This is a genomic window from Shewanella sp. VK101 (assembly GCF_056497865.1).
Genome location: NZ_CM151402.1, coordinates 2,812,474 through 2,870,144, shown reverse-complemented (window position 1 = coordinate 2,870,144; position 57,671 = coordinate 2,812,474). Strand labels below are relative to the sequence as shown.

General features: G+C 50.7%; 46 protein-coding genes and 2 pseudogenes (2 of these 48 only partly in view). 34 read left to right on the top strand and 14 right to left on the bottom strand.

Annotated elements, in window-relative coordinates:
• Positions 1 to 587: the 5' end (the start) of an anthranilate synthase component 1 gene (locus ACSHSR_RS12890; RefSeq protein WP_335919750.1), read on the bottom strand. The gene continues 973 nt to the left of window position 1, outside the view; 587 of the gene's 1,560 nt are visible here — the first part of the coding sequence; it begins with the start codon at positions 585 to 587; its stop codon lies beyond the left edge, outside the window.
• A gap of 355 nt (positions 588 to 942) precedes the next feature.
• On the opposite strand from ACSHSR_RS12890, the gene rnm reads away from it, so the two are divergent.
• The 11 genes and pseudogenes from rnm to ACSHSR_RS12835 all read left to right on the top strand — a co-directional run bounded on the left by rnm (position 943) and on the right by ACSHSR_RS12835 (position 10,274).
• Positions 943 to 1,803, top strand: coding sequence for an RNase RNM (gene rnm / locus ACSHSR_RS12885; RefSeq protein ID WP_115390660.1), 861 nt, complete (start codon positions 943 to 945; stop codon positions 1,801 to 1,803).
• Positions 1,800 to 2,420: an L-threonylcarbamoyladenylate synthase gene (locus ACSHSR_RS12880; RefSeq protein WP_025010668.1), complete on the top strand. Its 621-nt coding sequence runs from the start codon at positions 1,800 to 1,802 to the stop codon at positions 2,418 to 2,420. The genes rnm and ACSHSR_RS12880 overlap by 4 nt, the downstream gene beginning before the upstream one ends.
• Positions 2,421 to 2,497: 77 nt before the next feature.
• Positions 2,498 to 3,289 (top strand): segregation and condensation protein A, encoded by a 792-nt coding sequence (locus ACSHSR_RS12875; protein ID WP_025010667.1) that lies wholly within the window; start codon positions 2,498 to 2,500, stop codon positions 3,287 to 3,289.
• An 11-nt stretch (positions 3,290 to 3,300) separates the two neighbouring features.
• Positions 3,301 to 3,891, top strand: a complete 591-nt coding sequence (gene scpB, locus ACSHSR_RS12870) for an SMC-Scp complex subunit ScpB (RefSeq protein ID WP_025010666.1) — start codon at positions 3,301 to 3,303, stop codon at positions 3,889 to 3,891.
• Positions 3,892 to 4,764, top strand: a complete 873-nt coding sequence (gene rluB, locus ACSHSR_RS12865) for a 23S rRNA pseudouridine(2605) synthase RluB (protein WP_025010665.1) — start codon at positions 3,892 to 3,894, stop codon at positions 4,762 to 4,764. It begins immediately after the preceding gene.
• Between the two features lie 295 nt (positions 4,765 to 5,059).
• Positions 5,060 to 6,025, top strand: a complete 966-nt coding sequence (locus ACSHSR_RS12860; protein ID WP_096141265.1) for a sialidase family protein — start codon at positions 5,060 to 5,062, stop codon at positions 6,023 to 6,025.
• Positions 6,026 to 6,501: 476 nt separating this feature from the next.
• Positions 6,502 to 7,554, top strand: a complete 1,053-nt coding sequence (locus tag ACSHSR_RS12855) for a DUF262 domain-containing protein (protein WP_096141264.1) — start codon at positions 6,502 to 6,504, stop codon at positions 7,552 to 7,554.
• A complete protein-coding gene (locus ACSHSR_RS12850; RefSeq protein WP_096141263.1) occupies positions 7,547 to 8,197 on the top strand; it encodes an MAE_28990/MAE_18760 family HEPN-like nuclease in 651 nt (216 codons plus the stop codon). The genes ACSHSR_RS12855 and ACSHSR_RS12850 overlap by 8 nt, the downstream gene beginning before the upstream one ends.
• 264 nt (positions 8,198 to 8,461) lie before the next feature.
• A pseudogene (locus ACSHSR_RS12845) lies at positions 8,462 to 8,629 on the top strand (alpha-amylase family glycosyl hydrolase); the annotation flags it as partial.
• Between the two features lie 174 nt (positions 8,630 to 8,803).
• Positions 8,804 to 9,044, top strand: a pseudogene (locus tag ACSHSR_RS12840) (transposase); the annotation flags it as partial.
• Between the two features lie 240 nt (positions 9,045 to 9,284).
• Positions 9,285 to 10,274 carry a transposase gene (locus ACSHSR_RS12835; protein WP_186265555.1) on the top strand — a complete coding sequence of 330 codons (990 nt, stop codon included), beginning with the start codon at positions 9,285 to 9,287 and terminating at the stop codon, positions 10,272 to 10,274.
• Between the two features lie 585 nt (positions 10,275 to 10,859).
• Here the strand turns inward: ACSHSR_RS12835 and ACSHSR_RS12830 are convergent.
• Complete coding sequence (locus tag ACSHSR_RS12830; RefSeq protein WP_115389538.1) at positions 10,860 to 11,882, bottom strand: IS110 family RNA-guided transposase; 1,023 nt, start codon at positions 11,880 to 11,882, stop codon at positions 10,860 to 10,862.
• A 344-nt stretch (positions 11,883 to 12,226) separates the two neighbouring features.
• Here ACSHSR_RS12830 and ACSHSR_RS12825 point away from each other — a divergent pair, with 344 nt between their 5' ends.
• The gene (locus tag ACSHSR_RS12825; RefSeq protein ID WP_479630811.1) at positions 12,227 to 13,660 is read left to right on the top strand and encodes a leucine-rich repeat domain-containing protein; all 1,434 of its coding nucleotides are present in this window, start codon (positions 12,227 to 12,229) and stop codon (positions 13,658 to 13,660) included.
• Here ACSHSR_RS12825 and ACSHSR_RS12820 read toward each other — a convergent pair.
• Positions 13,629 to 14,723 carry an ISAs1 family transposase gene (locus tag ACSHSR_RS12820; RefSeq protein WP_109248997.1) on the bottom strand — a complete coding sequence of 365 codons (1,095 nt, stop codon included), beginning with the start codon at positions 14,721 to 14,723 and terminating at the stop codon, positions 13,629 to 13,631. The genes ACSHSR_RS12825 and ACSHSR_RS12820 overlap by 32 nt on opposite strands.
• Before the next feature lie 586 nt (positions 14,724 to 15,309).
• Here ACSHSR_RS12820 and ACSHSR_RS12815 point away from each other — a divergent pair.
• The 4 genes from ACSHSR_RS12815 to ACSHSR_RS12800 all read left to right on the top strand — a co-directional run bounded on the left by ACSHSR_RS12815 (position 15,310) and on the right by ACSHSR_RS12800 (position 19,880).
• Entirely contained in the window at positions 15,310 to 16,707 is a 1,398-nt protein-coding gene (locus ACSHSR_RS12815; RefSeq protein WP_479630810.1) for a leucine-rich repeat domain-containing protein, read from the top strand.
• A 758-nt stretch (positions 16,708 to 17,465) separates the two neighbouring features.
• Positions 17,466 to 18,101 carry a hypothetical protein gene (locus tag ACSHSR_RS12810; RefSeq protein ID WP_144191568.1) on the top strand — a complete coding sequence of 212 codons (636 nt, stop codon included), beginning with the start codon at positions 17,466 to 17,468 and terminating at the stop codon, positions 18,099 to 18,101.
• A 206-nt stretch (positions 18,102 to 18,307) separates the two neighbouring features.
• Positions 18,308 to 18,913: a hypothetical protein gene (locus ACSHSR_RS12805; protein WP_107352263.1), complete on the top strand. Its 606-nt coding sequence runs from the start codon at positions 18,308 to 18,310 to the stop codon at positions 18,911 to 18,913.
• A 430-nt stretch (positions 18,914 to 19,343) separates the two neighbouring features.
• Positions 19,344 to 19,880, top strand: a complete 537-nt coding sequence (locus ACSHSR_RS12800) for a TetR/AcrR family transcriptional regulator (RefSeq protein ID WP_223828938.1) — start codon at positions 19,344 to 19,346, stop codon at positions 19,878 to 19,880.
• A 351-nt stretch (positions 19,881 to 20,231) separates the two neighbouring features.
• Here ACSHSR_RS12800 and ACSHSR_RS12795 read toward each other — a convergent pair whose 3' ends face one another.
• Complete coding sequence (locus ACSHSR_RS12795; RefSeq protein WP_475627943.1) at positions 20,232 to 21,197, bottom strand: DUF2817 domain-containing protein; 966 nt, start codon at positions 21,195 to 21,197, stop codon at positions 20,232 to 20,234.
• Positions 21,198 to 21,292: 95 nt separating this feature from the next.
• Entirely contained in the window at positions 21,293 to 22,030 is a 738-nt protein-coding gene (locus tag ACSHSR_RS12790) for a YciK family oxidoreductase (protein ID WP_039033424.1), read from the bottom strand.
• A gap of 261 nt (positions 22,031 to 22,291) precedes the next feature.
• Here ACSHSR_RS12790 and ACSHSR_RS12785 point away from each other — a divergent pair, with 261 nt between their 5' ends.
• Together ACSHSR_RS12785 and sohB are read left to right on the top strand one after the other, a co-directional pair.
• Complete coding sequence (locus ACSHSR_RS12785) at positions 22,292 to 24,760, top strand: VolA/Pla-1 family phospholipase (RefSeq protein WP_109247605.1); 2,469 nt, start codon at positions 22,292 to 22,294, stop codon at positions 24,758 to 24,760.
• 119 nt (positions 24,761 to 24,879) lie between these two features.
• On the top strand, positions 24,880 to 25,902 hold the full coding sequence (gene sohB / locus ACSHSR_RS12780; protein WP_045283372.1) for a protease SohB: 1,023 nt from the start codon (positions 24,880 to 24,882) through the stop codon (positions 25,900 to 25,902).
• Positions 25,903 to 25,924: 22 nt separating this feature from the next.
• On the opposite strand, the gene ACSHSR_RS12775 is transcribed toward sohB, so the two are convergent.
• A complete protein-coding gene (locus tag ACSHSR_RS12775) occupies positions 25,925 to 26,167 on the bottom strand; it encodes a hypothetical protein (protein WP_144225359.1) in 243 nt (80 codons plus the stop codon).
• 119 nt (positions 26,168 to 26,286) lie between these two features.
• Here ACSHSR_RS12775 and ACSHSR_RS12770 point away from each other — a divergent pair, with 119 nt between their 5' ends.
• Positions 26,287 to 27,297, top strand: a complete 1,011-nt coding sequence (locus tag ACSHSR_RS12770) for an AraC family transcriptional regulator (RefSeq protein ID WP_234518400.1) — start codon at positions 26,287 to 26,289, stop codon at positions 27,295 to 27,297.
• A 73-nt stretch (positions 27,298 to 27,370) separates the two neighbouring features.
• On the opposite strand, the gene ACSHSR_RS12765 is transcribed toward ACSHSR_RS12770, so the two are convergent.
• Positions 27,371 to 30,013, bottom strand: coding sequence for an SO2930 family diheme c-type cytochrome (locus ACSHSR_RS12765; RefSeq protein ID WP_115390520.1), 2,643 nt, complete (start codon positions 30,011 to 30,013; stop codon positions 27,371 to 27,373).
• A gap of 238 nt (positions 30,014 to 30,251) precedes the next feature.
• On the opposite strand from ACSHSR_RS12765, the gene ACSHSR_RS12760 reads away from it, so the two are divergent.
• Complete coding sequence (locus ACSHSR_RS12760) at positions 30,252 to 30,971, top strand: suppressor of fused domain protein (protein ID WP_028781234.1); 720 nt, start codon at positions 30,252 to 30,254, stop codon at positions 30,969 to 30,971.
• Between the two features lie 96 nt (positions 30,972 to 31,067).
• On the opposite strand, the gene ACSHSR_RS12755 is transcribed toward ACSHSR_RS12760, so the two are convergent.
• Positions 31,068 to 32,129, bottom strand: a complete 1,062-nt coding sequence (locus tag ACSHSR_RS12755) for a DUF3083 family protein (RefSeq protein WP_025010450.1) — start codon at positions 32,127 to 32,129, stop codon at positions 31,068 to 31,070.
• 208 nt (positions 32,130 to 32,337) lie between these two features.
• On the opposite strand from ACSHSR_RS12755, the gene ACSHSR_RS12750 reads away from it, so the two are divergent.
• Complete coding sequence (locus tag ACSHSR_RS12750) at positions 32,338 to 32,838, top strand: GNAT family N-acetyltransferase (RefSeq protein ID WP_054743804.1); 501 nt, start codon at positions 32,338 to 32,340, stop codon at positions 32,836 to 32,838.
• A gap of 63 nt (positions 32,839 to 32,901) precedes the next feature.
• Here the strand turns inward: ACSHSR_RS12750 and ACSHSR_RS12745 are convergent, their stop codons facing one another.
• Positions 32,902 to 33,576, bottom strand: a complete 675-nt coding sequence (locus ACSHSR_RS12745) for an arylesterase (protein WP_051546997.1) — start codon at positions 33,574 to 33,576, stop codon at positions 32,902 to 32,904.
• Here ACSHSR_RS12745 and ACSHSR_RS12740 point away from each other — a divergent pair.
• The 3 genes from ACSHSR_RS12740 (at position 33,515) to ACSHSR_RS12730 (ending at position 37,163) form a co-directional block, all read left to right on the top strand.
• Entirely contained in the window at positions 33,515 to 34,327 is an 813-nt protein-coding gene (locus ACSHSR_RS12740) for an ABC transporter ATP-binding protein (RefSeq protein WP_115390519.1), read from the top strand. The two genes, ACSHSR_RS12745 and ACSHSR_RS12740, sit on opposite strands and share 62 nt — an antisense overlap.
• On the top strand, positions 34,327 to 36,780 hold the full coding sequence (locus tag ACSHSR_RS12735; RefSeq protein WP_479630809.1) for an ABC transporter permease: 2,454 nt from the start codon (positions 34,327 to 34,329) through the stop codon (positions 36,778 to 36,780). Before ACSHSR_RS12740 ends, ACSHSR_RS12735 begins: the two co-directional genes overlap by 1 nt.
• Before the next feature lie 164 nt (positions 36,781 to 36,944).
• Positions 36,945 to 37,163: a hypothetical protein gene (locus ACSHSR_RS12730; protein WP_243880317.1), complete on the top strand. Its 219-nt coding sequence runs from the start codon at positions 36,945 to 36,947 to the stop codon at positions 37,161 to 37,163.
• A 208-nt stretch (positions 37,164 to 37,371) separates the two neighbouring features.
• On the opposite strand, the gene ACSHSR_RS12725 is transcribed toward ACSHSR_RS12730, so the two are convergent.
• From ACSHSR_RS12725 to ACSHSR_RS12715, 3 genes are all read right to left on the bottom strand, one after another.
• Positions 37,372 to 37,929: a hypothetical protein gene (locus ACSHSR_RS12725; protein WP_071238381.1), complete on the bottom strand. Its 558-nt coding sequence runs from the start codon at positions 37,927 to 37,929 to the stop codon at positions 37,372 to 37,374.
• 153 nt (positions 37,930 to 38,082) lie between these two features.
• The gene (locus ACSHSR_RS12720; RefSeq protein WP_479630808.1) at positions 38,083 to 42,372 is read right to left on the bottom strand and encodes an EAL domain-containing protein; all 4,290 of its coding nucleotides are present in this window, start codon (positions 42,370 to 42,372) and stop codon (positions 38,083 to 38,085) included.
• A gap of 289 nt (positions 42,373 to 42,661) precedes the next feature.
• The gene (locus ACSHSR_RS12715; RefSeq protein WP_479630807.1) at positions 42,662 to 45,451 is read right to left on the bottom strand and encodes an insulinase family protein; all 2,790 of its coding nucleotides are present in this window, start codon (positions 45,449 to 45,451) and stop codon (positions 42,662 to 42,664) included.
• A gap of 171 nt (positions 45,452 to 45,622) precedes the next feature.
• Between ACSHSR_RS12715 and sixA the strand changes: the two genes are divergently transcribed.
• Complete coding sequence (sixA, locus tag ACSHSR_RS12710; RefSeq protein ID WP_025010454.1) at positions 45,623 to 46,093, top strand: phosphohistidine phosphatase SixA; 471 nt, start codon at positions 45,623 to 45,625, stop codon at positions 46,091 to 46,093.
• 177 nt (positions 46,094 to 46,270) lie between these two features.
• Here the strand turns inward: sixA and smrB are convergent, their stop codons facing one another.
• Positions 46,271 to 46,801, bottom strand: a complete 531-nt coding sequence (gene smrB, locus ACSHSR_RS12705) for an endonuclease SmrB (RefSeq protein ID WP_025010455.1) — start codon at positions 46,799 to 46,801, stop codon at positions 46,271 to 46,273.
• A gap of 84 nt (positions 46,802 to 46,885) precedes the next feature.
• On the opposite strand from smrB, the gene prmB reads away from it, so the two are divergent.
• The 5 genes from prmB (at position 46,886) to ACSHSR_RS12680 (ending at position 51,652) form a co-directional block, all read left to right on the top strand.
• Positions 46,886 to 47,830: a 50S ribosomal protein L3 N(5)-glutamine methyltransferase gene (gene prmB, locus ACSHSR_RS12700; RefSeq protein WP_045283378.1), complete on the top strand. Its 945-nt coding sequence runs from the start codon at positions 46,886 to 46,888 to the stop codon at positions 47,828 to 47,830.
• A 96-nt stretch (positions 47,831 to 47,926) separates the two neighbouring features.
• Positions 47,927 to 49,021 (top strand): chorismate synthase, encoded by a 1,095-nt coding sequence (aroC, locus tag ACSHSR_RS12695; RefSeq protein WP_208171002.1) that lies wholly within the window; start codon positions 47,927 to 47,929, stop codon positions 49,019 to 49,021.
• Positions 49,022 to 50,209: an MFS transporter gene (locus ACSHSR_RS12690; RefSeq protein WP_156019871.1), complete on the top strand. Its 1,188-nt coding sequence runs from the start codon at positions 49,022 to 49,024 to the stop codon at positions 50,207 to 50,209.
• A 42-nt stretch (positions 50,210 to 50,251) separates the two neighbouring features.
• Positions 50,252 to 51,379: an ATP-NAD kinase family protein gene (locus ACSHSR_RS12685; RefSeq protein ID WP_071476167.1), complete on the top strand. Its 1,128-nt coding sequence runs from the start codon at positions 50,252 to 50,254 to the stop codon at positions 51,377 to 51,379.
• Between the two features lie 3 nt (positions 51,380 to 51,382).
• A complete protein-coding gene (locus ACSHSR_RS12680; protein WP_025010460.1) occupies positions 51,383 to 51,652 on the top strand; it encodes a YfcL family protein in 270 nt (89 codons plus the stop codon).
• Positions 51,653 to 51,738: 86 nt separating this feature from the next.
• On the opposite strand, the gene mnmC1 is transcribed toward ACSHSR_RS12680, so the two are convergent.
• Positions 51,739 to 53,793, bottom strand: a complete 2,055-nt coding sequence (mnmC1, locus tag ACSHSR_RS12675; protein ID WP_208171003.1) for an FAD-dependent 5-carboxymethylaminomethyl-2-thiouridine(34) oxidoreductase MnmC1 — start codon at positions 53,791 to 53,793, stop codon at positions 51,739 to 51,741.
• A gap of 140 nt (positions 53,794 to 53,933) precedes the next feature.
• Here mnmC1 and fabB point away from each other — a divergent pair, with 140 nt between their 5' ends.
• The 4 genes from fabB to ACSHSR_RS12655 all read left to right on the top strand — a co-directional run.
• Positions 53,934 to 55,145 (top strand): beta-ketoacyl-ACP synthase I, encoded by a 1,212-nt coding sequence (fabB, locus tag ACSHSR_RS12670; RefSeq protein ID WP_028781220.1) that lies wholly within the window; start codon positions 53,934 to 53,936, stop codon positions 55,143 to 55,145.
• Positions 55,146 to 55,310: 165 nt separating this feature from the next.
• Positions 55,311 to 56,441: a 4-phosphoerythronate dehydrogenase gene (locus tag ACSHSR_RS12665; protein WP_107352248.1), complete on the top strand. Its 1,131-nt coding sequence runs from the start codon at positions 55,311 to 55,313 to the stop codon at positions 56,439 to 56,441.
• The gene (locus ACSHSR_RS12660; RefSeq protein WP_025010462.1) at positions 56,442 to 57,458 is read left to right on the top strand and encodes an aspartate-semialdehyde dehydrogenase; all 1,017 of its coding nucleotides are present in this window, start codon (positions 56,442 to 56,444) and stop codon (positions 57,456 to 57,458) included.
• A gap of 166 nt (positions 57,459 to 57,624) precedes the next feature.
• A protein-coding gene (locus ACSHSR_RS12655) for a FimV/HubP family polar landmark protein (protein WP_208251197.1) crosses the window boundary here: on the top strand, positions 57,625 to 57,671 show its 5' end (the start). It continues 3,193 nt past the right edge of the window; the window shows 47 of its 3,240 coding nt (coding positions 1-47); its start codon is at positions 57,625 to 57,627; its stop codon lies off the right edge, out of view.

The window sequence follows — 57,671 nt, the reverse complement described above, 5'->3', positions numbered from 1 at the left end:
TCGGCGCAGCCCTTTTGGTGATCTACTGTTATCAGGGTTTCAGCCAGATAAAACAGATAGTCGGGGCAGTGGTTGGCGCCCTGGCTTACGCTTGGCAGCGGCTCTGTGCTGGCGATAAGGTCGTACCCCAAAACGCCGCCCAGAAATCCGGTTTCAAACTGGCTCTCTTTTTCATCAATCAGACCCTGCTGCAGTAATCTCAGGCCATCGAGCGGCGAGCCTGCCTTGAGTCTGGCATCTTCATCCAGCTCGGCAGTGATCGGGCGCAGCACGACCTTGAGGCTCTGCTGCTCCAGGCTGACCTCACCGCGCGAGTTAAAGAAGTCGTGAATCGCGGGCAGCAGTCCGGCGCCGTTGTCTGTCAAAGCCTCGAAGCTCAAGGTCGACCCGTCACAGCGAATGGCCAGCGCCGCGTGGCTGAGGATAATGCTTTTCAGGTGATCCTTGCTGTCGATTTCGGCCGACTCCAGCAACATGCTGTGAGGCTTGTCCCGCGTCAGTTGCTGATACAGTTTCAGGGGATCGTCGTAATAGGGCAGTGACCGCGTCTGGCGGTGTACTCTGGCGATTGGCTCGATTCTGTTCATCTGTCCTTCCTGTTGTTCCGCTGTTTAGCCTGGCTGCGGGGTTTTCCTGACCGTTAAGCACAAAAAAGCCCGCAATCTCTTGCGGGCTCTTTGTTGAATTTGGCTGCGTTATTTTCAATCGTGCACAGCGCTTCACACTACCCGCGTTAAGGGAAGTGCCACCACCAGATGATGTTGAGTGAAGCGTTGAAGTGTGTCATTGAAAATTTGTCCTCTCGACGTTTGACCTATAGAAAAACCCAGCTGCCCGCCAATGTCAATTGAATATTTTTAATTTATGCAAATTTCTGCCAATTTGCCGTCGCCCAGCGGAGATAAATCGCATTTTGCCAACAAAACCAAGTACAATAGCGCTATGATAACTGAAAATACTTTGGCCGATCTTCACAGCCATACCACAGCCTCAGATGGCCAACTGACACCGTCTTTGCTGCTCGAGCGCGCCCTGGAAAAGGGGGTTGAGCTGCTGGCGATTACCGATCATGACACAGTCGCCGGGCTGGATGAGGCCCATGCCTTCAATGCCGGGCAGAGCGCGCCTTTGACCCTGGTGGACGGGGTTGAGATCTCTACCCGTTGGCACGCCTATGATATTCATATCGTGGCGCTGGATATCGACCGCCACGACGAAAACCTGCTTGTCTTTCTCGAGCGTCAACGTGAGCTCAGGGAAGAGCGGGCTCGCGAGATAGGCGCAAGGCTTGAAAAGGCCGGTATTCCAGGGGCTTACGAAGGCACCAGGGCGCTCGCCGGTGATGCGGCGCTGAGCCGTGGCCATTACGCCCGTTTCCTGGCCGAGCAGGGGTACGCGCCGGATAGCGCCAGCGTATTCAAGAAGTTTCTCGGCCGCGGCAAGACGGGCTATGTGCCCAACAACTGGGGCGAGATGGCGACGGCCATAGAGGTGATCCACAACGCAGGTGGAGTGGCCGTGTTGGCCCACCCCAGTGGCTATCAACTGTCGGCCAAGTGGCTCAAACGCCTGGTGCGCGAATTCAAAGCCGCCGGTGGTGATGCCATGGAGGTGGTGCTCGGGCAGCAAACCACAGACGACAGAAATAATTTAGGGGCGCTGGCCACTCTCAACGGCCTCTACGCCTCGGTGGGATCCGATTTCCACTTTCCCGGCCGCTGGCTGGAACTGGGCAAGAATCTGTATCGGCCCCAGGGATTGAACTGGGTCTGGCAATGCAAGCAATGGACAATAACTAAATGAGTCAATTTTTCTACGTACATGAGGTGAATCCTCAAACCCGTCTGATAAGCCAGGCGGTGAGCATTCTGAAAAGCGGCGGGGTCATAGTTTACCCCACAGATTCCGGCTATGCGCTGGGTTGTATGATTGGCGATAAAGACGCCATGAGCCGTATCGCCAGAATTCGCCAGATAGACAATGATCATAACTTTTCGCTGATGTGCCGCGACTTATCTGAGCTGTCGACCTATGCCAGAGTCGATAATCAGGCGTTTCGCATTCTGAAGAACAACACGCCGGGTTGTTACACCTTCATCTTCAAGGCCACCAAAGAGGTGCCAAGAAGGCTGCAGAATGAAAAGAAACGCACCATAGGCATTCGGGTACCGAACAATGTTATCGCCCTGGCGCTGCTGGAAGCTCTGGGTGAACCCTTGATGTCCACCAGTCTTATTCTGCCCGGCAACGACTTTACCGAGTCGGATCCCGAGCATATCCGCGATATTCTCGAACATCAGGTAGATGCCATTCTCCACGGCGGTTACCTGGGCGAAAAGCCCACCACAGTGATAGACATGTCTGAAGGCGAAATGGTCATAGTCCGTGAAGGCAGTGGCGATATCAGCCCATTTCTTTAACCGCTCAATAAAGGTATAATCGCGCGTTTGGTCGGCCTATGCCGCCTTAAGGATGCTGCCAGAGGAGAGAAAACGGCTTGAGTGAAGGCGTTCAACAGAGTCTGCCGCTTGCCGTAGTGCGGGGTGAGGCGCTTAGAGAGCTGCCTGCCGATCTCTTTATTCCTCCCGAGGCGCTTGAGGTGTTTCTTGAGGCGTTTGAAGGGCCGCTCGACTTGCTTTTGTACCTGATCCGCAAGCAAAAAATGGATGTGGTAGACCTGCCCATCCACAGGATCACCGCCCAGTATCTTGAGTATATCGAGCTGCTGCAGGGCGCCAGGGTAGAGCTGGCGGCCGACTATCTGGTGATGGCGGCAACATTGGCGGAAATCAAGTCGCGTTTGCTGTTGCCAAGGCCGGAGCTGGAAGCCGAGGAAGAGGAAGACCCCAGAGCCGTACTGATCCGCCAACTCAAGGCTTATGAAGCCATCAAAGAGGCGGCGGTGCGGCTGGATGAACTGCCCCGGCTCGAGCGGGATGTATTCCAGGCCAAGGCGGGCAAGGCGCCGGATATCAAGCCCTTGCTGGTGCCGCCGGATGTGTCTTTGGCCGAACTGGCCCGGGCCTTTGGCGAGGTACTCAAGCGGGTGGAAGCCGGCACTTCTCACCAGGTGCAGCGCGAGCAGCTCTCTACCCGGGAGCGGATGAGCCAAATTCTGGCCATGCTCTCCAGTGAGCATTACACCCCTTTTGAAGCCCTGTTCAAGGTGGAAGAGGGGCGCGCCGGAGTGGTGGTCAGCTTTCTGGCGTTGATGGAATTGGTAAAGGAACTGCTGGTGGAACTGATCCAGGCCGAACCTTTATCGCGAATTTATCTCAAGGCGTACTGACGGGAGCCGACTTGGCGAAGATTAACGACCTTCAACTGAAACAACTGATCGAAGCCAGCCTGTTTGTGCTGGCCAAGCCCATGACCTTGAAGGCTCTGAGAGAAACCGTGCTGGCCGATTTCAGTGTCTCCCGCGAGCGTATTCGCGCCGCGGTGGATGAATTGACCCTGGATTATCAGGAGCGCGGAGTACAACTGGTCAAGGTCGCCGGCGGTTATCGGTTTCAGACCCGCGACAGCCTCAGCCCCTTGCTGCAACCTCTGTGGCAGGAGCAGGCGCCCAAGTATTCCAGGGCAACATTGGAAACCCTGGCGGTTATCGCCTACCGTCAGCCTGTGACCCGCGGCGAAATTGAGCTGGTCAGAGGGGTGGCTGTCGGCAGCCAGATTATCAAGAATTTAACAGACAGACGCTGGATCCGCGTTGTGGGACACAAAGAGGTGCCGGGAAGGCCTTCGTTATACGCCACCACTACAGAGTTTCTGGCTTACTTCGGTCTGGACAGCATAGCGGATCTGCCGCCTCTGTCTGACGCCGAATCATTAGAGGCGGTATTTTCGGGGATGAAAACACCGCCGGAACCCTTAGAAGAGTCAACTTGAATGAGCGAAAAATTGCAGAAAGTCTTGGCCCGTGCAGGCCATGGCTCCCGTCGTGAGATGGAGGCATGGATTGCTGCAGGTCGCGTGAGTATTGACGGAGAAATCGCCAAACTGGGTGATCGCATCGAAGCCGACGCCAAGGTACGTATCGATGGCCGTGCGGTATCGTTGAAATCTGCCGATGATGTGATCTGCCGGGTACTGGCCTACCACAAGCCGGAAGGGGAGATCTGCTCGCGCAAAGATCCCGAAGGCCGGCCCACAGTATTCGATCGTCTGCCCCGCACCCGAGACAGCCGCTGGGTTGCAGTGGGACGTTTGGATATCAACACCTCGGGTTTGTTGCTGTTCACCTCAGACGGTGAACTGGCCAACCGCCTGATGCACCCCTCCAATGAAGTGGAGCGTGAGTACGCCGTGCGTACCTTCGGTGAAGTGCCGGAAGCGGCGCTGCAGCGTTTGCGCAGCGGCGTTATGCTGGAAGATGGCCCGGCTCAGTTTGACCACATCAAGGCCGCCGGTGGCGAAGGCATCAACCAATGGTGGCACGTTACCCTGCGCGAAGGGCGTAACCGTGAAGTGCGTCGTCTGTGGGAATCCCAGGAAGTGCAGGTGAGCCGCCTTATTCGGGTGCGTTACGGCATGATAGAACTGCCCAAGAGCCTGCCCCGTGGCGGCTGGGTCGAACTGCCGCTGGAGCAGGTCAACTACCTGCGCCAATTGGCGGGCATGGATCCGGAAACTCGCTCTATGCTGGGCGCCGACAAACACAGCGTGGCCCGTAACAAGGTACGCAGTGCCAAGGTGCGCCGCGCCGTGCGTAAACACAAGACGGCGGCGGGCAAGCCCAAGCCGACCCGGCAGCGCAGCTGATGCCGCCAAGGCCTTATCGGCAGTGTGTTATAGCTTGTCGATAGCCTATCTAATCCCATCTAAAGATGTGATTCCAATGCAATGAAAGGTCGCCGCGGCGGCCTTTTTTGTTACTGTTTTTCTAAGCTTTTTGCACTGTTTCTCGCTGCTTTTTTGCATAGTTTTTGTCGTCGTTTTTGCCATAGCTTTTCGCCAAAGTTTTTTGCCATCACTTTTTACCGTAAAAAGTCCACTTACCTTGGCGCAGTTAAGTAATGGTATAAGATAAAGGAACAGCAACTCAGGGAGCCAAGGCATGCAGCTGATCTCACACACAAAAATTTGGGACCAAGGCGAACACAACGCCTTTTGCGATCTATGCCGCTGGCAGGGAGCGCTCTACTGCGTCTTTCGGGAGGGCCAAGCCCATGTGTCTGATGATGGTGCGCTGAGAGTGCTTAAATCCACCGACGATGGCCAAAGCTGGCAGGCCGCGGCGCTTATTCAAAGCGAGCTTGGCGATCTGCGTGACGGCAAACTGCTCGCCCATGCCGGCCGTTTATGGCTTTTTGGCGCAGCCTCCAAACATGGCAAGGCGCCGCTGCAGTCCTTGATGTGGCACTCGCTGGATGGCATCAACTGGTCGGCGCCCGAAAAAGTCGCCGATACCGGATACTGGCTCTGGCGGGTGACCGAGGCCGAAGATGGCCTCTACGGCGTGGGCTATCGCCCAGGCGCCGATGGTGATGTCAGGCTCTATCGCAGTGAGCGCTTGCAAGCATCACAATCCGGCACGCTGCAATTTACGCCCTGGGTTGCCCCCTTGCAAAATGACGGCTATGTCAACGAATCATCACTGCTGTTTCGGGGCGGCGAGCAGACTCGCTCTGCTCAAACCTCTTCAGATACAGAAGTGCTTTGCCTGCTTAGGCGCGATCCTGTGTGGGACGCACAAGAAACCGGGCTGCTCGGCAAGGCCAAGGCACCTTTCAAAATCTGGCACTGGCAGCCGCTCAGTTGCCGTATCGGTGGCCCGGTGGCCTTTTTCTATAACGACCGCCTGCTGGCCGTGGTGCGCCTCTATGACAATAAGGTGCGCACCTCGCTGGTGGAAATCGATAGTGCTACAGCCAAGGTCACCGAGCTCTTAACCCTGCCATCCGGCGGCGATACCAGCTACGCCGGTATCGAGCTGGACGGCGATGAACTCAAGCTGGTGTACTACTCAAGCCATGAGGGCAAAACCGCCATCTATTTCGCCCGTATCGGGCTTAAAGGCTAAAGTACCAGCAACAATACCTGTCTGCTCGACACCAGCCAGCGTGACTAGATTAGGCCCAATAACAAGGAAAGTTGTTTCGGATTGCAAAGCCAGTCAATTCTGTTGCAAAAATCAGCCAAATCAGGGTTTTGTGGCCTTTGTCAAAAACTTGACCTTTGGCTAATTGTTTTAACATTCAGTACTAGGTATTGTATAACCAATTCAACCGCTTAGCTTTAGCGCTTCCTTAAGCTCAGCGGCTCAAAGTCGGCGGCAGTGGTATTTTTCCGTTTTCAGCGGAATTCAGGGACGAACAGAGTTTGGAGCCGTGCGGTAGCTGTGGGTTTTGTGCGGTTCGTCGTAAGTGAGATTAGGACTAAATTCTATTATATCCAGCTAATACAACCAGATAACTATGTGCGTTTACACTCATCTGAGGACCAAAACGTGCGTGCGCACTATACAGCTGTTAAGGAAATCAACCAGACGGAGAGATAATGAGTAATTTAGAAAATGAGATACTAAGCGGTCGAAACAGTTTGTCAGCTGATCGGCTCGACATGTCATTTGGCGAGCTAATGAACATGTACTCAAACGATGAGCTAGTAATTGATCCTGAATTCCAAAGATTGTTCCGGTGGGATTTTGCTCAAAGGTCTAGGTTCATCGAATCAATACTTCTAGGCATTCCGATACCGTCAATTTTTGTTGCCGAAGACACAGATGGCAGGTGGGAGATTGTAGATGGCCTTCAAAGACTATCCACAATACTTTCTTACTTCGGAATGCTTAAGCACACTCCTGAAAAGAATGGATGGGCTCTTGTTGCCGGAGATGTGGTTGAGTCGCTCGAAGGGCTTCAAGTTGCAGACCTTCCAATTAAATACCAGCTGAATATAAAACGTTCAGTATGTCGAATTGAAGTTGTTAAATGGGATAGTAATTATGATATGCGTTACGAGCTTTTTAACAGATTGAATACAGGCGGCTCTCCCTTGACTGATCAAGAAATACGAAATTGCATATTTCGTGGTATTTCAGTTGAGTTTACCAACTTAATTAAACAGCTTTCATCAAAAGATGATTTCGTTGAGCTGATTCAGCCAACGCAAAAACAGAAAGATGAACTTTATCTAGATGAGCTGGTACTTAGGTTTTTTTCTCTCTTTCAGAATCATGAGAAAGTTAATAAAAACCTCTCAGATCATATGACTGAGTATATGAAAATGGCGACAAGGAAAGAAGTTGATTATGAGGGAAAGATGGAGGCATTTAATCGCGTTGTTGAAATTGTAAGACCGATTGGTCGAAGTGCCCTAAGCGGTAAAAACGGACAGCTGTCCACCAGTCTTTATGACGGGGTTTTTAATGGAGTAGCTGGAAACATTGATTATTATGAGAAAGCGGGTGAAGATAAACTCCGAGAAAAAATTGAAGCCCTCAAAGAGGACGACGAGTTTAAGAAGGTTTCTGGTGTGGCATCTAACTACAAGGAAAGGGTTAAAAAGAGAATTGAAAGAGCGATAGAGGTCTTCGCGCCGAATGAGTAACTTGCAATCGCTTCTCTGTTGCGAACTAGATGCTTTGCAGAGCAAGATGTATAAGTGCAAAACGGTGCATCTTCGTTACTCGATGCTCCCAGAGCACAGACACTTCCTACTTCGTCAGTCAATTTTAGGAATATATGCGGAATGGGAAGGTTTTTTGAAGAAGTCTGTTGCTCTTTATTTGCAGGAAATAAACAAAGAGCGCGTCCCATTCTCAAATTTGCATGATTATTACATATCCTATCAAACTGACAATGTCGCCAAATTCAAGTCACCAAAGACGGACTTTGGAACAATAACCAAGCTGTCTAGAAATTTGTTTGATATGTATCAGGGGCATGTGGTTTTCAGTACCGCTGTCAATACAGAGTCAAATGCCAACTTGAAGGTGACAAACACTATATTGAGAAAACTGTGTTTGAAATGTCTTAGATCTGAATATGAAACTCCACTTAATAAGCTATTGAAATTTAGAAATTCTATCGCTCATGGTGATGAAGGCATTCCCGTCAAACAGAGTGATGTCGATGATTTCACATTGCTCGTTCAAGATTTAGCAACAGATCTTACTCTGTCCGTCAATGAAGGCTTTCAGGATAAAGTTTACTTAACCCATCGGGAAATAAAAGAAAGGACAGCGAAATAAAAAACAATACAGGACAGCCAAAGAATACACAAAGAATACAGGACAGCCATATCTTTTTGATGTTTCGCCCAGGCTTGACTAGGCTTTGAAATACCCATCAAAGCTCAGTCGAGGTTGGTTATGACCACTGCCCGTCGCCAGTTGATAGATGCTGAAAGTACGCCCTTTTACCACGAAGAATACAGGACAGCCATATCTTTTTGATGTTTCGCCCAGGCTTGACTAGGCTTTGAAATACCCATCAAAGCTCAGTCGAGGTTGGTTATGACCACTGCCCGTCGCCAGTTGATAGATGCTGAAAGTACGCCCTTTTACCACGTGATTAACCGTTGCGTGAGAAGGGCATTTTTGTGTGGTGAAGATGCACTGTCGGGGCGCAGTTACGAACATAGACGTGGCTGGATAGTGGATAGAATCAGGCAGTTGTCGTCAACAGAGAATACAGGACAGCCATATCTTTTTGATGTTTCGCACAGCCTTGACTAGGCTTTGAAATACCCATCAAAGCTCAGTCGACAGGAATACAGGACAGCCATATCTTTTTGATGTTTCACACAGCCTTGACTAGGCTTTGAAATACCCATCAAAGCTCAGTCGAGGTTGGTTATGACCACTGCCCGTCGCCAGTTGATAGATGCTGAAAGTACGCCCTTTTACCACGTGATTAACCGTTGCGTGAGAAGGGCATTTTTGTGTGGTGAAGATGCACTGTCGGGGCGCAGTTACGAACATAGGCGTGGCTGGATAGTGGATAAAATCAGGCAGTTGTCGTCAATATTCTGCATCGACGTTTGCGCTTATGCGGTTATGAGTAATCACTACCATTTGGTGCTCAAAATCGACCTTGCTACGCAACAAGCGTTGACACCATTTGAAGTCATTGAGCGTTGGACCGGGCTCTTTAGTGGCAATCCTGTGGCGGCAAAGTTCCTCAAGGGCGATAGTCTCTCAGAAGGTGAGCAAGAATACAGGACAGCCATATCTTTTTGATGTTTCACAAGAATACAGGACAGCCATATCTTTTTGATGTTTCGCCCAGGCTTGACTAGACTTTGAAATACCCATCAAAGCTCAGTCGAGGTTGGTTATGACCACTGCCCGTCGCCAGTTGATAGATGCTGAAAGTACGCCCTTTTACCACGTGATTAACCGTTGCGTGAGAAGGGCATTTTTGTGTGGTGAAGATGCACTGTCGGGGCGCAGTTACGAACATAGGCGTGGCTGGATAGTGGATAGAATCAGGCAGTTGTCGTCAATATTCTGCATCGACGTTTGCGCTTATGCGGTCATGAGTAATCACTACCATTTGGTGCTCAAAATCGACCTGGCTGCGCAACAATCGTTGTCGCCATTTGAAGTCATTGAGCGTTGGACAGGGCTCTTTAATGGCAATCCTGTGGCGGCAAAGTTCCTCAAGGGCGATAGTCTCTCAGAAGGTGAGCAAATACTGTTGGATACGCTGATTAGCGATTGGCAGGAACGCCTTGGCAGCATTAGTTGGTTTATGCGCTGTTTAAACGAAGATATCGCCCGCAAGGCCAATCGAGAAGATGGCTGCAAGGGCGTATTCTGGGAAGGACGCTTTAAGTCGCAGGCGTTGCTCGATGAACAGGCGCTACTGGCCTGCATGATGTATGTGGATTTAAATCCCATTCGCGCCGGTATTGAAGATTCGCTGCAAACTTCTGATTACACATCCATTCAGGAACGCATAGAAGAAGTTGCTGAGCCTGCATCTGCCAACGCTTCAATTAAGCCACTGCTGCAATTTGATGGTGCAGCAACTACCGCCGAACAAGTCGGGATTCCGTTTCACTTTGCCGACTATCTGGAGCTGATTGATTGGACAGGCCGGGCGGTGCGGGAAGACAAGCGTGGCTTTATTGCCTCTTCCAGACCCAAACTACTGCTTGAGCTTGGTATCAGCGACGATGCCTGGATAACTTCCGCCAAGGAGTTTCGCCGTCAGTACAGTGGCATGAGTGGCCGATGGGATGCGATGTGTGCGATGAAGGCCAAATATGGTGGTAAATGGTGCCGGGGTAAGCAACAAAGCCAAGCAATACATCCCCATTAACCTTAAACCGTTCGTAATTTTGCATAAGCAGGCTTAAGCCTGCTGCAGATATGCCTGAAAACGGCAATTTTACATGAACCTCTGAAAGTGATCGTCTCAGAGAGCCTACTTCCAAAAATACGTTGTTATTTATCAAAGGCTGCCCCCTGCAACGTGCTCCTCGCGGCTCAGAAAGTGTTTAGGGGGTCCTGCATGTTTGGCTGCATGTTTGTTGGAAAGTGTTTAGGATGTCCTGTATATTGCTGGGCCCAAAGGGGAAGTGCTTTATAAATGCAGTGATAGAAGGGGAGAATCAAGACTTACTTGAGTATATCTTGGCCTCGGTATTGTATCCTTTCCTTTTCAAAGGCTCCATTCAAGCCTAAATAACTTATATGGACACCTCTCCGATGCAAGCACCGGCAGGTCTCTTTCTGACAAAGTAGCCACACACATATATCCGGCTTCGTGAGCCCTGATGAACATCCGTACTCTCTGTCCTCATTAGTGCCATGGCTTTTAGCAGCCCAGCTATTTGTCAGGTTCACAGAGAGTCGGTTCTACCTGTCAGCACATCAACTCTTTGGACTTATTAAAATCAGTTAGTTACTTAACGATATACTCTGTTTTTTGGTTTATTAGCGCCCACGCTATTCGGGCATTTTTGTTAGCCAGCGCCACTACAGCTTTGTTTACGCCACTTCGGGCAATAATACCTTTCAGCCACCGCTGGAGACCTCCACATCGTTCTTCCGGAAGGTTGATGACCCGGTAAACCACTGAGCGGGCGCCATGAATAAGCAGTCCTCGCAGATAACCATCTCCGCGTTTTGTTATCCCGAGTAGTCTGACTTTACCACCACTGCTGTGCTCCTTCGGAACCAGCCCCAGATAGCTGGCAAAATGCCGGCCATTCTGAAAATCAGCGCTGTCGCCTAGAGCTACCGTCAAGGCTGAAGCCCCTAATGGCCCGATACCAGGTATGCTTTTCAGTCTGAGGGTATCCTCATTTTGCTGGCTGATAAGCGCAAGGCGCAGATCCAGAGTTTTAATCCGCTGCTGATTGTCCTGAAGTTCCTGCAACATCTCATGGAACAGCTCCCGGCTGAGCGTGGTGAGCTCATTTTCTGCATCCTCCAGGTGCTCAGGCAGGTGGGCCATAATTTTATGAGCCCCTTCCGGTATGGCGATACCGTATTCCAGGCCTAGCCCCCGTATCTGGTTAATCAGCGCGGTTTTGTTTTTCATCAGCCGCTGGCGAACCCGGTGCAGACACTGAATATCCTGCTGTTCAATAGACTTCTCCGGCACATAGCGCATACCCGGGCGACTGTCAGCTTCGACAATTGCAGCTGCATCATTTTTGTCATTTTTACTGCCCATTCTGAAGGGGGCAACATACTGTGGACTGATTTGTTTAACTTCATGTCCGTATTGTCTGAACTGGCGTGACCAGTAATTTGCACTACCGCACGCTTCCATCACAATACGGGACGGAGGCTGCTGAACAATAAACGCCGTCAATTTTTCACGGGTGATCATTTTATTCGCTTTCTTCTCACCCTGCGCAGATACAATATTCACCTGAAAAACTCGCTTTGCCAGATCAATTCCGATAATTTGTTCCATGGGACACCTCTTCATATTGCTGTTGGTTTGCACTTACAGCATGGCTCACTGAAGTCTTTGTGGGGAGGTGTCCATTTCATTAGTTCCAAACAGTAGAATACTGCACCGATATCGTCTCCAAATGGTAACTTGACGCAGTTAGAACACCAAGCCTGATGAGCTGGGCTTCAGGAGAGCATATCCGGAAACTCTTGCGCCACAAGGGTTCAGCAAGATGTAGCACAAATAGGATCAGTTATTTAGACAAGGAGCCAATAATCTACCAAGAATTATGGGTGTCTTCATTTTGCGTCCTTTTCATTTTACGCCCAAATTATACTCAGAATCGATTGATGGAGAAAATATTGATAAAACAAAAACATGTGGTCTCGTTGACAGTCATACTTGGATTATGGTTACTGGTGGTAGGGCAAGTATTGGCGTTGTCTCCTGAAGAGAAAGCGGCAGCGATTATCCAAGCTTCGCCTGTAGCACAAAATATTCAGAGAAGTTTTAAGTCTGAATATGGCGCGCTATATTTTTTTGTTGAAGGACTTACAGGAGAATTCGGCCCGCTACCTTCGGAGCAGCATGAAAGACATAATGACGCCTTTATTCCTGCAATAATAGGAAGTAATGAATTTTTTGGCGGGACTGGCTCGCTGTCCCGTATCGCTGTGCTTCTTGATCAACAAGGAAAAGCTATAAATGTTGTCGTTGAGAGTAACACCAAATTACCAATTGAATTTATAAAGGCTGTTGCCAACACTCGGTATATGCTTCTGTGGGGAGTGCAATTTTTAGACGGTACACTTGATTTAAGTCAGTTTGGTAATCTAGAGAGACTTGCAATCTTAGGTGTAGGCACGACAAAACATATAGTTCTACCAGAAGCTGGAAATTTAGCTAAGTTAAGGATTGAACAAGCTAATCTGGAGAGTATTTTGAATGTTGAAAAGCAAACTCATCTTAACGTGTTAATTAGCTCCGTAGTAAATTTTAATGGATTCGATATTGTTGATGGAAGTCAGTCGCTAAAGTACTTGTCAATAGATTTATCAGGATCTGACCTTGATATCGGTTCCTTAATGAATTTGGAGCGAGCTGTGTTAACTATGCCGGAATATAAGAATATCTCCACTATTAATAAGTTGGAACATTTGCGTGAACTAAGTATACATGGAATGGATAGTCCGAAAGTTAAAGACGTGATTTTCCCTAAAAACTTAGAAAAGATTTGGATGTTTAACATAAAAAAAGGTAGTTTGCCTAAAATTAGTAATCTGCCTAAGTTAAAACGTATTGCTTTTCGTTCTGTCGAAGATAATGTACTGGAAAATGTGACTGATTTACCAAACTTAAAAGAGATATTTGGTGCAGCTAGTAATCTACCTACATTAGATGGTGTTGATAAATTACCCAGTCTTGTAAAAGTAGATTTTAGAAATAATGGGACTGTTGATATTTCGTCAGTAGCATCACTGCCTAATTTGGAAGGTTTATTTGTTCGTGAAAACGACTTGGATGATATCAGTGTGATTACTGAGATGCCCTGGCTAAAGTCAGTCGATGTTTCATTCAATCGTTTAATGACTTTGCCAAAATTGAAGCCTGGGAATAACCTTAGGAGAATTGATTTTTCTGATAATCCTATTGAAGCTATTTCTCCAGAAGTATTAGCGTCTTACTCTTCTGTACGAAAAAGTGCTTACAATACTCCTTTTTATCAGAGCCTAACCCAGGGCGGGATTCCACTTTGTTTATATCTTAACCAAATAACAACTCTGAGCGAAATGTAGGACTCCAACCAGCACGGCGGCGCTTACCTGCCAGACTGTCTTTTTTGCCTTGGTGCTGCCTTATCGCACTCAGAGCCGCTCGGTTAAATAGGGCGAGATGCTTTGCGCCATCAGGATCCGTTACCTTCAGCGCATCTTCGCGGAAGACCACATCCAGCACCCAATGGAGCTGATTTTCTACCCCCCAATGCTCTCGAATAGTCCTCGCGGCCTCTTCGGCATTGAGCGGTAAGGAACTGACATACCAGCGTGAAGAACATGATGTTATTCCATCGACTGTCCGTTCACTGGCAACTTCGATAAATGAGGTGATGTGCGGCCACTTTTTCTTAAGTTCCGCTGATAATTCTGCTTCTATCTGCATGACTGTTCGGCGCTCCCTGCGGCCATGACCCATGTTGAACTGCTCAAATATAGCCAGTTCTGGCTGCTCATACGCTTTACTGAAGCTGGTTTTGACTGCTTCAAATAATCCCGGCTGGTTCGACTTGAGCTGAATAATGAAATCACCGTTCCCCTGTTTAATTTTGTTCATGGTAGACACCTGACAATGCAGTGCATCCAGCGTCAGAACGGCATTATCCAGTGCCATAGCATCAATCATGTTGCGGGCGACTTCAGCTTCTTTCCCTTTAGAATGTGAACTGTCTTGGTAAAGTGTAATGCCGTTGCCGACATCAAATGCGCTGACAACATGGAGTGCATTCTTAGCATCCTCACTCCACGCCCCGCGCAGGGTTTTTCCATCCAGCGCGATAACGGTTTTCCCTTCCGTTTGCCGTTGCTCATTGATCCAGCCAAATATGGCTTGAAGGAGCAGTTCGCTGTCCAATGCTTTGATTATATTACTGATACAATGCCTTTTAGGGATGCCATTTTCGAATTTTCGGTACAGACGGAGCCAATCTAGCTGTTCTTCTCCGAATTCCTGAATAGACTTCCACCCAGTCGCACCGCTGAGGATAGCACTGAGTGTCAGGAACACCACATCCACTAAATTATGCTTTAGATTGATGTCCTTACGGGGATCGGTAATCTGTTCTAGTTGTTTCAAAAGGGTCATGGTCATCTGTGGATTAAGGGCAAGGCAGATCAGATCATGACCAACCGTAAAAGTTCAATTTAAAGTGGGATCCCGCCCTGGAGCCTAACCCACGAGCAAAGACGGGCATTCTAAGTTTAGGAGTTAGTGATGAAACGCAATCACCCAATAATGAGGACGTGTGTGATTATATGTGTGGTATGTAATCTACCACCGTTGCTTTATCGGATGTATATCGAGTTGTCGGATGGGGTCAATAGCTTGCTTGATTATGTGTTTATTATTGGTTTGACCACAATGCTACACATTATTATCGTTGGCATTTTGAGGAAAGGTAATAACAAAAATAAGTAGTAAAAAACTGCCTTCGGCGTTTTTTACTACTTGACTTGACTTGACTTGACATGGTAAGTGCTTTATCTCAGTTCATTTATTGGAGAATGAATGAGTAAACATTGAGGTCATGTCTGTTGCTCAATTGTTGAATGCTGATTTAATTTTCGCCAGCAGAACCCAGCGAGCAAGAATTTCACCTGTGTAGAATATGGAATCACCCGAGATTTCGTATCCTCAATTATACTCAGAATCGATTGATGGAGAACAAATAGTGATAAAACAAAAACATGTGGGCTCGTTGACAGCCATACTTGGATTATGGTTACTGGTGGTAGGGCAAGTATTGGCGTTGTCTCCCGAAGAGAAAGCGGCAGCGATTATCCAAGCTTCGCCCGTAGTGCAAAAGATAAAGCAAAATTTTAAACCTGAATATGGAAAACTAAGCTTCTTTGTCAATGGCCTAACAGGGGAGCTCGGGGATCTTCCATCAGAGCGCCGTGAAAGGCAAAATGATCATCTGGTTCCTTCAATCGAAGGAAGAAATGAACATTTTGGAGGCTCGGGTTCGCTATCTCGCATTGCCGTGCTTTTAGACCAACATGGCAAAGCAGTAAACGTTGTATCAGAGAAAAACACAACTATACCTCCAGAGTTTTTATCAGCTATTGTGGATGCTCGTTATGTTCATTTAAGACGGTCAATATTTATTAATGATAAAATGGATTTAAGCCAGTTTTATCAATTGGAACGACTCAGCATTTCAGCAGTAGATAATGTTAGAAATATTATTCTACCTCAATCTGGGTGCCTTAATAAATTATTGATTAGTGGTGAGGAAATACGCCTTATTAGTAACTTAGAAAAACAAGTAAATCTCGATTTATTGATTAGTTATGTGGTTAACTCGAGTAGTTTTAACGGTATCAATAAAATAAAGTCGCTAAAGTTCTTATCCATAGATTTGTCATCTTTAAACATTGATGTAGGTTCTTTGAAAAACTTGGAGAAGCTTAGATTAAAGAATCCAGGTTACAAGAATATTGCCACTGTACACAATTTAGATAAGTTGCGTGAATTGAGTATTGATGGAATGAAAGACTCAAGATTTAAAGGCTTAGCCCTTCCTAAAAATTTAGAAGAGATTTCAATCTATGACGTGAAAAAAGGTAGCCTACCGAAAATTAGTAATCTACCTAGGTTAAAACGTATTGCTTTTCGTTCTATCGAAGATAATGTTCTGGAAAATGTGACTGATTTACCAAACTTAAAAGAGATATTTGGTGCAACTAGTAATCTACCTACATTAGATGGTATTGATAAATTACCCAGTCTTGTAAAAGTAGATTTTAGAAATAATGGGACTGTTGATATTTCGGCGGTGGCATCACTGTCTAATTTGGAAGGCTTATTTGTTAGTGAAAACGACCTTGATAATATCAGTGTGATTGCTGAGATGCCCTGGCTAAAAGCAGTCGATGTTTCATTCAATCGTTTAATGTCTTTGCCAAAATTGAAGCCTGGGAATAACCTTAGGAGGATTGATTTTTCTTATAACCCTATTGAAGCTATTTCTCCAGAGGTATTAGCGTCTTATTCTTCTGTGCGAAAAAGTGCTTACAATACTCCTTTTTATCAGAGCCTAACCCACGAGCAAAGACGAGCATTCTAAGTTTAGGAGTTAGTGATGAAACGCAATCACTCAGTGATGAGGATGTGCGTGATTATATGCGTGGTATGTAATCTACAGCCACTGCTTTAGTAGGGAACAGGAACAATATAGCCAGGAACAATGGAGACACCCGATATAAGCCGGGTAAAGGCGTTAGTTGTCAATGTTACAGAAAGGCAGAGGTTTCCACTTGAGGAAGATCCTCTTTCAACTCCAGTGAAGGTTTCTCGGCTATTGAAGTGGGTACAAAGTCGAGTTCCCAAGCACAATGAAGATCGAATAGGGTTCGATGGGTGAGGGAGAGCATGGAGCCTTGGGAATTCAGCTAAATAGCTTCTGGCAATGGGTAGCCCCTTGCCTTCATCGATGTTGGAGGTGGTTGTAACTCTGGTTTTATAGAGCATTGTCATAGCTGCAAGGGACCAAGAAGCCCTGATATAGGTGAAGTCGCAACCCATTGTCGGTGGGAATATTAAACGGTTCAAAAGGACAGGTCGTCCTGCTGGCTGCAGTGTGGCCACCTTGTTATTGCGGATGATGCGCCCGCTATCATCAATCAGTTGCGAAGAGTCCTTGATACCTAACAAACCATTGAAACCTAGGCAAGGAGTCAACAATTTGTCGAAAACTATGGGTCTGGATTTTGTTTATTGTCTTGGTTTTGTTTTTGGGTTTTGTTACTGTCCCGGCTCATTGTTGAGCCACTAGAATCCGTGGACTACTGAAATTGCATTCGCCAGATATTTAAGGGAATAGAAATGAGCGTTTCGATGTATCGCAATATGATTTGGTTGGTCGTAGAAAGCCGCGACCTAGATGGAATAGCTGAACACCTGAAGGGGGAAGCGGATATCAAGTCCATCAGTGATTTGGGGTCTGCCGACGATCTGAAGTTTATCTGGAAAACTTCACACCTGGTTGTCGCGGATCTTGATGGGCTTATCTACCTTGGCGGTTGGGGCTTGCCGTTCCGGCAGTATGGCCGCAGGGACAGTATGGAGATGCTGGATGAATGCCTACGCAACCTTTCAGAATTCGCCGCTAGGTTAAGCCAGAAATTTGGGAAAACCTATGGCTTTGGCGACCATCAGGGCGGTATATACAATTTTTGGTTTATGGCGGAAGACGGTCAGGTAACAAGAAAATACGCCGTGTATCATGATGGGCTGCATGAATATGACCAAAGCCACATTTCGGCGGGTGAACCTACAGAGGCTGAGGTTCAAGCGGCCAAGCGTTGCCATATTAACGGTTTGTCTACAGGGGGAGGTTATCCTGATGACGCGAACGTTCGGGAAATCGCCACCAACTGGGTTCTTGATCCCCAGCAGTTTTCGCAACGCCTGATCAGAGCCAAGCTAATTGAGTGGAGTCTGAGAAAACCCGGGACATAAGAACGGGAAATACTGCTGAAAGGGGGCAGAGCGATTTACTTTTGCCGGTTAAGTGTCCAGAACTACTATAACTTGGTTGTCAACGCTATTGGAGCATGAATGCCGGTAATGAGAGATTATTTTTTATTTCGTTCATAGTAATGATTTTAAAGAAAAACTGAAAAGACCACTTGTGTAAATTCGAAATAATTCCAAAGAGAAGGCAGATGAACCCATACAACGAGCAGTATTATATTCTTTCCCTGAACCACGATGAGGAAACCCTATACCTTAGCCCAGAAATGCGTTCTGCCACGAGACATTATGAGTTCACGAAACTAACGGCCGGTGATCCTATGTTTTTTAAAAATGGCTATCGGGATGAGGACCTTGCAAAAGGGGTTAAGCGACCAATTAAAAAAGCGCATATGGCAATTAACTACCCTATTATTGATGACGAGATCAAACGGGAGCTTGGTGAGGTAGACAATGAGTTTTTTCAGTTATACCCCGCTGTGATTGTCGACGACGAGCAAAATTATCATGAAGGCTTTTGGGTATTCAATATTTTTGAGTATATGGATGTTTTGAACCTTGAAGAGTGCTTGATTAACAACTACAAGCCAGGTGAAGACGAGTATGCAATAAAACGATACTCTCTCTGCAAGCAAAAGATGCAAACTATACCCGAAAATGAACGTTTGGTATTTATGCCTGAATACTCTGACTTTCCTCATGTCATGGTTCACGAGAAGATTGTTAAGGTTTTTAAAGAACTCAAGGTCGATACACTTAATTTTGTCAAAGTTTCCGACTGTGTAAACCTCCCCTAAAGTAATTTGTCTCCGTTATATGCACTACAACCTACACTGGCCCCAGCATCAGAAGAGTGAAAGTTGAAAGACTGACTTACTTCTTGATTTTGCCGGGGCTTGTTGTTTGCTGACTCGCGATGAGCGGCATCACTCCAGCTTTGGCAGGGGGCTGTTTTGCGGCTGCCTGGCGTTATTCCACTCCTGCCAGGCTGCCTTGGGGCCCATCATAAACGCAATAAGCACTAGTCCACCGGGTATCAGGACGGCTTTCAGTATCGGCCCCAAGATATACGAATAGAAGCAGATAAAGGGGATGTATAAGACATAGCCTACTGCGAGTGTTAGAATCTTAACGACTGATTTCATGTGATTTACCTTGGTATAAATAAAATTGAGCGCGCTCATTATATTTATTGAGCGCGCTCAATTACAAGTAAAAGGTTCACTTTTGACTGCAAATATGACCCCTAAAAAACGCCAAACCCGCGAGCGCATCTGCCAATGCGCATGGGAGCTGTTTATCGAGCAAGGTTTTGAAGCGACATCGACCCGCGATATTGCCAAAGCAGCAGGGATTGCCAATGGCACCTTGTTTAGCCACTTCAGCAATAAAGAAGAGTTGTTGAAGGCGTTGATGTTGGAGCTTATCGCCGGAGTTATCAGCGAGGCGCAGAGCAGCGATGACTTTGAGCAGCCTAAGTTGAAGATGCAGCATTATGCCAGGCATTTATACGGATTCTATTTGCAGCATGTGGAGTTCAGTAAAACCTTGCTGCAAGGCTTAATTTGGCAAGGAGCTTTCTTTGATGAGCAGATCCGCCAGTTCAAAGAGCTGCTGTTTACCTGTGCGCCTCATTATGATGCAGTGAGGGCAACCATTATGATGGATTGCTATTTTATGACCTTGGTTGAAGGGTTGAATGCGCCGAATCCCGATATAGATACCATGGTGAAGCGTCTTAGTGCCAAACTGGCGTTGCTGTGAGGTCACATCGCCAAAAGGCGAGGAAAATAAGTTAATTAAGAGCCGGCACTGGGGCATAAAGCTTAGTGCCGGGTCTAGTTATTTGAGCCTCAATACTTAAGTTTCAAGGCTCCAGCTTCAATCCTGAAAACTTAATTCCGGGTTAGCTTTAGGGAAGGTGCGAACAAGTCCCATGTGTGCTCTGCGTCGGCTTACGGGCCTGGATGCAAGGCGTGGTTCGCAGCAAATGGCCCTAGTCCTTTGCAAGAAGCACAACACAGCAGGCAGGCCTGTAAGCCACGCCCTTCGGGGCTTTCACAGCAACCGGCTCTCAGCGTTATCCGACTTCGACAGGCCCCGGCATGCCTTCAGTCAGATGCCTTGAACGCCAATTGCTGTGCAAGCCAGAGTGCCACGAGGACTTATTCGCACCTTCCTTAGATAATCCAGCGCGCCACAAACCGCGGCTACCTGGGCGGCATTGCACTGTTCATCGCTTGCCTGCGGGCTGTCCGGGTAGACTTCTGTGGTGCAGGTGTATGGGGCATTGGTAACCGAGGCACATAGACCAAGCTGCTTGAGCGGATAACGGATAACGCCGTGGTCGACCACAGGAGAGCCGATGATATTGCCGTCTTTGTCGGCCGGAGCGATATGGGTCACTTTGGCGACCGTTTCGATAATGGCTCGTTGGAATTCAGGTTGCGGCATGGCTTCATCATCTACCACATAAAAACCGTCCGGGATCTCACCGGGAGCTATGATTTTGCCATCGCGGGCCGCCAGCGCCGGGCGAAACTCGGTTTCATCCGTGTCTGTGGTTTCATGCAGATCGATATGAGCCAGGAAAGGGGCGCCGTGGCTAGCAACCAGAGCCATCAATGCGGCAGACTCTTCCGCCGGGCTGGGTTCAAAGAAGGAACGATTGGGATCGATAGCCAAGGGATTCCAACGGTTGATGACTTCGTATCCCCAAGGGCTGACACAGGGAACGACAAGGAGATTGAAATCCGCTTGATAACGTTCGGCTTCCTGCTCGAGAAACTGCAGCGCACCTTGAACGCCACTGGTTTCATAACCGTGGATCCCGCCTGTGACCAATACCCAAGGCTTATCTGCCTGTGGCGATTTACTCTGCAGGGCGAGCAGGGGATAACGTTCCGGGTCATAACTTAAGGCGCCGTACCGGCGGCATTCAAAAGCTGTCTTGAGGGCATAGATCTTGTCGAGCACCTGTTCACGGTAGCTGCGTTTGATGTTTTGGGTGGCGCGCCAGGCGGATTTTTCGGCATCCCCCCAGGGAGTACCTGGAGTGCCTATAGGGTATTCTTGACTCATGGATTGCCTCCTTATTTCTTTTATAAAACGTGTATGAATGGCGTATGAATAGCAAAACGCAGCCCATTGGACTGCGTTTATTCTTGAGGAAAATGTTACTGGGCGTTAAAGGCCTGACCGTTTTCCTGCAGGCTGTCGTCGCCCATCAGATACAGATAAACGGGCATTATCTGCTCTGGCGTCTTGAGATCCAGAGGGTTCTCTGCCGGATAAGCCTTGGCGCGCATGCCAGTGCGGGTTGCTCCCGGATTGATACTGTTGGCGCGCACCTGGGTGCCTTCACATTCATGAGCCAGCACCTGCATCATGCCTTCGGTAGCAAACTTGGAGAAGGCATATGGACCCCAGTAAGCGCGGCCCTTACGGCCAACACTGCTGGAGGTAAAAATAATTGAGGCGTGCTCAGCCTTGCGCATCACAGGCAACAGTGCCTTGGTCATCATGACTTCAGCCACCACATTGACCTTGAGCAGATCTTCCAGTGACTGAATATCAATATGTTCAAATGGCCCCAAAGCGCCCAACAGGCTGGCATTATGCAGCAGGCCATCGAGCTTGCCGAATTGCTGCTCTATGGTTTCGGCCATGTCGCGGTAGTTTTGTTCGCTGGCGCCCTTGAGATCCAGAGGCACAATCGCTGGAGTCGGGCCACCGGCGGCTTCAATTTCATCGTAAACGGCTTCTAGCTTCTTGACCGTTTTGCCCAGCAGGATCACTGTGGCGCCATGGGCGGCATAGGTCTTGGCTGCGGTTTTGCCAATGCCGTCGCCGGCACCGGTTACCAGAATAGTTTTGCCCTTGAGAAGATCTTTTGCTGCTTGATATTCCAACATGGGGAGTTGTTTCCTCTTCGCGCTAAAGCCCGCCAATACTCGACTCACTACAGCGGTATACATCTGTTTAAAACAAATGACTGTTCATTGTTACTTTTCGTTGCGTGCAACTGTGACAAAAATGTAGCTAACTCAATATTTTTACGTTAACTTGAGACGAGCTGAGGACTGATTTCAGCTCCTCTGGTCACAGTGTCTGGGGTATTGTGACCAATTTCTTGGGGAAAACAAAATTATTACAACAAGATTTGGGGAAAAAAGATGAAAAGACTCATTTTGGGTGTTGCAATCGCATCTGCACTTGGACTGACAGCATGTGGTGAAGACAGCTATAACGAACTTAAGGATAAGACAGAGCCGCTCATCCCTGAGTCCCATTTGGTGTTTGATCCTGCCAAAGCTGAAGTTCCCTTGCCAAACGACCTACTGCTCAACGGCACCACAGACGGTACCTTGAATATTCCCGGAGAAGCCTCCGGTGACTATACCAATCCGCAGCTGGCGCTGGGCGCGCTGGATGGCTGGTCAACCACGCAACCGATAACCATAGATATTGAACCTTCCAAAGATAACAGCGGCAATACCCTGAGCCTGCTGGCATCTTCCGTGGCCCAGCCTGGAGCGGTGAGAATGTTTGAAGCCGTCAGCGGCGGCCCGCTTTCTTCCAAAGCCGAGTGCCAGGCCAAGCCTTCGGTTTCTGCCTGTGAAGTGGGTGAAGAGCTGGTTTGGGGGGAAGACTTCATCACTCAAGCGTCCGGCAACAAGATTGTCATTGTTCCACTGAAGCCACTTAAGCCCGCTCAGTCTTATATCTATGCCACCACTAAACTCATCATGGATTCGGCCGAGCGCCCGATAGCGCCTTCCTACACCTATGGCCTGTTGAAACTGGATATCGACACAGCGCCGCTGGAAACCGCCGATCAATTGATGCTGCAAACTCTGGTAAACAGTTATGAAAAGGGCATGGCGGCGGCTCATGGCGTCGACAAGGAAAGCATTACCTATTCAGGCCTGTTTACCACCCAGTCGGTGGCCGATGTTTATGAAACCACCAAGCTGCTGATGCTGCAACCCGGCTCACCCTATGCGCCCAAGTGGTTGCAAACTCCGACTCCAGCCGGCTATACAGTGGCGATGGCAGCTGGGCTTACCCCTGCTGACGGCGTAGCCTATGTATTGGCGGATTTGGCCGATGTCTACACTGCGGCCATTGAAGTACCGGTTTACGGCACTTGTTCATCGGCAAGCTGTGACGGCATTAACGGCTATTGGCAGGCCCAGGGCGACAGCCCGGTATCTGTGTTGCTGGCGCTGCAGGCCGGTACTCTGAGCCAGGAGAACTTTGCCGCCCAGGCGATGGCTTACAACATAGATCCCGCCGCTGCACTGGCCAATCCTTCCTTGTTGGCCGGCAAAGCGTGGAAACTGGATGATGACAGTGCGGCCGATGCCACCAAGCACCTGACCCGCTTTAATCCCATTCCGGCGATTCGCAACTACGAAACTGTGCCTGTGCTGATCTCCATGCCCAACGCCACTAAGCTTGCGGCATTTTATGCCAGCCAGGGCTTGCCTTTCACGCCACCAACCAGTGGCTGGCCTACCACGATAGCGCTGCATGGTCTGGGTGGCGGCAAAGAGATGTCACTGGCCTATGCCGGTAGTTATGCCGCAGCCGGTGTGGCTACAGTGGCCATAGATATGCCGCTGCACGGTGCCCGTTCATTCGATGCCAATGGTGACGGCATCTATGAAGTGTCGGCCTCAGGTGCTGCCTATGGCAGTGTTGTTGGCAAGCCGGATGCCTTCCAAAATGGCAATCCGCTGGTATTTGTCAACATAGAAAGCACGCTGTCGGTACGGGATAACTTCCGTCAGGCGACCATGGATCATCTGGCGCTTAGAGCCGCGATAACAGGTATGTCGGCGCAACTGGCCGAAATGGACGCGCCTCAGGTGTTTGACAATAACCAGATAACCGCTCAGGGGCTTAGCCTTGGCGCCATTGTCGGCACCAACTTCGCGACCTATGCCAGCACAGGTTTGAAAGACCCTGCATCCGGCACAGCCTTGCCCAACTACTATGGCATCAAGGGTGCATCTTTGGTGGCGCCTAGCGGCGGCCTGGCGGGGTCTTTCGCCGGTTCAGCCACCTTTGCACCTCTGTTGTTTGCCAATGTGACGGCTTCCGATACCTTCAAGTCCTTGGTGGACGCGGCCAATAAACAAGGATATCAGCCGGGTTCGGCCGAATATGAGGCACTGGTTCAGGAGGTATACGCCGAATTTATCCCTACCTTCGCCTTTGCGGTGCAGACCGGGATAGAGTCAGCCGATCCTATCAACCAGACTGCCATGCTCAAGGCCACGGGTTTGCCGGTTCATCTGGTGGAAATCGTCGGTGATGGCGCTGGTAACAAGGGCGATCAGGTTCTGCCTGGTACTGTCGCGGGCTTCCCGCTGTCAGGCACTGAGCCTTTGATTGCGACTCTGGGGCTTAACTGCGTCGATCAGACCAGTGCCGGTGGCGGCGCTGTGCGCTTTGCCAAGGGGCATCACAGCTCACTCATCGACCCATCCGAAGTACCGGGCGTGACCGATGGCATGGCGGCTCAGGCGACAGCAGAAATGCAGTCTCAGGTGTCTATTTTTGCCTCTTCTGCCGGTAAAGATGGTGCCAGCATTTTGGTGACCGACTCGTCCGTTCTGCAAAGCTGCGGTGGCTAAGCGGTTACTCATATGTTTTTTGTAACAAACCCGGCGAAATGCCGGGTTTTTTTATCTATGCAAGGGCTGCTAGAATAGCGCGATTTTGTGTGCTTTCTCGCGGTGAAAGGAACCCTGTAGTGGAATTTTTATACGAGTACGGATTATTTCTGGCCAAGGCGATCACTTTGGTGGTGGCAGTGGGTGCCATAGTGGTAATTGTTGTGGCATCGGCGGTAAAACAAAAGAGTGACAGGGGCGAGCTGAAACTGACGCATCTCAGCGATGAGCTTAAATCGCTCAAGCATCACCTCAAGGCAGAGCTTTTGGGCAAAAAGGCGTTCAAGGCCTATGAGAAACAGCTCAAGGCCGAGCAAAAGGCTCACGACAAGGCACTTGATGCCGGGGAAGCCAAAGATCCCAAGGTGTATGTCGTCGAGTTCAAAGGTGGCATAGAAGCGGCCGAAGTGGCGTCACTGCGGGAAGAGATCAGTGCCATTCTGGCAATCGCCGAGGAAGGTGATGAGGTAGTCGCCAGCGTTGAGAGTGGTGGCGGCATGGTTCATGGTTATGGCCTGGCGGCCAGCCAACTGGACAGGATCCGCAATGCCGGGCTGCCGCTGACCATATGTGTCGATAAGGTGGCTGCCAGTGGCGGTTATATGATGGCCTGTGTTGCCGACCGCATTATTGCCGCGCCGTTTGCTATCATAGGCTCCATAGGCGTTGTTGCCCAATTGCCGAACTTTAACAAGCTGCTGAAGAAGCATGACATTGATTATGAGCAGCATACCGCCGGTGATTTCAAGCGCACCCTGACGCTGTTCGGTGAGAACACAGATGAGGGTAGAGCCAAGTTCCAACAGGAACTGGAAGAAACCCATCAGCTGTTCAAAGACTTTGTCGGGCGTTATCGGCCGCAACTGGAGCTGGACAAGGTGGCAACCGGTGAACATTGGTATGGTCAGCAGGCCATAGAGCTGGGGCTCATAGATGAAGTCGGCACCAGTGATGATCTCTTGCTGAAGTTGGCCGCGGATCGCACTGTGATCAAGGTAAAATATCAGCTGCGCAAGAAACTGGCCGACAAGTTGGCCCACAGCGCTTCTTTGATGCTCAACGCCTGCTACAACAAGTTGGCCGAGAAGAATCGGCCAATGTAACTCCTGCTGTTTAATCCATTCGCTAATCTAACCCCGGCACGCCGGGGCTTTTTATGCCACTATTCTCCGGCAAAGCCGTGCCGGTGTTATCGTCACTCAAGTCGCTACCAAAACCATTCAGCCACAGGATTACCTCGGCCGAACGCATTCCTAATGTGCTTAGTACCTTGGCTGCTTCTGCCTCAGGATGAGTTTGAGAAAACGACCGCAAGCGCAGACCAATTCGAGCAGCTAATTGACGTTGTTTTGCATAAAACACCGACATTAATGCTTTTAAAATTCATAAACAGAGGCATTTAGGCCTTTTTATGCAGTACGCCTTTAATTCTCTGGCTGGATACGTTAAAACAGCCTTGGGGGATTAACAAAAAGATAACAATAACTATGCAGATCAAATACCGAGCCAACATGATGGTTGGGGATCAGGCGTACCCGGCTTTTGAACTGGCCAACCTTATTCGTTTTATTCAGTCACAATTGGGAGCCGAGGCTGCCGAAGAGATATGCCGGCACATAGGCACGGGTATCAATGAACTCAAGGAGTGCCAATTGGTGCGGGTCTGGCAGCTCAGCGCCACCATAGCGTTTCTCATGCAGCGTAGTCGACGTGAGGATATCAGCCTGCTGGCTGGTCTCAATACCCAGGTAACCGACTTGGGCTTTCTGTTGCCTTTGCTTGGGGATTGCCGGGATCTCGGTGAATGCCTGGATTTTGTGCTCAACCATCCCAAGTGGGTGGGCAGTTTTGCCGATCTGTTGCTGCTGGAAGATGAGCGGGAAATCCGCCTGCGCTGGCTCAATACCGGCCGGGCCGAGTCGTTAATCTATCGCGGCGAATTTCTTCACAGCATAGGTGCGCTGCTGAGTTTGGCGCGGGAGTTAACCGGTCAAGAGGTCAGCTTTAACTGTATCTGTGTTACCGGCACTTTGATGCCGTCTGAGGGATTGGCAAAACTGACCAAACAGCTGGAGTTTCAGAGTGACTTCAATGAATGGCGCCTCGATAAATCCTACCTGGCGCTGGCTGTGGATCTGAGTCATTTTTCCGATCACAGCCAAAACTGTCAGCAGCAGAGCTCGCTGATTGAAAAGATTATTGCCGAGCTGGATGGCGACTTTCCCGCTGTGCCGCCATTGGAAACCATGGCACTCAGGTTACACATGAGCAGTCGCAGCCTGAGGCGCAAGCTGGCGGCCCTCGGCAGCAGCTATCAACGCCTGGTGGATCAGCAAAGGTGTCAAAGAGCGGTGAGCTGGATCCTTGAGGGCCGGCTATCGGTGAGTGAGATTGCCGAGCGTTTGGGATACAGCGACAGTTGTCATTTTCGCCAGAGCTTCAAGCATTGGCTCGGTTATCCACCAGGCTATTTCAGCCGCTTGGGGCAGGAAGACTAAAAAGGCCCGGGTCGTCAAACCCGGGCCTTTTGCTTATTGCGGTAAGCGTTTTTCAGTCTGCTTGGCTCCAGCTTCAGTTGGAGCAGCTGGCTGCCGGTAAACGTTTAATCCATTCGCTTATCAGCGCGATTCCTTCATCGTGGCTGAGGCTACGGCCAATTTCGGGCATTCTGTCGCCCGGCTCATTGCTCTGCATCCGGAAATGCATGATGGACTCGGCCGGATTACCAGGTACCACATCGTAGCCCAGGGTGCCGCCGCCATAGGCGACAGGCGATTTACAGGTGCCGTGGCTGAAGCCGTTGTCTTCATCATAGCTGCGCTGGTATTCCAGTTTCAGCCCGGTATTGGAGGCATTGCCTTCGGGTCTGTGGCAGTGGGCGCAGTTGATATCCAGGTAACCCTTGGCAGTTTGCATCAGCTCGCTGTCACTGAGCTGAGTCAAAGTGGCTTCATCACCATCCACATAGGCCGGTACCTTGTCGACGCTGGTAAGGGGTGGCAGGCCGCTGAGAATACCCGCGCTTTGCCAATGAAGCAGTTGGTTGGCGCTACCATCCTGGTAGGGGTAGTCACGGTTCAGATGGCGGGCCTTGGGACCAATCGGCATAAACACCGCCTGGCTGGCGCTGTCGGCCTTGAACTGATGACACTGCTTGCACTGATTCATTGACGGGACAACATAGTCAAAGTTCAGGGTTTGCCCCTTGTGCACCACGCTCTTGCCTTGAATGGCACCGGCCTTGGCCAAAGTGGCATCTGTTTGCTCGGCATTCCAGACATAGGGCAGGGCGGTCCAGCCCGACTCTCTGTGGATCAACAACCGGGTTTCAATCAGAGTTTCATTGTCCACGCCTCTGGTTGCGGTATCGGCAGGCAGGGCAAATGTTTTCACCAGTACTGTGCCTACCGGGAAGTCAAAGGCCTCATTGCTGCTGTAGTTGGCTTGTTTCCCTTCCGGCACAAACACATAGCGATACTTACTGGCATAGTCGGTAAACAGCGGCGTGTTGAGATCGTAAGGGATCCCGCCACTGTTTGGCATGGCCGCCGGCATAGAGGCGTCGGCAAACAGGCGGTATTGTGCCAGGCTGCTGCAATTGGCACCCGTCAGAGCATCCCAGTTCACACCAGAGCCTTGAGCGCTGCACAGCGACAGGTCGCCATCGCCTTCAAGGCCGCCTTCACCTTCTCCTATAGTACCGCCACCGCCGACCAGCACGCCACCGTCACAACCTTCGGTATCATCATCCACGCCGCAGCCGAAGATCTGTTCGCCGAAAGTGACGGTATGCACAGGTAGGCTGACCAAAGAGCATTGCAACAGTTGCTGCTGCTTGGCTTCATACATGACATCGGGAATGCTGACATCGGTATTGCTGTTGCCGTAGAGCTGGCCAATACTGACATCTCCATTGTTGCTGGCACAGACATTTTCACTGCCGTCAGGGTTGAAGGGGAGTTCACCAAAGCCGAGATAGGCGCCGGTACCATTGTTGGCGAGCAGTTCACCCAGGCCATCGTAGAGGATCCCCGGGAAGCGGCCATGGCTGTAGATGTAGGCCTTGATGATATCCTCGATAAGATAACCGTTGGGCTTGGTGGCAAAACCGCTTATCTGGTTGTCATGGATATAGATGTTGCGTGGTGTGGCGCGCCAGCCATCTTCAATGGCCTGACCCGGCTGGGCATAGCTGGCGGCAAAGGCGGAGACATCCGGCTCGGCGATAAAGAAGCTGGAGACAGTGACCGCCAGGGTATCGTGGTTGCTGATCTGGTTGTTGAACACTTCCACATCGTTGGTGGAGAGTATGATCACCCCGGTGCCGGGAGGAACAATATGCACTCCGGCCGGGTTGGCAGAGGCGTTGGCGAAGTTGTGGGTATTGTTGTCATAAACCTTGTTGTTGAATACCCGTACGCTGGAGCCGTACTTGTGGTTGCCTATGGGAAGGTCGAACACCAGAATACCACCGGTATTGCCCATGGCCTCATTGTCATAGACATCGGCAAAGCGCGAGTTTTCCACTTCGATACCGGCGACGTTTTCCTTGGCGATATTGCGCCTGACGACTATGTACTCAGACTGGCCCACATAGATACCGGCATCGGCGCTGCCGCGGACATAGCTGTCTTCAATCAAAATATTCTCGCATTCCACCGGGTAAAGGCCGTAGGCGCCATTGCCTTGATCCAGCTCACCTTCCCACACGGCGGAGACATTGCGCAGTATGATGCCATTGGTATTTTTCAGCTTGATGCCGTTGTTTTTGGCTTCATAGACCGACAGATCCTTGATGGTGATATTGAGGGCATTTTGTACAAAGATACCGTCACCGGCGTTGGCATTGGCAAAGTCGAGAATGGTTTCATCGCGGCCATAGCCCATGACAGTGACATTGCTGGCATAGCTGCCGTCACCGTCGACATCGCCGTCAAACAACAAGGTGGCATCTATCTCAAATCGGCCCTTTGGCAACACGATTACAGCGCCACTCTGGGCGTTGATCAGAGCTTCCTGAATTCGGGTTGTCAAATTGTCTCCGGCTTCAACCATGATGGCGCCTTCGGGGAAGGGGCTGGTTACCGGCGGTGGCGTCACGACCGGCGGTTCAGTGGTTTGAGACGTATTGTCGTCATCCGAGCAGGCAATGAGTCCCAGGGTTAACCCGGCTGCCAGCAACGCCAAAGTCAGGGGGTTTTTCTTGTTGAACATAATCTCTCCTGATTATTGTTATTATTCCGTTAACAAGATCCCGATTCATTTCCCGACTGACAATGTGAAATCCGGCCAAATTAGCACCAAATAATGCAAGTAGCGGCAAATAACAGATTGAGATGTTATCGCCATATGTAAACACTATTTTAACAACAGTTTGTTTTTCATCATTTATTCTGGATTTAGTTCGCCGGCAGTGATAAAACCTCATGCGTCATAATCAAAAGGAGTTGGCATGAGTAAGGATGAACAAGAATACAGCCTTTCCGGTGATCCCATTTTCAGATACACGGATGGTGAAAAGGAATGGCAGTCGCCTATGGGTGAAGAGTGTATCGTCCAGATAAGCGAACATATTGAGCGCCATATTGGTGAAGTCACCTGGGTCTTTCATGAAGTTATCTCGGATACTGTGCATATTGATGTGCATTATGTGGCACCGACAGACGAGCGACCTTTCCATACTCTGGTGACTTCCGGCATGAGTGACTTGCCTATGAGTACCCCCGAAGAGGCGGATATCCCCAGGTTTATGGAGCTGATGATCACCTTGCCGGCGCATTGGCAGATAAGTCAGGAAGCCTTCAGCGATGAACAGTGGTACTGGCCTGTAAGGCAGCTTAAGTTTTTGGCGCGCTTTCCGCATAAATACGACAGCTGGCTGGGCTGGGGACACACAATACCCAATGGTGATCCTGCCGAACCCTTTGCCGAAAATACCCGTCAAAACGGCATGATAGTTCTGCCGTCACTGCTACTTGATGAGGGTTTCCACACCCTGGAGATTGACCAGGACAAGTGCATCAATTTTTATAGCCTGGTGCCGCTTTATGAAGAAGAGATGATGTTGAAACTGGAGCAGGGCAGCGATGCCTTGTTGGATCTGTTCGACAAGTATCAGGTGAGCGATCTGGTGGACGTTGCCAGAATCAATGTGGTCACAGGGCGGAAATAACCGAGCCCAGGGGACTCACTCATAGCACACTCATAATAACAAGGTAAAAAGCCGGACTGAGCTGCATTGTGCAGGCTAGCCCGGCTTTTTTGAGTCTTAACGCTTGTAACTGATGTGCTGATGGAATCTCAACACCAGTTCACGGCGCTCCGGATCCAAGCCTATGGCTTCGGCAAAGTCTTTCAAAGCCGCTTCCACCTGGTTCATATAGCGGCCATAACCTGGCTCTGTGTAGTCCTCTTTACCGGCAACCAGCAAAAAGTGCACCGATTCTACCAGGTTGCGCCCATCCCAATGGCTGACAAACTGAGTGTCGGTTGCCGCAGGATCAAAGCCTATCATCTGGGCTTCGGCAGTACTTTCCACCTTCTCGAACTTACTGTTGCGAACCAAAGGCATCAGGCCGTTGGCCACCATGGCGATGCGGTGCAATTGCTTGCCGGCCGCCGCGCTGCGGAACTTGTCCTCAAGGAACTGGTACAGCGGGCTGAAGTCTTCGGTATGCTCTTCTTCCAGCACGCTCTGCTTCAGGCGGCGGCTCAGCGGCAGGCTGACGGTGACATAGGCCAATGAGCTGTGATCTTCCGGCAGTTTGCACTTGCGCGACTTGTAGCGCTGATAAATATCCCTGAGCTTGTAGCCATAGGTCTTTTTCTCCCCCTTGGCACGGGCGAAGAGATCGTAGGCCATGTGCTGGTGATCGCGGACTTTGACCCTTAATTCCTGCTCCGGCAGGTTGTCCAACACTCCATTCAATACGGCATTGACCCGGCTGTGGAAATTGGCGGCGTTGGCGCGAATTTCCTTACCTGTGGCCAAAAACAGCAGTCTTAACTTGCGGGCCTTGTAGTCCGGCTGGAAGAAAAGGTTCTGGGCTTCATGGTAGGCCGGGTTGTAAAAGAACAGGATCTGTTCGGCGGTTTGGAAGCAGTAGGCCTCGGTGTGAAAACGCACCACAGGCAGTTTGTCATTGGCGATCACATGAATGTTGTGCAGATCTTCCTTTTCTGCCAACTGGAATACCAACTTGCTGATCTCGCGGTAGCAGTTTTCGTAACTGGCATAGTGGCTGAGCAGCGCATCTGTCATCAGTATTTCAGCCATGATGTACTGGCTGGTACGGGTGGCCAGGGGAATATAGACTTTTTGCTGGGACATACGCTTTCCTTGTTTTATGTTATCAGGCCGGTATGGGCATACTAGCCGGGTTGCACTGCAATCTTATTGCGACAAAACAACTTTCAATCCGATCGGGTATGGACTTATCGCGCCCGCCCTAGTGTAATCTATGGTTATGATTTATTAAACATTAATAAACTTTAGCCAACCTTAAGGCAACAAACTGAATAACAAGGAGTCGTTAATCTTGATTACCGAAAGCCCCAGATTAATTTTGAGACAGTTCCGTGATGGTGATCAGCAGGCTTTATTTGCCATGAACAGTACTCCCGAAGTGCTGAGGTATATTCCCGGCGAGCCATTGAAGGATATTGAAGAGGCCGCTCAGGTGCTTGAAAAGGTCATTTTGGCCGACTACCGCAAGTATGGCTATGGTCGCTGGGCAGTTGAGCATAAGGCCGATGGCAAGGTGATAGGTTTTTGCGGCCCCAAGTTCCTGCCGGAGTTCGGCAAGGTTGAGTTGGGATACCGATATCTGCCTGAATACTGGGGCCAGGGACTGGGTTATGAAGCCGCCAGCCATGCATTGCCAGAAATAAAAGCGATTTGCGCCGTGAATGAGTTGATAGCCCTGATCATGGATGGCAACCTGGGCTCGGAAGCGATAGCCCTCAAGTTGGGAATGCTGCCGCAGGAAGAAAGTGAACTGATGGGGCACAAGGTGAGGGTATTCAGCCGCAGCCTTTAGTCGTTTTTAGCTATGTCGTCCTGCGGCTATTATGTCCGGCTGCTATTATGTCCGGCGATAGTCTTATCCGCCCGTTGCCGGCGCAGATGCGTCTGTGGCAGGGGCTTTGATGGCTTCGATTGCCGATTCAACCCAGGGCAGCACAAAGGCGGTGATCTTGGGCTGGGCCTTTTCGTTCGGGTGCAGCCCATCGGCCTGCATCAACTCGGGGAAAGGCGCTATCTCTGTCATAAAGAAGGGCATCAGGGTGACGTTGGGCTGTTTGGCCAGGTCACTATAAACGGCGCTGAAGGCGTTGGCATATCTGGGGCCGTAGTTTGGCGGCACCATGACTTCGGAAAGCAGCACCTTGGCGCCGGATTGATGAGCCAGCGCAATGATTTTTGTAAGATTGTTTTTCAGCTCCGTTGGCGGAAAGCCTCTCAGACCATCATTGCCGCCAAGCTCCACCAACAGCAGCGAGGGTTTTACCGACTCCAGCAACTGAGGCAATCTTCTGAGGCCACCGGCCGTGGTTTCGCCGCTGACAGAGGCATTAACAATGTTATGCTCGGGTAAGGCTTGTCTCAGCCCTTCGACCCAACCCTGTTTCTCGGCCATGCCGTAACTGGCTCCCAGGCTGTCCCCCAGGATCAGTACATCAGCGGCCTTGACGGGCAGCGCAGAGAACAAGAATATGACTGGTATCAATGCCAGCGGACGCAAGCATAAGGAAGCAATTTTGAAGAACAGTGCCATTAAGGTTTCCCATCTCGTAAAAACTGTCACTACCCAGGAAGGTGACCTGACTATCCTGAGTGGCATCAATTTGGATGTCAAGCCGGGCCAGAGTGTGGCCATTCTTGGGCCATCAGGCTCAGGTAAATCAACTCTGCTGGGCCTGCTGGCGGCATTGGATACCCCCTCGTCCGGTGAGATTTGGCTCGATGGCAGTGCCCTGGCCGGGCTGAATGAAGAGCAGAAGGCTGCGCTGCGTAAGCGGAAAGTCAGCTTTATTTTTCAGTCTTTTATGTTGGTTGATACCCTCAACGCCCTGGAAAATGTCATGCTGCCGGCTGAACTTGCGGGTATCAAGGATGCCAGAGAGCGAGCCCAAGCCATGCTGGAGCGAGTTGGCCTCGGGCACAGGCTCAATCATTACCCGAAACAGCTTTCCGGCGGTGAGCAGCAGCGGGTGGCTATCGCCAGAGCCTTTATCAGCGAACCCAAGGTGCTGTTTGCCGATGAACCCACGGGCAACCTGGACAAACACAACGCCGACAGGGTTGCCGACATGCTGTTTGAGCTCAATCGCGAGAGTTCGACCACCTTGATTTTGGTGACCCATGATATGCAACTGGCCAGTCGTTGTGAGCGCCAGTTGGAGATGCACGAAGGGCGATTGTATGAACAGGGGCAGCAAACCCTGCCGGAAGAGGCCAGTTTGCATGAGGCCAAGACAGAGAGCCAGGTGCCGGCGGCATCGGTAACAGCAGAGGAGGGGCGCTGATGGAATGGACGCTGGCATGGCGCCTGTTTCGCCGCGAGCTCAAGCAAGGGCAGTTGGTATTGATTGTGCTGGCCTTGACCCTGGCGGTGTTGTCTGTCACCGGTCTGGCCCGGGTCAGTGAGAGATTGCAGCTCGCCATCAATGGCCAGGCGGCCAAGTTTATTGCTGCCGACCGAATCATTAATTCACCCGTTCCCATAGATGCAGGCATACTGCAGCAGGCCAACGCGTTAGGGCTTAAGCAATCGCAGAGTTTGCAGTTCAACTCTATGGTTTACAGCGGCGATGCATTTCAGTTGGTCACTGTCAGGGCAGTTGATAATGCCTATCCGCTCAAGGGCAAAATTGTCTTGCGTCAAGGAGAAACCAGTGCCTTGCCGCAGCCAGGTGAACTGTGGTTTGAAATGCGTCTTGGGGGCCTGCTGGGGTATCCCAAGAGTGTTGAGCTGGGTAACGCCCAGATGGCGCTGGCCAAGGAGATAGACAGGCTGCCCGATGCCGGTTTCAATCCATTTGCTTCTTCCCCCCTGGTGTTGATGCGCCTTGATGATGTTGCGGCAACCGGGGTCATTCAACCCGGCAGCCGGGTGACATATCTTTATCAGTTTGTCGGAGATAATCAGGCGCTGAGCCGTTTTGAAGAATACGCCAAGCCACTGCTGACCAGTAGCCAACGTTGGGTTGATGTACAATCCGGCGATTCGCCGATTGCCGGGGCGGTGCAGCGGGCGGAGCGATTCTTGCTGCTGGCGAGCTTGCTGGGGATAGCCCTTGCCTGCGCCGCCATCGGCATTGCCGCCCAGCGTTATTGCCAGCGTCACTATGATGTGGTTGCCATGCTGAAAACCTTTGGCGCCAGTGCAAGACAAATCCGTTTATTGTTTGGTCTGCACCTGCTGTTGGTGACCTTTCTTGGAGTGATCTTGGGGATCCTCGGTGGCCTGGTGCTGGATTATCTCATCAGCCGAGCCTTGCCAGCGGAAATTGCCGCCTATTCTCCGCCTATGCTCAGACCGCTTCTCTTGGGGTTGGCTACAGGGTTTATCAGCGCCTTTATGTTCAGTGCCTATCCGCTGATGCGGCTGCTGGCTATTCCGCCGCTCAGGGTGTTGCAACGCCAGCTCGAAGGAATACGTCTGGGCATGTGGTTGCATCTGCTGCTGAGTTTGGCGGCTATGGGATTACTCGGCTGGCTTTACTCGCGCTCTTTGCCTTTGACCCTGACCGTGGTGGCCAGCGTGGTGTTGCTCGGGGTGCTGCTCAGCCTGATGGGGTTTTTGTTAATCCGCCTGGGGCAGAGTGTTGGCATGCGCACGACCAACCCCTTGTCGCTGGCACTGGCGGGCCTTCGGCGCCGTGCCAGACAAAACGCTGTACAACTGGTGGGATTTTCCAGCGCCCTGGTGTTATTGCTGACCATAATGGCGTTGCGTCAGGACTTGCTCAGCGAATGGCAGAAGCAGTTGTCTGAGGATGCGCCGAACTATTTCCTGGTTAACATAGCTCCGGACGAAGTAGAGCCGCTGGCGGACTTTATGGCTCAGCGCCAGATTGCTGCCACAGATATCTATCCTGTCATCCGTGGTCGGCTCAGCGCTATCAATGGTGAGGAGGTGATCACTGCCGAAGAGCAGGAACAGGGGCAGAGAGGGCGTCTTGGGATTTCAAGGGAACTGAATCTCACCTGGCGAAATACCTTGCCGCCCAACAATGAGATCCTTGAGGGCCATTTTAATCGGCAAACCGATGACGTGTCGGTGGAGTCCGGGGTGGCCGAGCGCTTGGGAATTACTGTCGGAGACAGCCTGAGTTTTGTTATCGATAACCAAACGCTGACTGTCAAAGTGGCCAGTATTCGTTCTGTGCAGTGGGAAACTCTGCAACCCAACTTCTTTATGATTTTCAGTCAGGAAGCCTTGGCCCCCTTTGCTTATACCTCCATGGCCAGTTTTCATCTGGATGATGGTCAAAAGGCCGTTGTGCTTGAGCTTATCCGTAATTTCCCCACTGTTTCCATCATAGATGTGGGGGCCATGGTGGCTCAGCTCAAAGAGATAGTCGCCCAGGTATCTTTGGCGCTGACGCTGGTGTTGGTGCTGGTGGTATTGGCCAGTGCCCTGGTGATGATAGCGCAGACCGAAGCCGGCATGGCCAGTCGCCAACGAGAACTGGCGGTTCTACGCACCTTTGGTGCGCCGGGAAGCTTGCTTAAGCTTGCCACGGCGTTGGAGTTTGCACTGCTAGGTGCCGTGGCGGGCATTCTGGCGGTCACAGTGGCGGAGTTTGCGCTCTGGCTTTTGAAAACTCAGGTGTTTGAACTCAGAGTCAGCCCTCACTGGCAATGGTGGCTGTTGGCTCCCCTCAGTGGCGCCTTGTTGGTGGCACTGCTTGGCCTGTGGCGTTGTCGCACTCTGCTGCAAAAGTCCTGTGGTGAGCTGTTAAGGCTTGAGTAATGCCGGGGGATTGGTTGTCAGGCTATTTTTGTCGAACCATTTTTTGCCAGGCTCGGGTGGCGAATTACTGACCTTTTGCTGTTATTTTGAGCGCTGCTGGGGTAGTATTCCGGCTTTCTTTTGGACAGTGAAGGGATGCGCTGCAACAAGTGAGGTGAGGCAAGTTGACACTGATACTGGCAGGCGCTTTGGCTTTGGCGGGGACTCTGGGCGTCTCCGCTTACACTCTGGGACATTCAGCCTTCAAGGCGGGGATGGGGGTTAAACGTTGGGTGGCTGCCGGGTTGTTGCTGGGACCCGCTGCCATGTTGTTATTTAATGCACATAGGCAATTAGCGTACCGCAAAACCACTCGGCCCGGCGATAGCGAGCATTCCTTCTAGAATCGTCTATTGATTCCAAATCACAGCAAAAGGGAGCATAAATGCTCCCTTGTTTTTCGCTGTTTCATCAGTTCCACCAACCTCTGGCAGGAACCACTTCCAGGTGGCACAGACCCTCCGGCAGTTTCACCCGTTTACGCTCTGGTTTGGTCAGACCCAATAACTTCTTGATTGCTATGATCATAATTAGTCCTCCAAAGCCCTAGGATCAGGCGTATATAAATTTGACATTGGGGGCAGCGGCCAGCTCGACAGGCTTGAATTTCACATTAGGGGCAGCGGCCAGCTCGACAGGTTTGAACTTCACATTAGGCGCTGCGGCCAGCTCGACAGGTTTGAACTTCACATTAGGCGCTGCGGCCAGCTCGACAGGTTTGAACTTCACATTAGGCGCTGCGGCCAGCTCGACAGGTTTGAATTTCACATTAGGGGCAGCGGCCAGCTCGACAGGTTTGAATTTCACATTAGGGGCAGCGGCCAGCTCGACAGGCTTGAATTTCACATTAGGGGCAGCGGCCAGCTCGACAGGCTTGAATTTCACATTAGGGGCAGCGGCCAGCTCGACAGGCTTAAACTTCACATTAGGGGCAGCGGCCAGCTCGACAGGCTTGAATTTCACATTAGGGGCAGCGGCCAGCTCGACAGGCTTAAACTTCACATTAGGCGCAGCAGCCAACTCGACAGGCTTGAACTTGACGTTAGGTGCAGCAGCAAAAGCCAGTGAACTGGTAACAACGGCGGCGGTAGCAAGTATTGATTTAATCATTATTTTATCTCTCTCAGGGTAGTGGTAACAGTCAGCGGTTAACTTCTTGACGCTGAGAGAGATAAAGCAGGAGTTATGCCAAAGTGTTATTTCAGTTTTAAATTGGTTTTATTTTGGATTTTTATCGGTTTATATGCAGTTTAAATTTGGTTCTTAAATTGTATTTTTCTTTCCTGTAAATGCGGGCAGATTTTGTTTCAGATACTCGGAAAATTCAGCTTCTGGTACGGCTTTGCTGTAAATAAACCCTTGTATTTCTTCACAGTTTAACGCTTTTAAAATACTGAGTTGTGATGAGTCTTCCACGCCTTCTCCCACAACGGAAAGCCCCATATTGTGGGCTATGGTGATGATGGAATCGACCATCTTTAGGTCTCTGTCAGACTTATCGATATCGTCGACAAAGGCTTTATCTATTTTCAAGCTGTGAATGGGGAATCGTTTCAGATAGGACAGAGATGAATAGCCGGTACCAAAGTCATCGAGTGCCAGACAGACTCCCATTTTAGCCAGTTGTTGCATGACTTTAATGGCTTTTTCCGGATGCTTGATAACAGTCCCTTCGGTGATTTCCAGTTCCAGATTAGCCGGTGGCAAGCGGGTCAGACGTAAAATTGACGCGATTCTTTGCTGCAGATCGGGAAGTGCGAATTGTCGCGACGACAAATTGACAGCCACACGGCCATCAAACAATCCCTGCTCACGCCACTGCTGGGCTGCAAAGCAGGCTTTTCGCATAACAAGGTCACCTATTTCAACAATCAGGCCGTTTTCCTCTGCCAGCGGAATAAAGTCATTGGGTGGGATCAATCCGTGCTGAGGATGATTCAAGCGAACCAAGGCTTCCATACCCGATACCAAACCGCTGCGCAGATTGATTTTTGGCTGGTAATAGACTTCAAACAGATCGTCTTTTAGGCCTTCTCGGATAAGATTTTCTACCTCCAACTGCCGGATTGCATTGCGGTTCAATGATTCTGAGTAGAACTGATAACGATTACCACCGGCAGACTTGGCATGGTACATGGCGATATCGGCCTTTCTCAGCAGCGCTTGCTCATTTTGCTCGTCTTCGGGATAAAGCACTATGCCTATGCTGACGCCGACAACCAGCTGTTCACCTACCAGTTCAAAGGCTTGACCGAATGCGTCTATGACGCGGCTGGCTATCACAGCACTGGAACCTATATCGGGATTCTTGTCCACCAAAATGGCAAACTCATCACCACCGAGGCGATAAAGGTTGGTATGTCCGGGTATAGATTGCTGCAGCCTTTCTGAGACCAGGATCAAAAGCTCGTCACCTATTTGGTGACCGAGGGAGTCATTGATCTTTTTGAAATTATCCAGATCAAGCACCATCAGAGTGTGGTGATGGTCTTTTTTCACCAGGTTGCCTAGGGTGACTTGCAGGTTGGAGCGGTTGGGAAGACCGGTCAGGAGATCATTATTGGTGAGCTTGCGCAGCTCTTCTTCCTGCTGTTTTCGACGGGAGATATCGGAAAACACCCCAACATAATGGGTCAGGATCCCTTGCTCATCGTAAATCGCATCTATGGTGAGTTCCATCAAGAACTCTGAACCATCGCCTTTAATGGCTTCTATATCGTTGCTCCAGCGACCGTACTGCTGCAATAACTGCTTTATTTGTTGATTGTAATTGTCAGGATAACGGCTGAACTGCAACGTTGTGCCGAGCAACTGGTTTCGGCTGTGTTGGGTTAGTTCACAGCAGGCTTCGTTAACCTCAACATAATGGAAATCGGCATCCAGAATAAACATACCTTCCGAGATATTCTCTATCGCCCGTTCGAACAGGCGCAGCTGCTCTTCTGCTGTCTTGAAACTGTTGATGTTTTTGATGGTTCCCGTCATACGAAGGGCATTGTCATGCTCATCCCGCTCAACAATTTTGGCCCTGTCGAGGATCCACAGCCACTCACCACTCTTGCTTTTGACTCTGTAGGTTGCTTCGAAATGATCTGTTTCACCGTAAAAATGTTTATTGAGTGCTTCTCTTACCCGCTCTCTATCTTGAGGGTGTATATTGCTCTCTTCACCATGGTGGCCGGAGCGCTGGCCGTCGCGGGGAAATTCGAGAGAACCCCAGATATTGGAGCGGTATATCTGCCCCGTTTCTATATCCCAGTCCCACATCTCATCACCGCTACCCCAGAGGGAGAGCTTTAGACGCTCCTCACTCAAGGCTATTTGACGCTGGATCTCTCTCTTGCGCAGCACGGCTTTGGTGATAGCCGTCAGTATCAGTAGTATCGCCAATACATAGAGAGTTTTGGCAAGCGTGGAAAGCCACCAAGGAGGGGTTATATTTACCTGAAGTTCAGTATCCTGACCTTTTTCACCTGTGATGGGATCTATCGCCCTGACCTGGAAGGTATAGCTTCCGGGTGAAAGATTAGTATAAGTTGCAGAATTGATGCCTTTAGAACTAATCCAGTCGTCAGAAAGCCCCTGAAGTCGGTACTCATACTCGAGTTTAATATGAGAATACTTTGGGCTGTTAAATCTGAGAGTGAATGGATAGTCAGAATACTTAAGTTTGATCTCCTTCGAAAGAGAAAGCGCAGCAGAAAGTTTACTGTTGTCGACGATTTGAGGGATATTAAATATTAATAACTCATTGAGGTTGGCTTTTGGCTTATGACTATTCTTGAAGTTAACAATATCATTGGGTGAAATAATGGTTAACCCGGAGATTCCACCCAGCAGGAATCCATTTCTCCAAGTTGAAGCGCTTTGTGTATTGTATTCATATTGACTGCCGAAGTCTTCATTTAAAACGTAGGTTCTCCCGGCAATCCCTATGAGAATTTTTCTGATAGAGGTTGCAACATAGTTTCCATCTGAATCTGTTGCTATTGAGTAGATGGGGCTATTGGTGATGAACTTGGTTGTTATACTTTGGGTCGTCTTGTCGTAGAACTTTAGCCCTGTCCCAGTTCCTATATATATCCCCGAGTCAATCGGTGCAATACTGTAGGTTAACTCTTCTTCAAAAATATGTCTTACACCAGCACTACTGACAATAAATACTCCGGCCTGAGTAGCAACATACAGTTCATTATTTTCATAGGCCATGTTGAAGATTGCTGGTTTACTACTTAAATCATGTTGACTGACCACAGTTAGTGTTTTTATATCTACTTCAAGTATTAACGAGTCTGCAGTACTTACCGCAATTCTGGTTTCATCTTTGTTTACGGCAAAAGCGACTATGGGACTGGCAACTACTTGGTAGCGTGTTTCTGTACTGACATTTATTGCATATAATCCATCTAGTGAACCATAGAATATAGTATCCTTTACCAGCCCTGCTGTTTTAGGTCCTTTGATTCCAGAGTCAATGGAGAATATAACATCGAGGTTTTCATCTAGCAGAGTTAATATTTGGGTGTCATCAGAAACAAGAATGTTATTTTGTTGATTCTTTTGTATATGCCAAACACTCTGAGTATTACTTGTGAGAGTAGACGCGAGTTGACTCTCAATATCTATTGCAGAAAAACCTTTGTTCAGAAAAGGTATGTAAAGCCTACCTTTTTCAGCATATACAAAGCTCATGGAGGTCGAGAGATCTATGCCATCTACCTGACCAAGACGCTTTTCATCACCATTTGATAAGATATTAAAGACTTTATTGTTTTTTAGGGCGTACAGGTCATTGTTTAAATTGAAAATGCTGTTGTAGCTTCCAATCGATATGTTTTTAAGTTCATTATCTTTCCATCTGTATATTCCATCTTCCTTTAAGATATAAACATATTCCCCATCTTGGCTGATGGAAGTTGACTCTTTTGATATCAACTCAGTTTTACTTGTATTTTCATCAGTATGATAAACAGAACCATCATGGTTTCGTATTATGTAACTGTTATTATTGACTATAACCTGTTTTACATTGAGGAAACTCTCAGACTGTAACAGAGTTATTTTAGGCGTTGCAGTTGTGATCTGTTCGACTTTAGCTATCTTGTCATTGAGACCGACCAGGATTGAATCTCCCATTCCTTGGAGAGACCAAACTGCACCGTTTATACCACTTACGGATATGAAGGTATTTTTTTCTTTATTGTAGGTATAGAGGCCGTTATTGGTACCAACTAACAGAAGATCTTTATGGAAGTATAAACTTTGAATAAACGAACTTTTGAGGCCACTCCCATCATTGGCGAAATACTGTTTGAACTCCTTGCCATCAAAACGGTTGAGGCCGTTAAGCGTGCCTATCCAGATATAACCGTCCGAATCCTCGGTTATCGATGTCACTGTACTTTGCGAAAGTCCTTCAGGGACGCCGTATGTTTCTGCTTTCAGAAGGATGGGAGCTGGAGTGTCAATCAGGGGAAGTGCTGAAACTTTAGCCGGGATAAAGGCAATAACCAGAGACCAGAGCAATATGAGGCGGAGCAGGAGATTAGGCATAAATTTAGTAAATTTTATAATGAGTGATGCCAGTACCGTTGAATGATAACTCTTTCAGAAAGTAGCCTGATTGTCAAAATTAAACCTTTCTATCACATACGTTTATCTCATTTCTGCCCCAGATATGTGGTGATAGATCGAGCTGTGCCATCCACTTAAAAGCATGCTGTGCTGTTATTGAATATAATACCTTTTGATTATAACTGCTGCAGCCCTTTGTCTTGGAACAATCTTCGATACCAATTGGAATGGAGAAAAATTCCTCGTTTGAGCAAGGGCAGCCCAGGGATTAAAGGTTAAACTGCTCAGCCTGTTGTTTGAAGGTGCGTAAATCTGTGATCAAGGAACCGGCTTGCAGACGTTCCAGATGTCTGTGTTGTTCTCCTGTGCTGAACAGCACCAGACGATCGCTGTGTTTGGTGCGCATTTTATCCATCATAAACTTAATCAGGCCGGCCCGGGTTTGGCGCTTGATTTCTGCTACCACCAGCTCCCGCTGATTAAAGTGATAATCCTTATTGCCTATGCTGACCCAATAACGTTGGCCGCGAGTTTTGAGGTTGGCGTCATGTTCCATGACTTGGTTGATCAGTCCCTGCTTGGTGCTTTCCCACTGTTCATTGGTTATCTGCATCACGGCGTAGTTAAAGTCGGCGATAAACTCATCTATGGCTTCCAGTAATTGCAGTGGCCCGGCGGTCGGTGACTGTACATAGAAGATCATCCCCGGATGACGGTTCAACGGCAGATAGCCTGTGCCCACCATATAACCGAGCTGTCTTTGGGTTCGCAGCTCGTGGAAGAAAGTTGACGACATGGTGTGATTCAGCAGGCTGAACAACGCCATTTTCTCCGGAGTGGCAAACACGGATTGGTAATAGACTATGATGGCGCTGTCCGGGTGAGCTATGTTCAGCTCCCTGAGTACGGTTCCTTTCCCCTGAAGGTTGACCAGCTCCCTGGCCGATTCACGGCTGGGCTTGGAAACCAGCGACAGAATGTGGCTGAGTCGTTTTCCCAGAGACTGGGCTTCCTGTTCCAGCCAGTCACCATAGACCAGGCCTTCCAGATAGATTTTTTCATAGAAGGCGCTCACATGGTCATGCAGATCGTCCAGGGTGATATCTTCCAACAGCTCAGCCATCCGCAGTGGTTCATAACTGCGTTTTTGCAAGGTTACCGTCAAGCTGGTGAACAGCTGGGAGATGGGTTTGGCCTGGGCATGGTTATACCAACTGCGTAGTAACTGGCGTTTGATAAGGTTGAACCTCTCCTGGGTAAAACTGCGCTCCCGGGCTTTGTCTATCAGCAGCGCCAACAGGGTTTCCTGGTTGCCGGTAAAACCGGTTAAATGCAGGGTCAGCCCGCCCTGATGGGGGTAGATGTTGTAGCTGAGGCCGGCTACTTCCGCCTGATAGGTATGTTCGGTCAGATGATCGAGCAGCATCTCCACATACAGCCGGGTCAAGGCGGCATGTCTCGGCGTGGGGCTGGCCTGATCCGAATCGAGCGAGAGATACAGATGCCCCTTGGGGACATTGAACTCATCATCTTTCTTGTGCCAGATACGGTAACCGGCACCTTCGGCGACAATCACCGGCTCAGGATGCCGGCTGGGTTCGCCTCGGGCTATGGCGTCTTCTACGATGAAAGGGTTAGGCCTTGGCAGCTCCATCCCGGTTTCAGCCTCGGCGCAGCGCCACAGTGCCAGCCTGGCTTCTTCTATGGGTTTAATTTGATAGGGGGTGTGATACCAGGCCGCTTGTTGCTCGGTATCCAGATCCTGGGCCACCAGTTGCAGGCGCATATTATCCGGGGTCATCAGGCTCATCAGTGCTCTGGCTTCAGCGACATCCAGGCCATCCATGCGATAGTCGCCATAGACGGTATCTTCAACCTGATAATGTTGCATATTGATGCTGAGGTGACTGGCCAGATCCAGGGCTTTTATCTGTTCCTGGTAGCGAAATGCCAGTTTGAGCAGATTGGCTCTTTCCTGATAGCGCCAGTCTTCCAGCCCAGTATCGGCAATGAGTTTGATATAACCGAAGCAAGCAGCAACCACCTTGTCGGTTTGGTTCAAACCTCTGTCGGTCAGCTGAATGCTGATGCTGTATTCCTTGAAGTTGTAGCCGTTGATGCCGCCACCGGCGGAAAGCCCGTTGATAAGACCGGCTTCCTTGAGTTTGGAAAACAGGCTGCCGTGGCTCTCACTCCCAAGTAGGTGACTGATGAAGGTCAGTGGCTTACTGCGATAGAAGCGATCGATAGCGGGCAGGGCAAAGCTCAGGGTCAGGCGTTTTTGCTCTTTAAGCGGCACTATATGGATCTGCTTTTGCAGTTGCTCACTGGCGAACAGTGGCAGTTCGGGATAGGTTTTTTGCAGATCATGATTTTCTATTGCCGAAAAATAGCGTCTGGCATATTGCTCGAGCTCATCGATTGCCTTGGGAGCCACCAGACACAGGGTCATCAGATTGGCGCTGTAATGGCTCTTGTAGAAGGCAAGCAGTTCTTCCCTGAGCTGTTGCTCGTCTCCGCCCAGGGTTTGCAGGTTACCGACGGAAAACTTGCTGAAAGGGTGCGCCGGGTTGACCGTCTCTTTCAATACTTGATAGATACGGCGGATATCATCTTTCTGCTTGAGACTGAACTCAGATTCTATGGCGTGTCTTTCTCTGTCCACCAACTCCTGATTGAACAGCGGCGCAATAAAGAACTGGCTGAATCTGTCCAGTGCCTCGGCAAATACCAGAGGATCTATGGCAAAGAAGAAGTTGGTGTGCTCAGTGCCCGTCCAGGCATTATTGCTGCCACCATGTTGGTTGATAAAGCTGTGATAACCTCCTGCCTCGGGAAATTTGGCGGTACCCAGGAACAACATGTGTTCGAGAAAATGTGCCATCCCGGGGCGGGATTGAGGATCATCGAAGTGGCCGACATTGACCGCCATGGATGCGGCGGCCTGGGCAGAATGCATATCTTGCACCAGCAACACCCGCAGGCCGTTGGTCAGAGTCAGATGACGATAGCTGCGGTGGTCATTGGGGCTGGAAATGACAGACTGGCAAGTGCTCAAGGGATAACTCCCGTATAGACAGATTGTTATATATTGATAGCCTTATGCTTTTTTGGCAAATATCTCTTGGATTTTTCGACTAAAGATTGAGAGCTGTGCGGTTTGTTGCCGCGCTATAAACGGCTACAATTGACATAGAACCATAAGAACTTTTTCTGTAGTGAGTGATGTATGCAGCTTTTTCTAATGCGCCATGGTGAGGCCAGTTTCGAAGCACCCTCGGATCGGGAGCGAATGCTGACTGATGCCGGACGCCTCCATACGACACAGATGAGCAACTGGCTGAATGATTCAGTCTCTGCCTTTGATCTGGTGTTGGTGAGCCCCTACCTCAGAGCGCAGCAGACCTGGCAAGAACTGGGAAAGCACTTTCCTGAACCGCGTAAATGGATGGTATTGGATGAATTGGTACCATCGGCCGACCCTGAAATGGCTGCCAGCCTGGTGAAGGCATACGCGGAACAGTTCAAGGCTGACAAGGTGTTGGTGATAGCCCACATGCCACTATTGGGTTATATGGTCAGTGAATTGGTGGCCGGCATAGAGCCGCCGTTATTTGCGACTTCGTCAGTGGCACTTATTGATGTACATGGTCAGCAGGCAAGCGTGATGTGGCAGCAAGGGCCGCACAATATCGCCTAGTGCTTTCCCCAAGTTTAAAGCCGCCTTTAGTGCTGCAACTAACCTGAAATCTGAAATCATGCGCCTTATGTGATTAAAAGATGAATCTTAAAGCACCAGCTAAACAAGGAACCCGGCCATGGCCGGGTTCCTTGCATTTATCGCGCTAAGTCTTTAAAAGGGGCGGCTCTACTGCGGCTAGCGTCTGTGGGGATGTTCACCGATATCTATCAGTACCAACAGCGCCGCATCGCCGCCCCATTCTTTGGGGGCCTGGTGAAAGGCTTTGACCTTGGGGTGCTGCGCCAGCCACATGGGTAACTGCTGTTTGAGAATGCCGGTGCCGTAGCCGTGCATGACACTACAGCAAGGGCTGTGTTCACGGATACAGGCCTGGATCAAGGCCGCCAGTTCCAGCTTGGCTTCGGTTTGGCGGTAACCATGCAGATCCAAAAGAAAGTCAGGCACATAATCGCCTCTACGCAGACGTTTGACTTCCATGGCGTCCACATCGTCCCGACACCAACGCATAGGGCCGTTAACTGGCAATAATGGCTGGTAAACGTCTGAAAAATAACTGTCCGCCTGGATCTGAACTTCTTTTTCAGCCAGTTGCTTCTTGGTTTTGCTCGGCGGGCGGAAATGGCGTTTATCCTGGTCGAGCGGGGTGATCCCGGATACCAGTGCCTGAAATTCCGCCAGGCCTTCTTTGTCGTTTTCTTCGTTCATTAGGCTATTTTATTGAATCCTGTTTCTTCTGAACAGACTTCAGTTACAATGGGGGCGGAATAAGAATAAAGCCGGAGTCAGATTTTGGATAAGATCTTTGTGGATGAAGCCGTCACCGAATTGCGGACGGTAGGCGACATGTTGCGCTGGGCCGTCAGCCGTTTCAATGACGCCAATGTTTATTATGGTCATGGTACAGATAACGCGTGGGACGAAGCGGTTTCCCTGGTATTTCACGCCCTGCATCTGCCCGATGACATTGGTCAGCAGGTGATCCACGCCAATCTCACCAGCAGCGAAAAACACAAGATAGTTGAGCTTATCATCCGCCGGGTACGCGAGCGCTTGCCCGTACCTTATCTGACCAACACCGCCCGTTTTGCCGGGCTGGACTTCTATGTGGACGAAAGGGTGCTTGTGCCTAGATCACCCATTGCCGAGATGATCCAAAACGGATTCGGTCCCTGGCTCTACAACAAGCCGGTAAGACGGATCCTCGATCTCTGCACTGGCAGCGGTTGCATCGCTATCGCCTGTGCCTATCAGTTTGAAGAGGCTGAGGTCGATGCGCTGGATATCAGCGAGGATGCACTGGAAGTGGCACAGATAAACGTTGAGTCGCTCGGCGTGATGGACAGGGTGTTTCCCATGCAGTCCAATCTTTTCAGCGCAGTGCCACGAGCGCCCCAGTACGATCTGATTGTGTCCAACCCTCCTTATGTTGATGCCGAAGATATTGCCGATATGCCGGATGAGTATCGCCATGAGCCGGAAATTGGTTTGGCGTCCGGTCGAGACGGCCTGGATATCACCAAACGCATTCTGGCCAACGCCGCCGATTACCTCACAGATGACGGTATCCTGGTGGTTGAAGTGGGTAACTCCATGGTGCACCTGATTGAGCTGTTCCCCGATGTGCCTTTCACCTGGGTCAGCTTTGAACATGGTGGTGATGGGGTGTTTGTGCTGACAAAAGATCAGCTAGTTGAAAATCAATCACTGTTCGCCATCTTTAAAGACAGTGAATAATAAAGCGGCCCATTAGCCAATGGGCCAGTAAAGACGAGGTTCGGATGGCCGAACCTCAGCGCTCGGTCATTTTATCTCCAGGGGGAAATTAAGCGGATGTCGGGAAACAGCATAGGTCATAACTTTGTCGTCACCACTTTTGGTGAAAGCCATGGGCTTGCACTCGGCTGCATTATCGATGGCTGCCCGCCAGGGCTTGAGCTGACCGAAGCCGATATGCAGCAGGATCTCGACCGTCGCCGTCCGGGTACTTCCCGCTATACCACAGCCAGGCGCGAGCCGGATCAGGTGCGTATTCTCTCCGGCGTGTTTGAGGGCAAGACCACAGGCACCTCCATCGGCCTGTTGATTGAAAATACCGATCAGCGCAGCCAGGACTACTCCAATATCAAAGATCTGTTCCGTCCCGGGCATGCCGACTATACCTATCAGCAAAAATATGGCCTGCGCGATTATCGCGGCGGTGGCCGCTCCTCGGCGCGGGAAACTGCCATGCGGGTGGCGGCAGGGGCCGTGGCGAAGAAATACCTTAAGGCGGTACACGGCATTGAGATCCAAGGTTATCTCTCCCAGCTTGGGCCTATTTGCGCCGACACTCTGGATATGGCGCAGGTAGAGCTGAACCCCTTTTTCTTCCCCGATGCCTCCAAGCTAGAAGCGCTGGATGACTATATGCGCGAGCTGAAAAAATCCGGTGATTCCATCGGTGCCAAGGTCAGTGTAGTGGCTACCAATGTGCCGGTCGGCCTTGGCGAGCCGGTATTTGACCGTCTCGATGCCGATATTGCCCATGCACTGATGGGAATTAATGCGGTCAAGGGCGTTGAAATCGGTGATGGTTTTGCCGTCGTCAACCAGAAGGGCTCAGAGCACAGAGATCTGATGTCGCCTGCCGGGTTTGACAGCAACCATGCCGGCGGCGTGCTCGGGGGTATCTCTTCCGGGCAACCCATAGTGGCCCATATGGCGCTAAAACCCACTTCCAGTATCAGCGTGCCAGGCAAGAGCATGACAGTGCAGGGCACAGAGGCTGAAGTGGTGACCAAGGGGCGGCATGACCCCTGTGTCGGGATCCGCGCCGTGCCCATTGCCGAAGCCATGTTGGCGATAGTCTTGATGGATCACTTGCTGCGTCATCGGGCCCAAAACCAGGATGTCAGCAGCCTTACACCTGTACTTGGAATGCGATAAATGCGCGGACTGTTTCCCGCAGGGGGACAGCTCGCCTGGCTTTCTGCCTGCTATTTCTTCTTCTTTGGCATACTCGGTGTCATGGTGCCCTATCTGGGGGTATTTTTTGACAACCGTGGTTTCGACGCCGCCGAAATAGGCTTCCTGCTGGCCATACTTATGGCAACCCGCATAGTCGCGCCCAATGTCTGGGCGCTGGTGGCGGATCGCACCGGCATGCGCTCTGAGCTTATCAAGCTCGGCGCCTTTGCCGCCGCCTTGACCTATCTGAGTTTCTTTTATCATGGTGGCTTTCTCTATCTGGCGCTGAGTCTGGCCCTCTATACCTTCTTCTGGAATGCGATTCTGGCGCAGCTTGAGGTAATCACCCTGGAAACCCTGGGGGCTGAAGCCAACAAGTATGGCCTCATTCGCAGTTTCGGCAGTGTCGGCTATATCGTGCTGGTGGTGGGCACAGGCTGGGCCATCAAGGAGTTTGGCCCCGAGGTGCTGCTTTATGTGGGGCTGAGTCTGTTTCTTGGGTTACTGGGCTGTGCCTTACCCTTGCCTTCGAATCGGGCCTCGGCGGGGGCCGTGCAGGATAAGCCGGCACTCAAACTCGGGCGGCCGCTGCTGTGGTTTTTACTGTCTGCCATGTTGCTTCAAGCCAGCGCCGGGCCTTTCTACGGCTTTTTCGTGCTTTATCTCAAGCAGGTGGGTTACACAGAGGCCAGCGCCGGTATTTTTGTGGCGCTAGGAGCAATGGCGGAAATCTTCATGTTTATGATAGCGCCCAGGTTACTCGGTCGCTATGGGGTCAAGACGCTGCTGCTTGTGAGTATAGGCATGACGGCGCTGCGTTGGCTGCTGGTGGCTTTTGGCGCCGAAAGCATGTTGCTTTTGGGGCTCAGCCAACTGCTGCATGCCTTTACCTTTGGTTTGACTCATGCTGCATCCATCCAGTTTGTTCACCGTAATTTTGATATCAGCCACCGCAGCAAGGGCCAGGCACTATACGCCAGTTTTAGCTTTGGCGTCGGCGGCGCTTTGGGTACCTGGATCTGCGGCCTGATTTGGGGCGATGGCAGCGGCGCTTTCTGGTGTTGGGTGTTTGCCGCCGCGTGCGCCTTGCTGTCCATGTTGGCCGTGCTGGCTATTCCGGGTAGCGACTCCAGGCGTCAATCACAGAGTGACCCCATTGACGCCTGATGATTTCTTACAAGAGCAGAGCATCATTTGCCGGAGAGAGTTATGAGTAAAATGTTTCGACTGGGCCTTATCATTAATCCGCTGGCCGGGCTTGGGGGTAGTGTGGCCCTCAAGGGCAGCGATGGTGTGGCAAAAGAGGCGCTGAGCCTTGGCGCCACCCCCAAGGCCGGGCTGCGAATGGAGCAGGCCTTGGCTGTGATAACGCCTTTTGCCGAGCGCCTGCAAATCTATACCGCCTCGGGTAACATGGGCGCCGACCTGGCGCAAAAGCTGGGTTTTCGCACCGAGGTGTGTTACCAGGCGGCGACGGATACCAGTCGCAGTGATACCCAGGCTGCCGCCAAGGCCTTGATGGCGCAGGAGCTGGACTTGCTGCTGTTTGCCGGCGGCGATGGCACGGCAAGGGATATCTATGGGGTTGTCGGTGAGCACTTCCCCGTACTCGGTGTACCGGCCGGGGTCAAAATTCATTCGGGTGTTTACGGCATTACTCCCCATGCATCCGGGTTGGTATTGAAGCAACTGCTGGAAGGCGCCCTGGTGAGTCTGATGAGCGCCGATGTGATGGACATAGATGAAGAGGCCTTCCGCCAAGGCACGGTCAGGGCGCGGCGTTATGGTGAAATGACAGTGCCTGCCGAGCCGCGATATATCCAGGCGGTGAAGATGGGCGGCCGCGAGGTGGATGAACTAGTGCTGGCGGATATTGCCGCCGAGGTGGTCGGCGATATGGAAGATGAGCTCTATATTATGGGCTCCGGCAGTACAGTGGCGGCCGTGATGGAGGAGCTGGGGCTCGATAACACCCTGCTCGGGGTGGATCTGGTGCAGAACAAGACCCTGCTGGCCTCGGATCTTAATGCGGCGCAGTTATTGAGTGCCACTGAAAATCAAAAGGTTAAGTTGGTCATTACCCTGATAGGCGGCCAAGGGCACATTCTTGGCCGTGGCAATCAGCAGTTGTCGCCCGAGCTTATCAGGCGCATTGGCAAGGAAAATATCATCATTCTTGCCACCAAAAGCAAACTAAAAGCACTTGAAGGCAGGCCGCTTATCGTGGATAGTGGCGACCAGAAATTGGATAGCGAACTTAGTGGCTATTATCGAATTGTGACAGGTTACCGGGATTACGTGATGTATCAGGTGGCCAACCCAGACTTAGCGGAGTAGAGCATGTTAGAGAAGTACGAACAGGCATTGGAGCAGTGGATTGGCGAGATAGTGGCCGGCGGTGACGATGATGCCCTGTTTGCCAGTGGTTACCTGCAGGGGCATTTTGCCGTGGTGCTGGCCGAGCTGGAAAACGAGTCAGAGCAAGGGCCGGATGCCTTGAATGAGCGGATGCAGCAATGCCTGAAACTGGCAGCCAAAGAGCTTGAAGATGCCGATTACCGTCTGGTGGATAACGCCTGGTCAGAACTGAAACAGCGGATCGCCGCCTGAGTCTGGTTTGAGCAAGAAAAAGCCCCGTTCGGGGCTTTTTTTGTGTCTGACTTTTTGTGTCTGAAATGATAGCGAATGCAGAGAGTTTACAGCGCCTTGCCTCTGATGAGCTTGCGCATCCACATCCGGTTGGGGTTGAGGCGCTGCAGCAGTGTACTTCCCACAGGCAAAGGCTGATGGCAAAGCTCTGATGCCAGAATTTCCGCCGCCAACGGGCCGGTACTGAGGCCGCGGGAGCCCAAACCACCAAGAACATACAGACCCGGATGCACAGGCGCCTGCGTCTGTTGCCAGTAGCGGGCACTCTCGGGAGTGTGCTGATGTTGCTGATAGCCCTGCATTAGTGCCTCGACATCCGGCGCTTGTCCCAACATGGGGAAGTGATCCCGGGTGACCATACGCACGCCCACTCTGGCACCTTGCCCCATCACCAGCCCCTGGTGCCAGTCGGCATCCGGATAACTCATGGCAATTTTTTGCAGGTTTTCTCTCTGCTCGACTGCGCTGTAGGCCAACTGCTCGGGATCCTTAACATAACTGGCTCCCAGGCAATGAATACCCTCCCAGGCCGGGGTGAGATAGCCCTTGGCGCAGAGTACAGTCTTAAGCGCTTCCAAACCGCCTTGGGTTGCCACTTCACTGACCTGGCCGCGAAAGGGGGAGGCGGGCAGGGCCGAAGTTTGTGGCAGCGCTGTCAGCGAAGCGCCGCTTGCCAGCACCAGTTTTTTGAATGGTCCAAAGCGGCGACCATCGGCTGCACTCAGCCACCAGTGGCTACCTTCTCTTGAAATCTCGCTGATATGGGTTCGGGGTTGAAAGTCACAGTAAGTCGAGTCGACGGCGTATTGGATGGCGGCCTGACACAGGGCTCTGGGACAGACCCAGCCACCCAGAGGGTAAAAAAGACCATCTTCTTTTATATCCAATCCCGCAAGCTCTGTCGCCTCAGTGCTGTCGACCCGGCGCAGAATATCCGAGTGCCAGTTTTGGCCCTCGGCAATCTTATTCAGACGGGCGCGACTTCGCTCATCAAAACCTGTATGCAACACACCGCAAAAGTCATGGGCGATATCGAAACCGGCGGCAGCCAGCGCGGTTATCCGCCGCCGACTAAAGAGAAAACCTTGTTGGAACAGGGTGTTGAGCTCGGATGTTTCCGGAGTCAACAGCGGGTAGAGCGCGCCCTGACGGTTACCACTGGCGCTTTCACCCGCGTTTTCCTCGCTGCAAAATACCTGGCTGGCTTGTTTACGCCCGGCCAGCGACAACGCCAACTGACAGCCGGCCACACCGGCGCCGATAATGGCAACACTGTCATCGGCTGCAAGCGCCGGCTCCCGATAGAGTGGCCAGGGCGCCAGCCGGACACTGCTTTGGTGCCGCAAGGCAAGGCGTTCTGCCTTGGCGATAGGCTCGAGCTCAGTTTGGTGAGTCAAAAGCAGCGATGCCGGGCTGCTAAAATCCGCAGCATTGAGGCCGCTACTGACCATTAAGGGCGCAAATCTTTCTTTTCTTTCCGGTAAGCACAGCAGGGCGGCGCTGTCTTTGGCCAGGCGAGCCATCTGCCAGGCCGCTGCCTCAGAGGGCAAGGACTCGGCAAGCCACAGCCAGTTGTCTATCCAACCTTGATGGCTTAAACCTGGCAGCTCTTTGAGCAGCGCTGCGTCGAATTCAAGATAGAGATCCAGTCTCAGCCTGCCGCCATCGAGCACAAAGCGCTGGCAGCCAGGGAGCGCCATGGGTTTGCCTGCCTGCAGCTCGGCGAGCAAACTCATTACTGCAGTCGTTTGACTCTCGGCGGATGTCGTATTTTCAGCCTTCTGCCATAATTGCAGTTTGTTTTTCAGAAGCTCGAGCGACTCGGCCTGAGAGTTTTTATCGGCGGCGAACAGCAAAAGTTGTAACACAAGCTTGGGATAATCCTGCCTTAGTTGGCTCCAGAGCTGTATCAGCGGTAGCAGGGTTTCGCCGCCTACCGCCGCCAGACATATTTGCCGTCCAAGGGGCTTGTCATCGAGCCGGGTTTGTTGGTAGGGCGCAAGAGTTGTCGCCGGGGCTTGTGTTGTTTCTGCAGATGTGGGATTTTGGCTGCAAGTTTGCGTATTTTCACTGCCGGATGGCCGAAGTTGTTCCTGTTTCACGGGCAATCTTTTACTCTGGAGGCCTTGTTCGGCATTATTTTACCCAAGTTTACGGAAAGCTGACCACTTAAATGCTGTAAAACGGCTAACATGGCGTCAGCAAAAGTAGGTACTGAATTGTACGGAATGGATAGTAAAACATGAAAAGAGTCGTGATCACCGGAATTGGCGTTGTTTCAAGTATCGGTAATAACAAACAAGAAGTGACTGAATCTCTCAAGGCTGGCCGCAGTGGTATCACCCACTCGGATCAGTTTGAGGAGATGCAGCTGCGCAGTCATGTCTGGGGCGACATCAAACTCAATCCCGCAGAGCTTATTGATCGCAAGGCGTTGCGTTTTATGGGTGATGCCGCAGCCTACGCCTATTTGGCTATGCAGCAAGCTATTGAAGACAGCAGTCTGACCGAAGAGCAGTATTCAGATCCTCGTGTGGGTCTTATCGTGGGTACCGGCGGCGCTTCGTCTTCCAACCAGGTTCAGGCGGCAGACACCTTGCGTGCCAAAGGCGTCAAGCGTGTGGGTCCTTATATTGTGCCGCGGATTATGTCTTCTACTGCCAGTGCCTGTCTGGCGACGCCCTTCAAAATTAAAGGGATGAACTATTCCATCAGCTCGGCCTGTGCCACCAGTGCGCACTGTATCGGTCACGCGGTGGAACTTATCCAGATGGGTAAACAGGATATGGTCTTTGCCGGCGGCGCCGAAGAGATCGACTGGACCCTGACCATGGGCTTTGATGCTATGGGCGCCTTGTCGACCAAGTATAACGACACACCGGAAAAAGCCTCCCGCACCTATGATGCCGACCGTGATGGCTTTGTTATCTCAGGTGGCGGCGGCATAGTGATTGTCGAAGAGTTGGAGCACGCGCTGGCCCGTGGCGCCAAGATTTATGCCGAAGTCATCGGCTACGGCGCTTCATCAGACGGTTATGACATGGTTGCCCCAAGCGGTGAAGGTGCGGTGCGCTGCATGAAGATGGCGCTGGAGTCAGTAGATACACCTATCGATTATGTTAACACTCACGGTACTTCTACCCCTGTCGGTGATGTGCGTGAACTGGAAGCCTTGCGTGAAGTTTTCGACGGCCAGATGCCGGCGATTGCCTCAACCAAGTCGCTGACAGGGCATGCCCTGGGCGCAGCCGGTGTTCATGAGGCTATATACAGCCTGTTGATGCTTGAAGGTGGGTTTATCGCGCCTTCCATCAATATCGACAATCTGGACGCGGCCGCAGAAGGTATGCCAATTGTGCGTGAATACCGTGACGCCGAGCTCAACACTGTTATGAGCAATAGCTTCGGTTTCGGCGGCACCAACGCCACACTGGTGATGCGCAAGTACAAGTAAGCGCCTTGATTCAGTGAAACAAGAAGGAAGCCGAATGGCTTCCTTCTTTGCTTGTGAGCTGACGCAGAACTTGTTAGTAGCTTCCTTAAATGTGCGCCGGACTCAGACAAGTCTGCAGGCCGCTGATAGAATAGCGGCTTAATCCACAACAGAGCAGGAAAGTCGATGAAGTTGGTGGTTGATGAAAACATGCCCTATGTGCAGCCCTTGTTTGCCGAGCTGGGGGAGATAGTGGCCGTTGATGGTCGTCATCTGGATGCGGCCACAGTGGCCGATGCCGATGTCTTGCTGGTGCGCTCGGTCACCAAGGTCAATGAGGCGCTGCTGGCAGGCGCACATAAACTTAAGTTTGTCGGCAGTGCCACCATAGGGACAGATCATGTGGACAAGGCTTATCTGGCGTCCCGTAATATTCCCTTTTCCAATGCCCCAGGTTGTAATGCCACCGCAGTTGGCGAGTATGCTTTTATCGCCATGTTGGAGTTGGCCAACAGATTTGATACTCAGCTCAAGGGCAAAACCGTTGGCATAGTTGGCGCCGGCAATACCGGCTCGGCGCTGGCGCGCTGCCTTGAAGCCTACGGAATCAATACCTTGCTCTGCGACCCCTTTCTGGCCAAGGCTGGAGACAGCCGCCGTTTTGTCAGCCTGGATGAACTGATTGCCGGCGCCGATATTGTTAGTCTGCACGTACCTCTGACCCGGGAGGGCGACCATCCTACTTGGTATCTGTTTGACGAGCAGCGACTAGAGACATTGAAACCCGGCTGCTGGTTGCTTAACTGCTGCCGCGGTGAAGTGATAGACAATCGCGCGCTGATCCGGGTCAAGGCCAAACGGCCTGACCTCAAGTTGGTACTGGATGTTTGGCAAGGGGAGCCCAACCCCATGATGGAACTGGTGCCTTTGGTGGAGTTTGCTACCCCGCATATTGCCGGTTACAGCCTGGAAGGCAAGGCCCGGGGCACTTTCATGTTATATCAGGCCTTGATGGCGATACTCAATCGCCCGGCGGACAAGTCGCTTGCCACTCTATTGCCCGAGCGCTGGAATTCCCGGCTCGATATCAGCAGTATGCCCGATGAAAAGGCATTATTGTCTCTATGCCGATTTATTTATGATCTACGTGATGACGATGAAAAATTCCGGAAAATGCTGAAAAACCCCGCAGGTTTTGATGACATGAGAAAAAATCACCGCCATAGGCGAGAATTCAGTGCTTTGACTCTTTCAAACGCCGGGGGTTCTGGGGTAGATTGGTTGTCTCATTTAGGTTTTTCAGGAGTCGGTCTGTAAATGTCGCAGGAATTTAACGTTGTCGTATTGGGTGCCTCAGGGGCTGTGGGTCAAACCATGATAGAAATCCTTGAGGAGCGTAACTTCCCGGTGGCGAATCTGTTTCCACTGGCCAGCAGTCGCAGCGCCGGTGAAACCGTGAGTTTTCACGGTAAACAGGTAGAGATCCTCGATGTGGAGAGCTTCGACTGGACTCAGGCGCAGATAGGTTTCTTCTCTGCCGGTGGTGATGTTTCGGCCAAGTGGGCGCCGATAGCGGCCGATGCCGGTTGTGTGGTGATAGATAACACCTCCCACTACCGTTACGACCTGGATATTCCATTGGTTATTCCAGAGGTCAATCCACAGGCGATTGCCGACTTCCGTAACCGTAATATTATCGCCAATCCCAACTGCTCAACCATTCAGATGTTGGTGGCGCTCAAGCCTATCTATGATGCCTTTGGGATCAGCCGTATCAATGTGGCCACGTATCAGTCGGTTTCCGGTACAGGCAAAAAGGCGATTGAAGAGCTGGCGGGTCAATCTGCCAAGCTGCTGCAGGGCTTGCCTTCAGAGCCCAAGGTTTATGATAAGCAGATAGCTTTCAACGTGTTGCCGCATATAGATAAGTTTATGGAAAATGGCTACACCAAAGAAGAGATGAAGATGGTTTGGGAAACCCAGAAGATCCTCGGCGACAGCGAGGTCTTGGTGAACCCTACCGCGGTACGGGTACCTGTGTTCTATGGCCATTCGGAAGCGATTCATATCGAGACGCTGCAGCCGGTTGATGCCGCGGAAGTCAAGGCGGTATTGCGGGATGCCGAAGGCGTGGTGCTGTTTGAAGATGATGATGATTATCCGACAGCTGTCACCGAAGGTGCCGGTAGTGACCCTGTGTATGTCGGCCGGGTGCGCAAGGATATTTCTCACGATCTGGGTATAGATCTTTGGGTGGTCTCTGACAATATCCGCAAGGGCGCGGCGCTCAACAGTGTACAGATAGGCGAAATCCTAATCCGCGATTATCTCTAGAACTTCTTGTTTCTGTTGAAAAAGCCTGCAAGCAGCAGGCTTTTTTTGTTTTGCAAATGTGAACAGTAGCAGGGCGGACATTTCTGGTTTATAGTAATCTCAATAAATACAAATGCCTAAAGCCAGTCGTCAGTTGGCGAAACCAGCGCTTGAAAGGGAAGAATGGATGAACTTTCGCACTTCATATCTTGTTGGCCTGATGGCCGCTTTTTT

Coding starts and splice junctions, on each gene's coding strand:
- rnm (WP_115390660.1), top strand. CDS start 943: ATGATAACTGAAAATACTTTGGCCGATCTTCACAGCCATACCACAGCC.
- ACSHSR_RS12880 (WP_025010668.1), top strand. CDS start 1,800: ATGAGTCAATTTTTCTACGTACATGAGGTGAATCCTCAAACCCGTCTG.
- rluB (WP_025010665.1), top strand. CDS start 3,892: ATGAGCGAAAAATTGCAGAAAGTCTTGGCCCGTGCAGGCCATGGCTCC.
- ACSHSR_RS12860 (WP_096141265.1), top strand. CDS start 5,060: ATGCAGCTGATCTCACACACAAAAATTTGGGACCAAGGCGAACACAAC.
- ACSHSR_RS12855 (WP_096141264.1), top strand. CDS start 6,502: ATGAGTAATTTAGAAAATGAGATACTAAGCGGTCGAAACAGTTTGTCA.
- ACSHSR_RS12850 (WP_096141263.1), top strand. CDS start 7,547: ATGAGTAACTTGCAATCGCTTCTCTGTTGCGAACTAGATGCTTTGCAG.
- ACSHSR_RS12835 (WP_186265555.1), top strand. CDS start 9,285: ATGACCACTGCCCGTCGCCAGTTGATAGATGCTGAAAGTACGCCCTTT.
- ACSHSR_RS12830 (WP_115389538.1), bottom strand. CDS start 11,882: ATGGAACAAATTATCGGAATTGATCTGGCAAAGCGAGTTTTTCAGGTG.
- ACSHSR_RS12820 (WP_109248997.1), bottom strand. CDS start 14,723: ATGACCCTTTTGAAACAACTAGAACAGATTACCGATCCCCGTAAGGAC.
- ACSHSR_RS12810 (WP_144191568.1), top strand. CDS start 17,466: ATGAGCGTTTCGATGTATCGCAATATGATTTGGTTGGTCGTAGAAAGC.
- ACSHSR_RS12805 (WP_107352263.1), top strand. CDS start 18,308: ATGAACCCATACAACGAGCAGTATTATATTCTTTCCCTGAACCACGAT.
- ACSHSR_RS12795 (WP_475627943.1), bottom strand. CDS start 21,197: ATGAGTCAAGAATACCCTATAGGCACTCCAGGTACTCCCTGGGGGGAT.
- ACSHSR_RS12790 (WP_039033424.1), bottom strand. CDS start 22,030: ATGTTGGAATATCAAGCAGCAAAAGATCTTCTCAAGGGCAAAACTATT.
- ACSHSR_RS12785 (WP_109247605.1), top strand. CDS start 22,292: ATGAAAAGACTCATTTTGGGTGTTGCAATCGCATCTGCACTTGGACTG.
- ACSHSR_RS12775 (WP_144225359.1), bottom strand. CDS start 26,167: ATGTCGGTGTTTTATGCAAAACAACGTCAATTAGCTGCTCGAATTGGT.
- ACSHSR_RS12770 (WP_234518400.1), top strand. CDS start 26,287: ATGCAGATCAAATACCGAGCCAACATGATGGTTGGGGATCAGGCGTAC.
- ACSHSR_RS12765 (WP_115390520.1), bottom strand. CDS start 30,013: ATGTTCAACAAGAAAAACCCCCTGACTTTGGCGTTGCTGGCAGCCGGG.
- ACSHSR_RS12760 (WP_028781234.1), top strand. CDS start 30,252: ATGAGTAAGGATGAACAAGAATACAGCCTTTCCGGTGATCCCATTTTC.
- ACSHSR_RS12755 (WP_025010450.1), bottom strand. CDS start 32,129: ATGTCCCAGCAAAAAGTCTATATTCCCCTGGCCACCCGTACCAGCCAG.
- ACSHSR_RS12740 (WP_115390519.1), top strand. CDS start 33,515: ATGACTGGTATCAATGCCAGCGGACGCAAGCATAAGGAAGCAATTTTG.
- ACSHSR_RS12745 (WP_051546997.1), bottom strand. CDS start 33,576: ATGGCACTGTTCTTCAAAATTGCTTCCTTATGCTTGCGTCCGCTGGCA.
- ACSHSR_RS12735 (WP_479630809.1), top strand. CDS start 34,327: ATGGAATGGACGCTGGCATGGCGCCTGTTTCGCCGCGAGCTCAAGCAA.
- ACSHSR_RS12725 (WP_071238381.1), bottom strand. CDS start 37,929: ATGATTAAATCAATACTTGCTACCGCCGCCGTTGTTACCAGTTCACTG.
- ACSHSR_RS12720 (WP_479630808.1), bottom strand. CDS start 42,372: ATGCCTAATCTCCTGCTCCGCCTCATATTGCTCTGGTCTCTGGTTATT.
- sixA (WP_025010454.1), top strand. CDS start 45,623: ATGCAGCTTTTTCTAATGCGCCATGGTGAGGCCAGTTTCGAAGCACCC.
- smrB (WP_025010455.1), bottom strand. CDS start 46,801: ATGAACGAAGAAAACGACAAAGAAGGCCTGGCGGAATTTCAGGCACTG.
- aroC (WP_208171002.1), top strand. CDS start 47,927: ATGTCGGGAAACAGCATAGGTCATAACTTTGTCGTCACCACTTTTGGT.
- ACSHSR_RS12690 (WP_156019871.1), top strand. CDS start 49,022: ATGCGCGGACTGTTTCCCGCAGGGGGACAGCTCGCCTGGCTTTCTGCC.
- ACSHSR_RS12685 (WP_071476167.1), top strand. CDS start 50,252: ATGAGTAAAATGTTTCGACTGGGCCTTATCATTAATCCGCTGGCCGGG.
- ACSHSR_RS12680 (WP_025010460.1), top strand. CDS start 51,383: ATGTTAGAGAAGTACGAACAGGCATTGGAGCAGTGGATTGGCGAGATA.
- fabB (WP_028781220.1), top strand. CDS start 53,934: ATGAAAAGAGTCGTGATCACCGGAATTGGCGTTGTTTCAAGTATCGGT.
- ACSHSR_RS12665 (WP_107352248.1), top strand. CDS start 55,311: ATGAAGTTGGTGGTTGATGAAAACATGCCCTATGTGCAGCCCTTGTTT.
- ACSHSR_RS12660 (WP_025010462.1), top strand. CDS start 56,442: ATGTCGCAGGAATTTAACGTTGTCGTATTGGGTGCCTCAGGGGCTGTG.